Genomic DNA, 57,671 nt, shown 5'->3' on the forward strand with positions numbered 1-57,671 from the left:
AACAGCCCGCCGATTGCCAGCCCTTTGTCTACGATAACTGCCTGTGGCTGCACCACCCGTCGTGGAACGACGTGCGCGGCTGGCGCCTGGAACCCCAATCATGACCAACGTGACCAGTTGGCCCAACATGCCATTGCGCGCAAGGCAAGCGGCGGTGGCGGCACTGATATTGGCGGCATCCACTGCCACCCAGGCCGCCTCCCACGTCTTCCTGGTACAAAACTCCGGCTGGATGGAAGCGTTCTACACCGACCCCGCGTCCCAATACAAGCCGCTGGTAACGGAAGTGGTGCTGGCCGCCGTCCAACCGGGTGACGCGCTGGTGCTGGCGTCGTTCAACCAGTCGCTGCCTGGCGCGCCGTCGCCGAAAGCGCTGCTGGCCGCCAAGGTGGACAAGCATTCGCAGCGCACGGCGGTGCAGGGCGCGCTGGCCGGACTGGGCGTGGCGAAAAAGCCCGGCAGCACGGCGCTGGCCGATACCGACCTCGGTGAAGCCGTCAGCAGCGCGATCGGCACGGCGCTTGGCAACAAGGCGGGACTGGTCTGGCTGTTCACCAACAACAAGAACAGCCCGAACAACGACCAGGCCACGTCGCGGCGCAACCGCGAATTCTATGAATTGATCCACCATGGCGCCAACATCAAGAAGGCGCTGGCGTTCCCGCTGCACATGCCGGTCAAGGGCCGCTACAGCGCCAACGGCTTGATGATTTACGTGTTCGCCATCGGCGACGAAGGCGCGCGCGACCTCGATGCGCTGATGCGTTCCGGCCGTTTGCAGCAAGTGGTGACGGAAACCCCGGCGCGGTTGAAACCGCTGGACCAGGACACGGTGCGCCTGACGCCCGTGAAAGTCGAGAACGTGCCCGGCGTGGCGTTTTCCACGCAAGCCAATGGCGTGCTGCGCGCCGATATCGACGCCGGCACGCAGGGGGCGACGGCCAACCGCGCGCAGTCCAGCAGTGCGGCCCGCATCGGCTGGCGGCTGGAAAACACCATGTACCCGTACACCATCACCAGCGCGCGGCTGGAAGCGCGTTCGCTGCTGGCCGGTGCGCAAACGCCGATCCTGCTGGGGGCGGACGCCGTCACGGGCCTGGCGCCCGGCAAACCGCAGCCGCTGTCGTCCGCCATGCAATTGCCGGTCGCGCACTTGCCCGGCAAATGGTCGCTGGCGGCGGTGAAGGCGGCCGGTTCCGCCGCCGTGCTGCCGGGGGCGATTGAAGTCACGCTGTCGGAACAAAAACTGGAATTGTCGCAAGCGTTCCGCCAGCGCATGGCCAGCCTGTTCCCCGGCGATCCGCTGCCGGATATCTTCACGCCGCCGGAACAGGTGCAGGGTTCACGCGCTGTGCTGCCGCTGGAAGTGCGCATCCGCTATGGCGTGGCGCCGCTGATCGGTTTGCTGGGCGGCGCGGCCGCGCTGCTGGCCGCCGCCGTGGCGCTGGCCATGGCCGCCACGCGCACGCGCAAGGTGTGGGTCACGGTGGAAGGGGAGCCACGCACGGTGCACGCGAAACCGGGCACGGTGCAGCCGCTGCACGACCGGGCGGGCAACAAGGTGGCGGATTTGAAAACTTCGATGTTTGGAACCACATTGACGGACGTGCGCCAGGGCGCACAGGTCCGGTTAGGAAAATAACAGGATAAAAATGAAAGAACAAAACGACATCCAGCTGGCGCAAGCCAACACCGACCCGGGCTTCAAGATTCCAGGCAGCGACCAAAAACCGGCCAGCGCACCGGCCGGCTCATCGGCCAGCGCGCCCGTGCTGTCGGATACGCCGCCGGCGCAGCCAGGCACGCCGATGGAAGTGGCGCCGGTGCAGGGCGCCCCGGCCACCGATACGTCCACGCGCGACGTGGCGGTGGGCGGCGCGATTTTCCTGGTGTTGCTGGTCGTGTTCTTCTTTGCCCGCAATGCGTATGCGAACCACCTGGTGCGCCGCCGCGTGGCGCCATCGTCGGCCGATACGGCGGGCTGGCTGATGTTCTTCGGCCTGTCGTTCCTGTCCGGCGCGCTGGTGCTGGCGATTATCAATTCCAGCAAATTCCTCAGCCTGGCCGTGACGGGCACGCTGCTGCTGGCAGGCGTCGGCGCGCTGGCGGGCGCCTTCTTCACCGGCCGCCGTTAATTCAGGAGAACCATGATGGCGGACTTCCCAGGCACCAGTACGGAAAAGAAGGCGGAACTCAAGGTTGACTTGCGGCCCACGCTGTTCATCGGCGCGGGCGGCACCGGCATGGAAGTGATGATGCGCATCCGGCGCCGCATTTTGTCGGCTGTCTGGAACCGCCATCACCCCACGCGCGTGGAAGCGATCGGCCAGTTCCCCGTGGCCCGCTTCCTGCACGTGGACCTGGATAACGGCGCCGTCATCGATGAGGGTAAATCGCAGCGCACCGACCCGTGGTATGAACTCGTTAAACTGTCCGACGAAGAGCGGCTGGTGGAATCGATCGACCTGACGCAATACCACGAATCGGACGACAGCCTGGCGCGCTTCCCGCTGATTGAAAACTGGATGCCGCTGCGCCCGAAAAAACTGCGCTCGCTCGGCATCGATCCATCGAAGGGCGCGGGCCAGATCCGCGCCGTGGCGCGCCTGTACCTGTACGATAAATATCCGAAGCTGCGGGGCCGCATCAAGGGCGCGCTGAATTTCCTCAGCAGTAATGCGGGCAACGAGCGCAAGGAAAATTACCAGCGCCTGGGCTTGCAGGTCGATACGTCGAAATTCCGCATCGTCGTGATCGGCTCCAACGCGGGCGGCACGGGCGCCGGCACGTCGATCGACCTGGGCTGGATCGCCAAGGCCATCGCGCGCCAGGAAGTGTCGGACAGCCAGGTCGACCTGGTGATGTTCATGCCGTCCGGTTACGCCAAGGCCAACAAGGAACGCACGGAAGCCAATGCGTACGCGACGTTGATGGAACTGGAAACGTCGATGCGCGACATGAATGCGCAAGTGCGCTGGGCCGATCCAGACAGCCTGGTGGGACGCGGCGCGCCGTTCGACGACGTGTATTTCGTCGACACCGCCAACCTCGCCAACAAGGCCACCAACGACGTCAAGGACGTGTACCAGATGGTGGCCGATTCGCTGTTCGAGGATTTCGCATCGGCCGACTTTGCCAACAAGAAGCGCTCGGTGGCCGTCAACCAGCAACAGCACAAGCTGGGGCCCTTCAATCCCCGCGTGCCGGAAAACCGCTTTGGCGACATGCGCCTGTCGTATTCGAAAGTGTATTCGGCCTTTGGCCAGGCCGTGCTCGATACGCAGCAGGGCTTGCGCGACGATATCCGCGCCTATGAACTGGCCGGCCTGATGGTGAAAGCGTTCTTCGGCATCCTCGGCAGCGATGGCGCGCCCGCGCGCCGCGCCGGCGACCAGGAACGCGACTTGTTCATGCGCGAACAGATGGCGCTGGCCGAGCGCCCGTTCGCGGAATTCCCCGACTTCCGCAAAGGCACGGTCGACGTCACGCCATTCCAGGAATATGCGCTGACCGACCGCCTGCTGCTGGACAAGGATGAACGCTCGCTACTGGAGCGGGTGGAATCGAAAGTGCAGCTGGAAATCGACCGCATCATGGCCGATTACGACTTGAAGCAGTGGCGCGAAAAGGTGGCGGAACTGTTGCCGCACCTGGAACGCGACGCGATCCGCGAAGCGGGCGCCACGGCGGAAACCAGCGAAGACCGCTTGAAGCGCCACACGTCCGAACTGCTGGTGAAACTCAAGGGCCGCGCGCGCGACCAGCTGTATGCGCTGCTGGACGACCGCAAGCAGGGCGGGCTGGAATTCGTGCTGTCGCTGCTGGAGCAGATCAAGGCCCGCATCGCCCAGCGCGACCTGGGCCATATGGAGCGCAACGGCAAGCGTTACCGCGATATCCGCGACGCGCTGCGCACGCGCCAGGTGGAAGAGTCGCTGAACAACCTGTCGCAGGCCGCCACCAAGTTGTTTGGCAAGGATGCGCAAGCGCGCGAAGTGATGGCGCATTTGAAGCGCGACATCGCCGATTACCTGCGTTTCCACTTGCTGGCCGTGGCGGCGGGACAGGCGGTGGAAGTGCTGAAAGCCCTGTCGTCGTGGCTGGGCGATACGCAGTCGGTCGATGAAAAAGGCCAGCCCGTGTGGAGCGGCATTGCCGGCGAATTCCAGGAAGGGCGCCGTTGCGTGGAAGCCATGCTGGGCGCCGTCGACCAGCGCATCGCGCAATTGCGCGCCGATGCGCAGCACGAACACGCGACGTACATGAAGCTGGCCAGCGACAGCGTGCCGGAAGCCGTCAAGCTGACGGGCGACGTGTCGTCGTGGAGCGAGGAAGTGTTGCTGGAATTCGGCGGCTCGGCGCGCCTGTTCCCGCAACTGGGCGACGACAAGCTGCGCGCATCGCTGCTGCTGAAACTGTTCCGCCGCGCGCAAACGCAATTGAGCAGCGAAGGCCTGGAACAAGCGCAGCCTGCCGATCCGCTGCTGGAGCGCTTGCAGGCGATGTCGCCGCAGGAACGCCAGCACATCTTCAATGAATGGATCAAGAGCGCCATGCCGTGGGTGAACGCCCGCTTCTCCGCGGAATTCACGCCGAGCGCCGACCAGTTCAAATGCTTCATCGGCGTGGGCGACGTGCATGCGTGGAAAAAAGTCGAGCATGAAATCAAGGCGGCCGTACCGACGGGATTCTTCCACGGCGACCTGGTCTCCATCGTCAACACGGGCGTTAGCGGGCGCGCCGTGTGCTATATCGAATTGTCCGGCGTGCCGATGACGGTGCTGCGCGGGCTGCCGACATGGCGCACGTCGTACCAGATCGAAAACCCGAAAATCCCGACCCATTTGCACTTCGATTCGACCCGCTTCCGCCATCCGATCGCGCCATCGATGGATGAGCTGAACCGGCTGGCCGACGATTACGAATGGTTCCTGCAAGCGATCGCGCTGGGCGTGGTCAAGCGCAAGGCCGACCTGGCGGACCGCGAAGCGCTGTTTCAGCCGAAGGGCCAGTACCTGTTCGAAGTGGAACCGGGTTCCGGCGAGTGGCTGCAGATCGGTAACGAATATGCGATCCGCTCGAACGGTTTGCCGCCGTATTACCGCGACCAGGTGATCGCCGCCGTGCGCCTGCGCCTGGGCACGATGGGCGCGCACCAGTTCGCGCTGCTGGCCGCGCTGATGCGCCACTACCAGTTGCGCGTCTACCAGCCCAAGCTGGAAGTCGATGAAACGGGGGCGGAACTGCCATCGCCGTCGTTGCCGAACATCACGGCCAAGCGCCTGCACGACGCGTGGGTCAAGCGCGCGCAGGCGGCTGCCGCCAGCGCGTTGCCGGAAGCGTTTGTCGAACGGGCGCTGGCCGCGCTGGCGCAGTGGAGCGATACCGTTCCCGGTTCCGCCACCGATGCGTACAGCTGGGAAGTGCAGCAGCCGGCGGAAAAGCGCGTGCTGAAAGGGGAATACCTGGCCAGCGACGCGCTGGCGGCGTCCGTGTTTGCGCAAGGCGCCGCGCCGGCCGCTCAGCCGGTTCAACCTGTACAGGTGGCGCCGGTGGCCACGGTGTACGTGGCGCCTGCCATCGCGGCCGCGCCGGTTGCCGCTGCGGCGGGACCGCTGTTCAAGGTCTTCGTCAACAAGACGCAGCAGGGCCCCTACAACTTGCACGAACTGGCGCAGCGCATCGCGGCAGGCGAAGTCACGGGCGCGACCAAGGTGTGGAACATGCAGTGGGTGCCCCGTGTCGACCAGTGGAAACTGGCCAGCGAGATGGCGGACATCGCGCCGTTGTTGGCGGCCGCGATTCCCGACCCGCATGACGATATCCCCGATCCGGAATAAGGACAGCAGTGGAAGCAGCGATGTACCGGTGTGTAGCAGAAGTGTGCGGCAAGGGTTTTCCGCGCAAGGTGAACTTTTGTCCGTTTTGCGGTACGCGGCAGGGAGCGGCCGCGCAAGCGGCGCCGGCCGGCCGCTGGGCGGACAGCGGCGCGGCCGAGGCAAAGGCTGCGGCGCTGGCTGCAGCCCAGGCCGAAGCCGATGCGCTGGCCCGCGCAGCGGAGCGGGCCAGGGCCGAGGAACGCAGCCGGGCCGAGGACCAGGCCAGGGAAGACCAGGCCAAAGCCGACGAGCAGGCCAGGGCCGCGCGCGCGGAAGCGCTGGCGCAGGCACGGAATATCGCAGCGGCCCAGTCCGGTACGGAATCGCGCCAGCCGCCGGAGCAACTGACGCCGGAACAGCAATCCGCGCTGGAGCGGCTGAACAAACTAAAAGGCATCGGCAAGCAAGCCACCGCGCCGTCCGCGCCAGCGGCCAACCCTTATCAGCCGCAAGGTAACGGCGCCCAGCCGTCGCGCCCGCCACTACGCAAGCCCATCAGCAAATCCATGTGGGTGTCGGTGGCCGTCGTGCTGGGCCTGATCTGGTTCCTGGCGCGTCCGTCCGATCCGGCGAAAAAACTGCAGGGCCGCGTGGACAAGGCCGTGGCGCAGGCACAGGATTGCAACATCGATGTGGCGCGCAATGAATACACGTCGCTGAAAGCGGACAAGGCGAGCGCCGCCCAGCTGAAATACCTGCAAGACATCATCGGTGCGAATGCAAAGAAATGCGATACCCGGCGGCACCGCGCCAAGGCGTGGTCGGAATTGCGTCCGCAACTGGACAGCGCGCTGCAAAACGGGTCCATCGACCTGGCGGACCGCCGCCTGGCGGCGTTCGTCAAGGCATGGGGCGCCGATGATGAAACCCGTGACATCGATGGCCGCATCGACGTGCGCAAGGGCGAACGCCTGCTGAACGAAGCGGACGCGTGCATCAAGCGCTCCGACCGGAGCTGTGCGGAAGCGAAATTGCAGGCGGCGGAAAAACTGCAGCGCAACGAACTGAAAACCCGCACCGAGCTGCTGCGCGAAGCGTTGTCGGACTTGCTGAAACGCACGGTGCTGGACCAGCGCGAAGCCGCGCCTGTACCGGTCCCGGCACCGGTGGCTACACCGGCGCAGCGCGCGCCGCAAGCGGCCCCTGCCGCACAGCCAGCGCAGACGCCGCAGCAATCCCAGCAGGCCCGCAAGCTGCTGACCGAAGCGGAACGTGAACTCCGTCAAGGCAATTACAAAGCCGCCATGGACAAGGCCAATATCTGTGCCACCATGATTGATGAAGGCAACCGCGAATGCGTGGCCCTGAAGAACCGGGCCGAGCGCATGAACCGCGATTTGATGAATTGCGTGGCGGCGGGACGCGAGTGGATCGACGACCGCTGCCAGTAAGGAGAACCCCATGAAACGAACGATTTGCGGCGGCGTGGTCGCCGCCATGCTGGCAGGCTGCGCCGCACAGGGCGGTTACCAAAGCCGTGGCGAGCCGGCGCGTGAGCAGGGCAGCGGCGGCAGCCAGGTGGGCAATGCCGCTGCGGGCGCCGCCGTGGGCGCCGTGGCGGGCTGCGTGCTGGCCAAGGCGCTCGGCAAGAAGTGCGCGGAAGGCGCCGCCGTCGGTGCGGCGCTGGGGGCGGCCATCGGCTGGACCACGTATTCGGAAAAAGTCGCGCCGGCACAGGCCGTCAATGCGGAAGCGCAGCGCGAAGGCTTGGTGGTGCCGCGCAATGAAATCCGCCTCAAGGATTACCAGGTGTATTCCACCACCGCCACCGTGCGCGGCGGCGGCGAACCGGTGAAGGTGGTGGGCGAGATCAAGCTGTATGGCCAGGCCCAGCGCGTGCCGGAAGTGGTGCAAAGCATGACCTTGTACAAGGCCAATGGCGAGAAGGCGTCGGATACGCCGCAAATTGCCCGCGTCGAGAAAATCGACGGCGCGGGGCAGTACCGCGCCGTCGGCGTCTACAAAATCCCCCGTGGCATGGAGCAGGGCCAGTACACGGTGCAATCCGTGCTGATGCTGGACGGCCGCGAAGTGGCGCGCCGCTCCGCCATGTTCCAGGTGGCGGATAACGGCGGCGGGCCGGAACTGTTTATCGCGCAGCGCTGAAGGCGGTGAGGCTGACGGGCCGTTCCGGCAGATAGGGCAACAGCCTGTTTGGCGTCCACAACCGGCTGGCCATCCGCATCACCAGTACGGACAAGACGATCATCCCTGCCGCATAACCCAGCCCGGCATGCAAGCCGGTGACGGGCACGCTGTACAGCTTGCCCACGTGGATCAATGCCAGCACCAGATACGCGGCCATCAACGTGCCCCACGTGGTCCGGCGAGGATTAGGCAAGGCGCACAGCAGCACGTTGATGGCGACCAGCAGCGGCGCCTGCATGCCGAAGACCAGCCACTTTTCCATATTGTGCAGCGTGTCCGCCATACGCTGGCCAAACGCCATATCCAGCGCAGCCTGGCCGAACATCAAGACCAGCAACATGCACACGGCAATTTTCAGCGACGTCCGGTAAATCTGCATGGCCAGCGCACCATCCCGGCCGGGCGCCAGCAGCGTGCGCCAGTGCAGATTGCGCATGGCGACCATGCTCATGGCTGCCGGAATCCACGCAATCATCGCCAGCAGGTGGCCTACTGTCAGCACGCTCCCCAGGGGCAGCGGTGGCGTCAGGCTCCAGCACAGCGCGGCGGTACCCATCCGCACACCGCCCAGCATGCTGGACTGCACCTTGTTGTCTTGCAGGAAGCGCGGCTGCAGCAACGAATAGCGCAAGACTTTGCTGCTCCACGCCGGCGCCTCTGCCGCTGTCGCGGGCGGCTGCACGCGGGGCATGATGCGCCAGTAGCGCTGCAGCGCTACCGACATGGCGGGCCAGCCGGCTGCAAGCAAGACCAGTACCGTTGCCGGCAACCGCATCAGTGCAGCCACGGCCACATCGCCATACACGGCCCATACCACGATGATGATCATTCCTGCCGTGTACACGGTGCGGTTGCGCAAGCGGGGCAGCAGCCCGGAACGCAGCGTGGCAAACAAGGTTCCTGCACATGCGGCCAGTGATAACGCCGCCAGGGCCGCCAGCACAGGCGCCTGCATCGTCGTGCTGATGATCCACGGCACCGCGATGGCGATCAGCAACGCGAACCCGTTAGCCCATACGCTGGCCAGCCGCAACTTGACACTGTCATGCCACAGCGCATCCGGGATACGCCGCTGCCCCAGGATTTGCGCAGTTTCGGCCAGCCGGGTGGAGGCGCTGCTGGACAAATACAGCATCAGCGCGGCGGCAGCCTGCAGCAAGTGCGGCGACACGCCGGTCCGCATCGCGGCAGGCAGCCGCAAGTCCAGCAAACCGGCAACGGCAATCGCGGCAGACGGGAAGGCCAGCCAGGGATCATTGCGCAGTGCCTGCATCAGGGAGGAAAACAGTTTCATGTTGGGGCTTTCAAAGCGCTGATCAGCCGTGCGGGTGTCCAAAGGTGGTTGGCTGCTACCAGTGCGGCGCAGGTAAGCGCTGCCAGCATTGCCGCGTAGGCCGGACCGATGTGCCAGCCAAATTCCGGTGTGCCAGGACGTAAGAGTGTGGCCATCCCGAATCCCGCGGCAAGCATAGCCAGCGAAGAAGCCGACAGCAGCACCATGCAGCCAATCGGCGCCAGGAATGCTGCAGTCTGTGCCGGCATCCATTTCCGCATCGCCAGCAGCAGCGTCATCACACCAGCCAGGATGAGGAAGACGGTCATGGCGCGGCTCTTTGTACGCGTCCACGCGGGGTAGATCCGCAGTTCAGGGAAAGTATGCATCATGGTTTTTATCGAATGACCGCCAGCGCTTCCAGCAAACGCTTGGGCGTCCAGCGCCGGTTGGCGATGAACAGTGCAGCGCAGGAAACAGTTGCCAGCAGCAGTGCATACTCCGCGCCGATTTGCCACGCCACTGCCGGCACGGCCAGCTTGAACCACGCCGGCACGTACGCATACAGCAACGGGATCAGCAAGGCCAGGATGGCGCCCACCTGCAAACGGTAGGGCAAAGTGCGCAGCAGCGTCATCAGCGACGTGCAGCACGCCAGTTCCAGCAGCGGGATGGTGATGGACGCCAGGCTATGCCAGCCCAAGTGGATGGGGGAATTCAACAGCATGCTGCCCAGCGCAACCAGTACCACCAGCGGCGCCTGGAATGACATCGTCGACAGCACTATGCGGGTGCCGATTCGCTGCAGCCGTGTTCCGCCCGGCAGCAGCAGCGAACGCCAGTGCAAGTCGCGCACCAGCAACGCATTGGCGCAGGTGCCGCAGACCACCGCCAGTTGCGCCATGCGGATGGCCGTGGCTTGTTCGCCCCACTGCACGGGAATCAGCTTGGTAAAGAAGGCCAGGTTTTGCACGGCGGCGACGACCAGCAGTACGCGGTGGTTGCCCTGATCAGCCGTGCGGTCGCTGGCCATCATGCGCAGCGGCTGATAACGGCCTGCCCAGCGCAGGAAGGCATCGCGCAGACCGCGCAGCACATTGGTTGGCGCACCAGCCACCGTGCGCAGCGCCTCGGCCTGGGAATGCAGGATCCAGCAAGCCTTGGCAGGCCAGGTCAGTGCGCATGCCGCCAGTATCCATGCAGGCAGGGCGGCAAAGCGGTGCAGGTCATGCGCCAATTGGTGGGTGGTGGCAAGAACCACCAGCAGCGCCAGCAGGATGGCTTCCACGGCATACCCTACCCGGCGCGGCAGCAAGCCTGCCCGCGCCAGCACTGCCGTCGAGCAGATCGTCAGCAGCAATGACAGCACGGCAGGCGCCGTCAGCCAGTGCCGGGGCGATCCCGGTGTAAGCATCAGTAAAGCAATGGCGATGCTGAGCACCGCCCAGTAGCGCGTGACCGACAGCAGCCACTGGCGCAGCCATGCTTGCCACAGGGCGGCCGGCGCCCGCCGCTCCTGCAATACGCTGACGCCGCGGCCCAGCGCCTGACCCTGGAACACGACCGCGAGCAGTTGGACGATACACGCCACCAGCACCATCGCATCCAGGACGGATGTGCTGTTTGACTTGCCGATGACCAGCAAGCCAAACAGGATGCTGGCGCACAGGATACCGACCAGCCATGCGCCCGCCTTGCCAAGGCGGATGACATGTAATGGATACAGCGGGAGCGGAGAAGACAGGGCGGCCGTGTTCACGAATTCAGCTCCACGAACAATTCATCCAGCGACAGCGGGCGTCCCGCTTCGGCCAGCACCGGCGCGTGGCGCGTATCGATCAGGCGCTGGCCGCCGCGCGTGTAGTGCACCACGGCTTCCGGCGGCACCGGGCCGTTGGCGATCGCTTGCGGAATCAGCCGGTAGCATTCCAGCATCGCATCCCAACTGTCCACCAGTTGCAGCTTGCCTTCGCGGATAAAGGCCACGTGCGTCACCACCCGTTCCAGGTCGGACAGGATGTGGCTGGAAATGATGACGGTGCGTTCAATGGCGCGCTCGCCGCTGAAGATGGCGCGCATGAATTCGCGGCGCGTCATCGGGTCCAGGCTGGCCACCGGTTCATCGAACAGCAGCACGTCCGGGTCATGCGCCAGCGCCAGCACCACCGACAGTTTTTGCTGGTCGCCGCCGGACAGCGCCGTCACGCGTACATTGAGCGGCAAGTCCATCCGCGCCGCCAGCGCCAGGCAGCGTTCTTCATTCCAGCGCGGATAGGCGCGGCCAATGGTGAACAAGTGTTCCTCCACCGTCATCCATTCAAACAAATCCGGTGTCTGCGCCACATAGCCGATGCGCTCGCGCACGGCATCGGTCAATTGCAGCGACGGGCAATTCAGCAGCGTTGCGCTGCCGCTGTCCGGCGCGGCCAGTCCCGCCAGGCAGCGCAGCAACGTGGATTTGCCGGCGCCATTGCGCCCCACCAGGCCGACCACGGCGCCGGCTGGAATGTCGAGCGATACATTGTCCAGTACCTTGACGCCGTTGTGACGCAGGGTCAGCTGGCTGGCGCGTATCGTGTAATCATTCATGGCTCTTTTTCCTGTCAAGGTATTCTTCGAAAAGTTGCAGGGCTTCCGCCGTGGTGAAGCCCAGCTGGTGCGCCGTCTGCGCCGCCGCTTCCAGCGCGGGACGCAGCAGCGCGGCTTTGTCGGCCGGAGCCGCGTCGCGTTGCACGTCGGCCACCGCCATGCCCACGCCGCGCCGGCGGGTGAGCAGGCCCTCGAGTTCCAGCATGCTGTACGCCTTGCTGACGGTCATCGGGTTGATGGCGTGCTGCTGCGCGACAGCCCGTACCGACGGCAATTCTTCGCCCGGCGTCAACTGGCCGCTGGCCACCAGGCGCCGCACCTGCTCGACGATCTGGCGGTAAATCGGCACCGGCGACGCCGGTGCGATATCGAAATCCATGGATCAGTTGTCCGGCAACTCGTGCCACAGGGGCAGCTTGTGCTTGCGGCGGCCGTAGGCGTAATACGCCGCCATCGAAAGCCCGAACACGACGCCAATAACCAGCGTGATGGCCAGCGCGGCGATGGGCTGCATCTGGTGACGCCAGATGGCGAACCACATCAGCGCCCCCCAGGCCGGCCCGAAAAAGCCGCCGCTGACCAGCGCAACCCGGCCGAAGCTGACGAAGTGGGGCAGGGGCAGGTGGACACCCATGCGCCACAGCAGACGCAGGATGGGCGGGTAGTAATTGCTTTCCAAAATGCCGGTCTTGGCCATGATGGCCAGCGCGGCGTCGCGTTTGGTGGTGGTCATGCGTATCCTCAGGTGTATTGCCACGTGTATTACTGTGTGAATTAGTGTATCACTACAATAATACACTTGCAATATCAGGGTACGCGGTGGTCTTTTGCTTTAACGGGCCGCATGCATGGCGGCTTCCGCCAGGCGGAAACCGCCCTATATAGGAATGAGGCCGCCGGGTTTGGTCGAGGTGGCGGCCCGGTGCATTGGCCAGGGCACGCGCATTGAAATGCGTAGGGCGGTTCGCTTTGCGAGCCGCCATGTTGGCGCAGCCGGTGTCGCGGTTTCAGTCCGCAGGCGCCAGCGTCACGGGAATCCCCGACAACACGGCATTGCCCGACAGCGGATCACGCAGGTTTTCGTCGAGGATGGCGTTCAGGTTCACGCCCGGCCGTTCCGCCGCGACCGCCATTTGCGTGCCCGGCAAATTGTGCCCCCAGCCATGGGGCAGACTGACCACGCCCGGCATCATGCCGTCGTCGATTTCCACCTGTACCGTGATGGCGCGGTCGCCGTTGCGCAATTGCGCGCTGCCGCCGTTGGCGAGGCCGAAGCGCGCGGCGTCCTGCGAATGGACCAGCGCCGTGCAGCGGTAGGCGCCTTTGGCCAGCACGGGCAGGTTGTGCATCCAGCTGTTATTGGAACGCAGCTGGCGGCGCCCGATCACCACCAGTTCCGGCGCGGGTTCATGCATGGCGGCGGCGACGCGCGCCAAATCATCGAGCAGCAGTTGCGGCGCCAGTTCGATCTTGCCGGACGGTGTGCGCAATACTTCCGGGATGCGCTGGGTCATGGCGCCCAGGTCGATGCCGGAAGGGGCGGCGCGCACTTTTTGCAAATTCAGGCCGCCGGGATTGCGGCCGAACTGGTCGCCATACGGACCGCTGCGCAAACCCAGGTCCAGCACGCGCTCCACGCCCCGCTGTGGCGTCAGCATGTCCATCACCGTGCCCGCCAGCGGCCCCACGCTTTTATCGAGATCTTCCCGCAGCAGCGCATCATCCAGTTGCGCGATGTCGGCGTCGGGGCCCAGGCCTTGCACGATGGCCGTCAGGCGCAGCAAGCTTTCCCATTCATCCGGCGCGCCTGACGTGCGGGGCAGCACGGGCGGGCTGTAACGCGCGTGGTTGCGGTGCGAGAATTGCGTGAACGTGACGTCGTAATGCGCATCTTCCAGCGGCGACACGCCAGGCAGGATCACGTCCGCATGGCGCGACGTTTCGTTCAGGTAGATATCCATGCTGACCATGAATTCCAGCTGGTCCAGCGCCGCCGCCAGGCGCGGCCCGTTCGGCGCGGACAGCACGGGATTGCCGGCAATGGTGATCAAGGCCTTGACCTGGCCCGGTCCCGGGGTGTCGATTTCCTCCGCCAGGCACGTGACCGGTAATTCACCCGCCACTTCCGGCGCGCCGGACACGCGGCTGCGGTAGCGGCCATAGGCCACGCCGCGTCCCGTTCCCGGCTTGCCGCGCGTATTGCCGGCAAAGGCGGCGGCTTTCGGGAACATCATGCCGCCTTCCTCGTCGAGGTGGCCCGTGAGGATGTTCAGTACGTCGATGAGCCACGAGGCCAGGGTGCCGTATTGCTGCGTGCAGGTGCCGATGCGGCCATAGATGGCGCCGCGCTGAGCGCCGGCCAGGTCGCGCGCCAGGTTGCGGATGGTGGCCGCATCGATGCCGCAACGCGATGCCACGCTTTCCGGCGCATACGGCTGCACGGCCGCTTGCAGCGATTCCAGGCCGTTCAGGTGTTCTGCCAGGCGGCCAGGCATCACCAGGTTTTCATCGAACAGCGCGTGCACCATGCCCAGCAGCAGGAACACGTCGGCGCCGGGGCGGATGAAATGGTGTTCATCGGCGATTTCCGCCGTCTCGGTACGGCGCGGATCGATGACGGCGATGCGGCCGCCCCGGGCGCGCAGCGCCTTGGCCTTGCCACGGAAATCCGGCACCGTCCACAGGCTGCCGTTCGACACCATCGGATTGGCGCCCACGATCAGCAGGTAGTCGCTGCGGTCGATATCAGGCACCGGCACCGACAGCCAGCCGCCATACATCAAGCCGCACGACAGCATTTTCGGCACCTGGTCGACGCTGGACGCGGAATACATGTTCTTGGTGCCCAGCGCCCTGGCCAGCCGGGGGAAATACAGCATCAGGCTCATTTTGTGGGAAACAGGGTTACCCAGCACGGTGGCCACCGCATCGCGGCCGTCGCGTTCGATGATGGGTGGCAGGCGGCGTGCGATTTCCGCATACGCCTCGTCCCACGTGGCGTCGACAAAGCGTCCGTCGCGCTTGATCAGCGGCGTGCGCAGGCGGTCGCCGTCTTCATGCAAGTCCTTGAGGCTGACGGCTTTCGGGCACAGGAACCCGGCGCTGAACACGTCCGCATCGTCTCCCTTGATCTTCTTGACCTTGCCGTCTTCGTGTTCGATTTCCAGGCCGCAGGCGGCCTCGCAAAATGGGCAGATACGGCGGGCGACGGCAGCCATGGTGAGCTCCTGAAATAAAAGTGAACGGTCGTTCTATTGTCAATTTTTGTTACACCGATGTCAATCGTATTGCGCTTGCTCAGGTGTATGCTTGATACCACAGGAGAACAATCATGAAACCAGCAAATTTCTTTTATGCTGCCCTGGCGATTGCCATGCTGGCAGCGGTGTTATCCGGCTGCCAGCGGCGCGAAGCGGGACCTGCCGAAGAGGCGGGCAAGAAGATTGACCAAGCCACACAGCAAGCCAATGCCGAACTGAAGCAGGCGGGCACGGAGTTGAAGCAGGCCGGCGCCGAGTTGAAAGATGCGGCGCATGAAGCCGGCAAGGAATTGAAGGAAGCCGCCGCCATCACGCGCGACAAGATCAATGACGCGACGGAAGTGGCGGGGCAGAAGCTGGAGAAAGCGGGCGAAAAGATGCAGGAAACCGCCCGCGAAGCCAAGGAAGAAGCGAAGAAGAAGTAAGCATCACGAGCGTGCTTTGAAGTTGGAGTGAATTAAGGCACGAACGGCCCCCAGGCAGGTTCCCTGATCTGGCCCGCCTGTGTGGTCACACGCTGCTTGACGCGTCCATCCACCGACACGATGGCCAGCGATTCGCGGCCGCCGGCTTGTGTGGCGTACAGGATGTACTTGCCGTTGGGGGCAAAACTTGGATACTGGTCGTCAGTGCTGTCGGACAGGCGCTGCTCCTGGCCGCTGGTCAGGTCCATCGCATACAACTGGTAATTGCCATCTCGGCGCGAGATATAGGCCAGCGTCTTACCGTCTGGCGAGAGGCGGGGGCTGATGTTGTGGCTGCCGCCGAATGTGACGCGGCTGGCGTCGCCGCCCCGCGCGCCCATGCGGTAGATCTGCGGCCCGCCGCTGCGGTCGCTGGTGAAGTAGATATGCTTGCCGTCGGCCGACCATTGCGGCTCGGTGTCGATACCGGCGCCGTTGGAGACACGGCGCAAGTCGCTGCCGTCGGCGTTGACCACGTAGACCTGGTAGTGGTCGTCCTTCGACAGCGCGACCGCCAGTTTGCCGCCGTCCGGCGCCCAGGCCGGTGCGGAGTTGCTGCCTTTTTCGTTGGCCACGACCTTGCGCTGGCCCGTCACCAGGTTGTGCACATAGACCACCGGTTTTTGCTGTTCGAACGATACATACGCCACCTTGGCGCCGTCCGGCGACCATGACGGTGAAATAATGGGCTCGTTCGAGCGCAGTGCGAGCTGCTCGCTTTCGCCGTCGGCGTCGGCCACCATCAACTGGTAGCTGCGGCCCTGCTGTTTCACGTAGGCGATACGGGTCGAGAACGCGCCCCGGTTGCCCGTCAGCTTGAAATACACGTCGTCGGCGATCTTGTGTGCGGACAGCCGGGTGAAGCGGGGCGCCAGCGCCTGGTCCAGCTGCGACAGCTTGCCTGGCTTGACGGTGTCGAGCAGTTGGTAACGCACGTCGTAGCGGCCGTCGGCCAGACAGTCCACGGTGCCGATCACCAGCGCGTCGGCGCCCTTTGCTTTATAGGCGCCCAGGTCGATGTTGCCGGCGTCGGCGATAACGCCAGCGTCGATCACGTTGAAGGCGCCGCTGCGGGCCAGATCGGCCTTGATGATGGCCGAGATCTGGGCGGGCGCCACTGTTTCATTGGCGAAGCCGGCAACGGCGATTGGAATCTGGTTGCTGCCGACGCCGGAAATTTCAATGCGCAGTTGCGCCTGCGCGGACGGCGCGGCGCTGGCGGCCATCGCCAGTGCGGCGCAGGCGATGAGGTGGGGGAGGCTTTTCAATGCTGATTAGCTGTGGCAAGGTCATTGACCAGTCGTTCAACTTGCGCTGGGAGCGCGCTTTTCATCGCGTCGGCGGATGAAGCATTCGTCATCAGGATGAATGTCAGGAAATTGTTTTTGGCGGTTGTGGAACACATGGTCATCGCCATGCCGCCAGGTATCATCTTGTCATTCGCCGCTACCAGCAATTGGTCACTGCAGGCAGGTTTGGTTATGTGGGCGCTATGGGGGGATGCGGCGGTCGTCACGGTGAGCGACGGCGACAGTCCGTCTTTAGGCGTGTAGGTGCAGGTATAAGTGATTTGCGTTGGCAAGTCAGACGGGCCTTCCGGTATTTTCTTGTGTTCCGTCGTGGACTGTTCCGCCGTCATCTTGTAATCACCGAGATTGAACGCGTCGAGTGCTTGCTGGTCCATTACATTGCACGGCGCGCCAGCGGATTCGGCAAATGCCATTGGTGACGAAAGGGACGAAGCCAGAGTCAGTGCAAGAAGTTGGACGCGCATGTTTATCCTGAACAAGGTAGTGGGGAATGGCAGACTGCCAGCTGCGCGCCCGGTTTGGAGATGATGCTTTCCAGCGTTCGCGCGCTTGCTAAATCAGCAATTAAATAGTGCCCGCGAATTTGCTTTCTGGAAATTATGAAATTGCCCAATTGTTATTATTAAAATAATCAATTTTCCTGCCCGGAGCGCGCAGGCGGCGCGGCGTTCGGCGCCACAATGGAAGGCGGATGGAGAGAGGGGCGGCGAACGCCGCTCCGGGAAATCAGTTGCCCGCTTTGAAGGCGGGTTTGAGCGGCACCACGTTGCTGCCATGCGCCCCCGCCGGCGGCGTGCCGTCGGGTGTGCCGCCCAGCACCACGGACAGGTCGACGAAGCCGGCGCGCCAGGCGCGTTCCAGGTCTTGCTCGATGGCTTCCATCGACGTTTCCTGCAAATTCTCGAAGCCACGCACGCCATAGGCGCGGTTGCGGCCGTGGGCCTTGGCCAGGTACAGCGCCATGTCGACCAGGTTGACCGCGCGTTCCCACGGCAGCGGCGTGTCGGCAGGAATCAGGGGGAAGGGCGCGAAGCCGACCGAGACGTTTACGCTAAACGTATGGTTCTGGTATTCGATCTGCTGCGACGAGATTGTCGTCAAGATGCGCCGCGCCACTTCATCGACGCCGTTGCGGGGAATCGCGGGCAGGAAGGCGAGGAATTCTTCACCGCCCCAGCGCACGATCATGTCGGTTTCGCGCAGCGCGATGCGCAGGTTTTCCGCGATCATTTTCAGCACCAGGTCGCCGGCCGCGTGGCCATAGGTGTCGTTGATGTTCTTGAAGTGGTCAACGTCCAGCAGGAACAGGGCGCCAACGATATCTTCGCCACCCTGGCCACGGCGCTCGACGTGATTGTGGGCGCGCATGTATTCCTGGAAGTGGCGGCGGTTGTACAGCGACGTCAGCGGGTCGAGCGAACTTTGCGCCTTCAGTTCCAGGTTCTTGACTTCCAGTTGCGCATTGGCCTGGCGCACCTTACGGTACAGCAGGCCCACCACGGTGGCGGTCAGCGCAAACACCAGCGCCAGCAGCCACCACACGCGCTGCTGCAGGCGGCGGTTGTCGATTTCCGCGCTCTTGACCTGGTTTTCACGGCTCAGCAGCTCGATGCGGCGCTGCTTCTTTTCCATCTCGTACTTTTCCTGCAATTCCCAGATGGCTTTCTGGCGCTGCTTTTCAAACAGCGCGCTGGTGATGTCCCGTTCGCGGTGGTAGGCGCTGATGGCGCCCGCGAAATCGCCGGCGCGTTCCAGCGCCTGGCCGTACTCGAGCAGCACGGCTTGCAGTTCCGGCTTGTTGTTGGTCTTTTCGTAGTACGCCATGCCCGCTTCGAAATGCTTTTTGCCTTCGGCCGTCTTGCCCATGCCAAGGTAAGCCTGGCCGATATTGATCAGGGCAATGGCTTCCGTTGTGGAGTCGCCGATTTCCCGCGCCACCGCCAGCGATTCCGTGCCATAGCGTATGACGCGCTGGTAATCGCGGTCCTTCAGGTAACTGTCGGACATGTTGACCAGCGTGTCGGCGAGCAGTGACTTGGCGCCCATCTTGCGCGCCATTTCCAGCCCGGATTGCAGTGCGGCCAGCGCGCGGCGCGGCTGCTCGGAATCCATGGCCAGTACATATTCCGTCTGGCGGGCTTGCGCAATGCGGCCGGGCGAATTCAGCTTTTCAGCCACTTGCACGGACTCTTCCAGCACGGCCCAGCCCTTGTCGTATTCCTTCATGCGGTCATACAGCACGGCCAGCGCATTGAGCGCCGTGGCCAGCGGCAGCAAGTCTTCCAGCGGGCGCGCGGTTTCCACTGCGGTTTGCAGTTTCAGCAGCGCGACGGGGAAGTTGCCCTGTTCCGCATAGGATTGACCTGACGTGATGGTCGCCTGCACGCGCAGCGGCACATCCTGCGTCTGGTTGGCCAGCTTTTCCGCTTCGAACGCCAGTTCGTGCGCGCCCTTGGTGTCGGACATGCCGGACAGCGTATAAGCCTTGGTCAGCAAGCCCTTGGCGAGAATTACCGTATTGCCCTGGGCGCGGCCGAAGGCTATCAATTCCTCGGCCAGTTGCAGCGCGATGTCCTTCTGGCCCAGCTTGACGCGGGCATAGCTCAGTTGGGAGAGGAATTCAGCCTTGGTGCCGGGCGGCGCCGAGCGGGCCGCGCTTTCCATTTTTTGCAGTTGCACCAGCGCTTTTTCAGGCACGTAGCGGACCTGGTCGCGGATTTCCGCGATGCCGGCGTCGAGCACGGACACACCCTGGCCCCACGCCAGCGCCGGCGACAAGACACAGGCAGCCGCCAGCATTCGCATGCTGCGCGTAAACGTCTGATCCCGAAAGCCTGCCAACTGGTTGTCCTTTGCATATCTTTGCCCGGAAACCGCGCAAAGTGTCTAGACAATTATATTCTTGTTGCAAGCGAGAAATCGAAAGAGATTGGGATTTTCTGCAAAACCGCCACAGTGACAATTAAGCAATTTTGCAGGAAGTTATACGACTGTTCACAAGTCATGCTGCAAGTTGTTGCAACAGATACAAGCGCTGGTACAAACCGCCGTCGATTTGCATCAGTGCGTCGTGGGAACCGGACTCGCTGATACGGCCATGGTTCAGCACGATGATGCGGTCCGCTTCGCGGATGGTCGACAAGCGGTGCGCAATGGCGATGATGGTGACCTGGCCGCGCAATTCATGCAGCGCGGTTTGCACGATCTGTTCGGTCTGGCTATCGATGCGCGACGTCGCTTCATCCAGCAGCAGGATGCGGGGTTTGCCGGCCAGCGCACGGGCAATCGCGATCAATTGTTTTTGCCCGCTCGACAGGCGCGAACCGCCTTCGCCCAGCGGCGTGTCGTAGCCGTGTTCCAGCGCGCAAATGAAGCCGTGCGCATGGGCGGCCCGCGCCGCCGCTTCGATTTCCGCCAATGGCAGGCCGCGGCCCATGTCGATGTTTTCGCGGGCCGACGCCGCCAGCAGGAAGGGTTCCTGCGGCACCAGCCCCACGTCGTTGCGGAAGCGCTGGTTCGGGATGCCGGCCAGCGCCTCGCCGTGCAGGCAAATGCTGCCCGTGCTGACGGGGTAATAGCGCAGCAGCAGCGACAGCAGCGTGGATTTGCCACTGCCCGTATGGCCGACGATGCCGATGAACGCCCCCTGCGGGATGGTCAGCGACAGGTCATGCAGCACGGGCTGGTTTTCGGCATAGGCGAACGTCAGGTGCTCGATGGCCACGGCGGGCGCTTGCAGCCGCTCCTGCGTTGGCGCCTGGCCTGCGCCCGCCTGGTGTTCCGGCGACAGCGGTTCGTCCAGCAGGCCCGCGACACGCGATGCCGCCACCACCGATTGCTGTAACTGCGAGAATTGCATGGTGATTTGAATCAGCGGCTCGATCACGCGGGCGATATAGCTGATGAACGCATACAGCACGCCCACTTCCGCCGCGCTCATCGGGCGCTGGCCAAACATGTAGATCACCGCCGCCAGCAGGATCACGTTCAGCAAGTCCAGTGCGGGACGCAGCAGCCACGCATTGGCGCGGATTTCCGCCACGCGCTGCGTGTAGTGGTCGACGTTGGTGAGCTTGAAGCGCTCGGCAAAGCGGGTTTCCGCATTGTTCGCCTGCAGCACCGGCATGCCGCTGATGGACTCGGCCATCTGGCCATTGATTTCACTGCGCAACTGGCGCGCCCGCGTGACGGCCGGCGCGCTCCAGCGCTGGTACAGCCAGACGATGCCCAGCACGGCCGGCAGCAGCGCCAGTACGATCAGCATCATGCGCCAGTCCAGCCACGCCATGGCGATCACCGTGCCGACCAGCACGATGGTGCTGTCGAGCATGACGAACAGCACTTGTACGTACAGGTTCTTCACGGCTTCCGTATCGTTGGTGACGCGCGATACCAGCTGGCCCGTGATGGCGCGGTCGAAGAACGCCATCGGCAGGCGCAGCACGTGGCCATACACTTGTTCGCGCAAGCGCTGCACGGAACGCATGGCCAGCCCGGACAGGCTGACCAGTTGCCAGTAACGCAGGCCGGTGGCGATCCAGCCGGTGCCCAGCACGGCGCCCAGCAACAGCCACATGCGCGGCCAGTCCAGGTGGCGCGGTAACAGGTGTTCATCGATCAGCGCCTTGCCCGCGATCGGGCCCAGCACTTCCAGGAAGGCCGCGGCCATCAGCCACAGCAGCGCCCAGTGCAGGCGGCGCAAGTCGGGCCGGGCTGCCTGGTGCAGCAAGCCGAATGCCTGGCGCATCTGCTTGCCTGAGGATACGTGGTCAGGATGCTTCAATGCTGGCCTCCAGTTGCTGGTAGCGCCACTGGCTGGCATACCAGCCATTCAGTAGCAGCAATTCGGCATGGTTGCCGGTTTCAACGATACGGCCATCACGCAAGACGATGATCAGGTCCGCATTCACCACGGCGCTGAGGCGGTGGCTGGCGATGATGGCGCTACGCTCCATGCCGCTCTGGTGGCCGGCCACGCGCAATGCTTCCAGGTGTTCCAGGATGCGGGTTTCCGTGCCCGTGTCGACGGCGGACAACGCGTCGTCCAGCAACAGCAAGGCATTGTTGGCCAGTAGCGCGCGGGCAATCGCCACGCGCTGGCGCTGGCCGCCGGACAAGGTGATGCCTTTTTCACCCACTTCCGTTTCATACCCGTGAGGGAACTGCAAAATATCGTCGTGGATGGCGGCCAGGGTGGCGGCGTGTTCGATTTCCGCACGGCTGGCGCCGGGGCGGGCCAGCGCGATATTGTCGGCAATCGATGCGGAAAACAGGAACGATTCCTGCGGCACCCAGCTGATGGCGCCGCGCAAGGCGCGCAATGTGTAATCGCTGATGGCGTGCGGCCCCCATTGCACGCGGCCCTGCTGCGGCGTCAACTGGCGCAGCAGGACGCGCAGCAGCGTGGACTTGCCGGCGCCGGTGGGGCCGACCAGCCCCAGGGTCTGGCCCGGACGCAGGCGCAGGCCGATCCCGTGCAGCGCATGCACGCCCGCCGCCTGGCCGGGGTAGGCATAGGTGATTGCGTCCAGCAACAAATCGCCTTTCGGCGTCTGTTCGATGTGGCCCTGGTCGGCAATGGCCAGCGGCGCGTCCAGCATCGGCTGCAGGCGCGCATAGGCGGCACGGCCCCGCTCGATCAGCGACAACACCCAGCCGGCGGCAAACATCGGCCAGATCAACTGGCCCAGGTACATGGAAAAGCTGGTCAGCGCGCCGATGGTCAGTTCGCCCTGCCAGACCAGGTAGCCGCCCAGACCCAGCGTCAGGCCGGTGGCGGCGGTCAACGTCAGGCCGACCGCCGGTTCATACGCGGCTTCCCACACTTGCGCGGACAGGCTGGCTTTTTGCGCGTCCATGGCCAATGCGCCGAACTGGCTGGCGCTGCGCTGTTCCAGCCCCAGTGCGCGCAACGTGCGGACGCCGGACAGGGTTTCCTGCACGTGGCCGTTCAGTGCTGAAAAACGCTTCAGCGAGTCGGCGGACGCCGTATGGATGTGGTTGGAGATATGCCAGAACGCCCACGCCATCAGCGGGAAGGGCAGCAGCGCGATGCAGGCGAGGCGCCAGTCGACGCCCAGCATCATGATGCCCAGCACCGTCACCAGGGTCAGCGCGCCGTCGAAGCCGGCCAGCATGGCTTCGCCGGCCGTCATTTCAATCGCATCGATATCGTTGGTGGCCAGCGCCATCAGGTCGCCGGTGCTCTGGTTCTGGTAAAACGCGGGGCCCTGGCGCGTCAGCCGCGCATAAAAGCGCGTGCGCAATTCCACGCCCAGTTTGTAGGCGACCGCATACAAGGTCATGCGCCAGCGCGCACGCAGCAGGTAATTGCCGACGCCCAGCAACAGCAGCAACCCCAGTTGCCGCATCAATCCCTGCGCGTCGAGTGTGTGCGCGGCCAGGCCGTCAATCATTGCGCCGATCTGGCGGGGTATCCAGATACTGATCAGCGCCACGCCGGTAAGCATGGCAGCCGCGGCGGCATAAGCCGGCCAGTGCTGGCGCACAAAGCTGGCTAGTAGCCTCGATAAACTCATAGCTATCCTCGGACTTGTCGAGCCCGGTAGGATACATCAGCAGGGAATTTGGTGCCGGGAGGCGGCGTGGGAGGCGCTCGTCATCCCGCGACAGCGGGGATGACGAGGCACAGCGGAAAGATTACTTCTTCGGCGAAACAGACTTCAGCACCACCGGTTTGGCTTCCGTGGTTTCAGCCGCCACGACAGCCGCGACCGGCTTGTCTTCTTCGGCGCTGTGGCCGCTCAATTCCGCAACGGCTTCAGCCAGCGGCTTGGCGGCAGGCTTGCCTTTGGCTTCCGCTTTTGCCTCAGTTTTTGCTTCCGCCTTGGCGGCTTTCGGCGCTGCGGCTGGCGCATCGACAATTTCCGATTCGGCCGGCTCATTGTGCACCACGGCGGCAGCTGCAGGCTGGTTGGCGACTTTGGCGGCCAGTGCCAGCGGCTTGGCGGCAACGGACGCTGCGGTTGCAGTGGCTTCCTTGAACTGGTCTTTCACCAGTTGCAGCAATTCAGCCTGGGTTTTGCTGGCAATGCTGTACAGCTCGCGGCTGTAAGCCAGGAAGTTATCCAGATTCGGAGTTTGCACGATCAGGTCGCGCGGGTCACGGGCTTCCAGCAGTTGCTTGGCAACGGCCGACGATTTTTCCACCGAAGCGCGGGTCGTGCTGAAATTCAGCGCGATGACTTGCTGTACGCCTTCGAAGGCGGTGGTGGCATAGTGATTGGCGATGTCCAGCTGGGTTTCCAGCTGGGACTTGGCGGAAGCGGTGGCTGCGGAAAACTGTTCGGTGAATGCGTTCATCTACTTCTCCTGGAAACGGTTCATATTGCGCTGCAATATAAATCATTCTAGCGGTGATTTTCAGCCGTGAAAAGTTATTTTTTCCGCCACCGCTGCGGCTTGCACGATACAAGGGTAAGTCACGGTGCGGCGTTGCAACAAGCATCTGTGGATGGGCGCATAATGCGCTGCAACAAAGCAACACTATTTACTTTGTCGATTGCCTGTGCCTTTACAATCGAATCAACGACAACAGGAGGGTGCATGAATGCCGTGAACGTGGATGTGGTCATACGCAACGCCAGCCTGCCGGACGGCCGGCGCGGCATCGATATCGCCGTGCAGGGCGAGCGCATTGTCGACGTGGGGCCGGCGCTGGCGCTGCGGGGCGCGCGGGAAATCGACGCGGGCGGCGATCTGGTGGCGCCGCCGTTTGTCGATGCCCACTTCCACATGGACGCCACGCTCAGTTATGGCCTGCCGCGCGTGAACCAGTCCGGCACCCTGTTGGAGGGCATTGCCTTGTGGGGCGAACTGAAACCCCATTTGACGCAGGAAGCGCTGGTCGAGCGCGCTTTGCGTTATTGCGACTGGGCCGTGGCGCGGGGCTTGCTGGCGATCCGCACCCACGTCGACGTGTGCGACGACCGCCTGCTGGCGGTGGAAGCGCTGCTGGAAGTCAAACGCAAGGTGGCGCCGTACCTCGACATGCAACTGGTGGCGTTTCCCCAGGATGGCTTGCTGCGCAGTCCCACCGCGCTGGCCAACCTGAAGCGCGCGATTGCCATGGGTGTCGACGTGGTTGGCGGCATTCCCCATTTCGAGCGCACGATGGCCGATGGCGCGGAATCCGTGCGCATCCTGTGCGCCTTCGCGGCCGATCAGGGGCTGCGCGTCGACATGCATTGCGACGAGTCCGACGATCCGCTGTCGCGCCACATCGAAACCCTGGCCAGCGAAACGCACCGGCTGGGCCTGCATGGCCGGGTGGCGGGCTCGCACCTGACGTCCATGCATTCGATGGATAATTACTATGTCAGCAAATTGCTTCCGCTGATGCGCGAAGCGGGCGTGGCGGCCATTGCCAATCCGCTGATTAACATCACGTTGCAGGGCCGCCACGACACATATCCGAAGCGGCGTGGCATGACGCGGGTGCCGGAGTTGCTGGCGGCCGGCATCGACGTGGCGTTCGGCCACGATTGCGTGATGGACCCGTGGTACAGCCTGGGTTCCGGCGACATGCTGGAAGTGGCGCACATGGGCTTGCACGTGGCGCAAATGACGGGACAGGACGCGATGCGCGCGTGCTTTACCGCCGTCACGGACACGCCGGCCCGCATCCTGGGACTGGACGGTTACGGTCTGGCGCCGGGGTGCTATGCCGACCTGGTGTGGCTGGATGCGGCCAGTCCCGTGGAAGCGATCCGCCTGCGCGCCGCACGCCGCATGGTGATGCGGCGTGGGCAGGTGGTCAGCGAAATGCCGCGCACGGGGGCGACCTTGCATTTGCCGGGGCGGCCCGCTGGCGTGGATTTCCGTTTGTAATGGCGTCTCGCGGTAACATGGCTATTTCCCATCATCATTGCAAACACCATGCTGATCCTGTCTACCGAACGCCTGAACTTGCGCACCGTGAATGCCGACGATGCGCCGTTTTACCTGGAACTGGTCAATGACCCATCGTGGATCGCCAACATCGGCGACCGCGGCATCCGGACGGTGGAGGCGGCGCGCACCGCGTTGCTGGAAGGTCCGGTGGCGGCGCACCTGCGGCTGGGCTATTCGCTGTACCTGGTGGAGCGCCGCAGCGATGGCGTGCCGATGGGACTGTGCGGCCTGTTGAAACGCGATTTCCTGCCCGGCACCGACATCGGCTATGCGCTGGCGCGCCGCTACTGGGGCCATGGCTATGCACGCGAGGCGGCGGCTGCCGTATTGGCGCATGCGCGCGATACGCTGAAACTGCCATGCCTGATGGCCATCACGCATCCGGACAACCAGCCATCGATCGACTTGCTGGCAAAGCTGGGCTGGCAATATGTAGAACGAAAGCAACTGCCGGGCTATGACGGCGACAGCAATATCTATCGCCTGGAGTTTTAGGTTGTTAAGAACTGTTGCATGGCCACAAAACTCCTGACACAATCGCGCCCCTCTATTGGCTTTTGCCAGGGCGGGGCGCATGATGTGGAGTGACAGGACGAAAGGTCTCTGTATGCAAGTTGCTCCCCAGAATCCGTGGCACAAGACCATGTCCGGTAACACATTCTTTTCCAGGGGTAACAAATGAAACTCGCGAACCTGAAAATAGGCGTGCGTCTCGGCTTGCTCAGCGGCTTCTTCCTGATTGCCTTGCTGGCAGTCGGCATGGCTGGCTGGCGCGCGCTGGTCGTGATCAAGGACCGCAATGCGGAAGGCATGCAGCGCTCCGCGATGTTGACGCAGGCCGTCGATATCGCGCGCAGCTCACAGGTGGAATTCAAGATCCAGGTGCAGGAGTGGAAGAACATCCTGTTGCGCGGCCATGACCCGGCCAATCTGGATAAATACACGCAAGCGTTCGTCAAGACGGGCAAACAGGTGAATGACGAACTGGGCAAGCTGAAAGCCTTGCTGGCCAAGTTGAATTTGCCGTCGCCGCTGGTCGATGAAGCGCAGCGCATGCACGAAGAGCTGGGCGTGAATTACCTGAAAGCGCTGAAGCAGTACGATGCCGCCAATCCGGACAGCTATAAAGTGGTCGATGGCCTCGTCAAAGGCATGGACCGGGCCCCGACGGCCAAGATCGATGAAATCGTCGCCTATATCGGCAAACAGTCCGCCATGGAAGTGAAGGATATGGCGGCCGACAACGAAGCGGCCTACAGCCGCGCCATGGTGTGGCAGATATTCATGCTGGTGCTGGCCATGATGGCCGGCAGCATGCTGATGGTGTGGCTGATCCGGGGGATTACGCGTCCGCTGGCGCAAGCCATCGGCATTGCGCAAACCGTGGCGGAAGGGGATTTGCGCTGCGATATGGAAGCGTCGCGCCGCGATGAAATCGGCGACTTGCTGCGCGCGCTGCGGCGCATGAGCGATAACCTGGCGCGCATCGTCGGCGAAGTGCGCCATGGCACGGAAACCATTGCCACCGCCAGCACACAGATCGCCTCGGGCAATGTGGACTTGTCGTCCCGTACCGATGCGCAAGCCAGTTCGCTGGAAGAGACGTCCGCCTCGATGATCGAGCTGACGTCGACCGTGCGCCAGAACCATGAAAACGCGGGGCAGGCGCAGCGGCTGGCTGAAGAAGCTTCGCATGTGGCGCAAAAAGGCGGCGACACGGTATCGGAAGTGGTGCAAACGATGGGCGCCATCAACGAGTCGTCGCGCAAGATCGTCGACATCATCAGCGTCATCGACGGCATTGCGTTCCAGACCAATATCCTCGCATTGAATGCGGCGGTGGAAGCGGCCCGCGCCGGTGAACAGGGCCGTGGCTTTGCCGTGGTGGCGTCCGAAGTGCGCTCGCTGGCGCACCGTTCGGCGGCAGCCGCCAAGGAAATCAAGGAATTGATCAGCAGCTCGGTGGAGCGCGTCGACCAGGGCACCCGCCTTGTGTCGCAGGCGGGGGAAACCATGACGGAAGTCGTGGCCAGCGTGGAACGGGTCACGGCCGTGATCCGCGAAATCGCCCTGGCCAGCACCGAGCAGCAGGAAGGCATCGAGCAGATCGGCCAGGCCATCAGCCAGATGGACAGTTCGACGCAGCAAAATGCCGCGCTGGTCCAGCAAGCGTCGGCTGCCGCCGATTCATTGCAGCAGCAGGCGCATACGCTGGCTGAAGCTGTCAGCATCTTCAAGCTGCACGAGCAGGAGCGGTTGCAGGCGCAAGTTTCGCGCCCGCTGCTGAACTAAGTTTTACGGGGCGACAGCGGGGAAGAACCATTGCAGCGGCAAATGTACCCGCTCCGCCCACGATTTTTCGTTGTGGGCGCCGCCCTGCGCTTCGTGGTAATACAGGTTACGGCCCAGCATGAAGCCTTTGGACAGCATCACGTCGCGCATGGCGCGCGTGCCTTCCACGCCATCGTTGTTGGTCCCTGCATCGATATAGAACTGGACGTTGCCCGGAGCGGGCGCCTGGCCGACCACGGCGCCCTGGGCCCACCAGAACGAGCTGGAGACGCCGCCCGCCTTGCTGAAGACATCCGGCCGGTGCGCGGCAATGTGGATGGAGGCGATACCGCCCAGCGATGAGCCCATGATGGCCGTATCTTGCGGCCCCGTGCGCGTGCGCAGCGTGCGGTCGATGTAGGGCTTCACGGTATCCACGATGAATTGTTCGTATTGCTCGATCTTGCCGCCGCCATGCTGGGGATCGCAGCATGGCGTGTATTCAGCCATCCGTTCCGGCGAGTTGTCGATGCCGACCACGATGGTTTCCGCCATCTTCCCTTCGGCAATCAAGCGGTCCACGGTTTCATCGATGCCCCATTCCACGCCATAGGCGGCCGTCTTGGCATCGAACAGGTTTTGCCCGTCGTGCATGTACAGCACGGGGTAGCGCATGTCGGGGCGCGTGGCATAGCTGGGGGGCAGGTACACGCGCAGCTTGCGGCGGTTACCCAGTTGCGGCGATTCGACATCGTCGATGATGCGTACGGTCCCGGCGGCGATGCGCGGCGGGTCCAGTTCCAGCACCAGTGCGGAGCGGGCCGGCAGTGCCACCTCCTCTTTCAAACCGTAGCGCTGGCCGCTGATCACGTCGCGGCCTTCCGCCACCCCCACCAGCATTTCACGGAAGCGCGCGGTTTTCAGCGGCATCGCCTTGTTATTCAAATTGATGGCGACCATGATCTTGTGGGTTCCGTCATAGCGGAAGTACACATACGTATCGTTTTCCGGCCCGAAGTGCATCAGCTTGCCGTTGTGGATGACGCTTTGTCCCTTGCGCCAGTTCAGCAGTTTTTTCAGGTAAGCCTGCGCGGCCAGCTGCTGCTTCGTCAAGCCCTGTCCCGTGAACGCATTGACCTTGTCCCCCGCCCAGCCGCCGGGGAAGTCCTGGCGGTACGACGGATCGTCGCGGCCCCTGGTGGTGCTGGTCATCTGGATTTCCGTGCCATAGTACAGTTGCGGGATGCGGGGCATGGTCAAGACATACGCCATGGCGATGCGGAACAGCGCGTCGTCATGTTTGACCACGCTGAACGTGCGCGCCATGTCGTGGTTGCCCTCGAACAGCGTCATGTTGGCCGCGTCGGGATACAGGTAATCCTGCGACACGGTTTCATGCAGCGACTTCAGGCTGTAGCCTTCGTCACCGGCCAGTACGCGGCGCAGCGTATCGTTGAGGGGGAAGTCCATCATGCTGGGCATGTTCGAGACATAGCCATTGAAGTTCTGCTTGTTCTTCAGCCAGTGCGCCACCACGGGAATCTGGGTGCTCCATTCTTCGCCCACCAGGTTCAGGTTCGGATACTCGGCCATGATGCGGCGCGACCAGTCCGAAAGGAATGCCGTGTTCGAATAGCCGTAGGTATCCACGCGCAAACCCGCCAGCCCCGCGTACTCGATCCACCAGATGGCGTTTTGAATCAGGTACGTCGCCAGCTCGGGATTGGCCTGGTTCATGTCCGGCATGTTCGGCGAAAACCAGCCCTCGGTGAAATCCTTGCGGTCGGCCTGCGACGCGTACGGGTCTTGCACGGCCACGCGGTGGTGCTGCGTCGGCGCGTATTTGCCGCTGTGCGTGATCCAGTCCGGCGTCGGCAAATCGCGCATCCACCAGTGCTGCATGCCGATATGGTTCAGCACCACGTCCTGGATCACGCCGATGCCTTTTTCACGGGCTTTGGCGGCAAACGCGCGGAAGTCTTCATTGGTGCCATAGCGCGCATCGATCTTGTACAGGTCGGTGGCGGAATAGCCGTGGTACGAATACGCCGGCATATTGTTTTCCACCAGCGGCGTCGGCCACACCATGGTGTAGCCCATGTCCGCGATATAGCCCAGCGCATTGGTCATGCCCTGCAAATCGCCGCCATGGCGGCCGGAACCGTTCTTGCGGTCCAGCTTGTCCGGCATGCCGGCCACCGTGTCGTTGCCCGGGTTGCCGTTGGCGAAGCGGTCCGGCATCACCTGGTAAATCGCATCGGCGCTGGAAAAGCCTTTGCGCTGCGCGGAACCGGGAGTACGCGCTTGCAACTCATAGTGGTAAATCACGGACCCTTTGCCGGCGGCGGCAAACGCGATATCGAACTTGCCGGGCAGGGCGGCGCCGTCGATGGCGAGGTCGATGAACAGGTAATTGCGGTTGGCGACGCGCTTGACGCCCTGGATTGTCACGTCGGGATAATTCAGGCTCGGTTCCAGGTCCGCGATGTCTTTGCCGTGCACCAGCAATTGCAGCGTCTTGTGTTGCATGCCGGTCCACCAGAATGCCGGTTCCAGGTGCTCGATGCGGTAATCCCGGGCCTGCGCGCCCAGGCAGGCGGCGGCCGCCACCATTGCCAGCACGGTTCGTTTCATGCGATCTCCGATAGTAGTTGCGCTACATTAGCTTTTATAACTCCATAGTATGAAAGGAAGGTGATCAGTATGCAACGGATTTAACAATCTAGTTCAGGTACATTACCTGGATGTTGCATACGCCGCGCTATGCTGTGGTTTTCGCATTTACAAGGATGTTCATGGCGGTTTGGGGCAGGCGGGTGGTATTGAAGGCGGCGATCGCATGCGGCACGCTGGCTGCCGCGCCGGTGCTGGCGCAGGGTGGCGACGGGACATTCGTCACGCTCGATGCCTTTCCGTCCCGGCATGTCGCCTCGCGCAAAGTCGTGGTGTGGCTGCCGCCCGGCTATGACGGTTCCAGCCAGCGCTACCCGGTGCTGTATATGCACGACGGCCAAAACCTGTTCGATCCGAAAACCGCGATGGGCGGCCAGGCGTGGGAAGTGCACAAGGTGCTGGCGTCGCTGATCGCCTCCGGCGCGGCCCGTCCCGCCATCGTGGTGGGCATCTGGAGCAACCGCGACCGCGCCCGCGAATACGGCCCGGCCGCTGCCGTGGAAACGCTGGCGCCGGACTTGCGGGCCGCCTTGCTGGGTGATCCGCCCATTCCCGGCGGCATGCCGACCCTGTCTGACCAATACCTGCGCTTCCTGGTGGAAGAATTGAAGCCGGCCATCGACAGCCGCTTCCGCACGCAGAAGGAGCGGGTCGGCACCTTCATCCTGGGTTCCTCGATGGGCGGGCTGATTTCCCTGTATGCGGTGGCGCGCCACCCGGAAGTGTTTGCGGGCGCGGCCTGCCTGTCCACGCACTGGCCCGTGACGACGAATTTCAACATGCTATTCGATAAGGACGACATGCGTCCCGTGCGCATCGCGTCCGCCTGGTTTGACTGGCTGGGCAAGGCCTTGCCGCGCGCCGGCGCCTTGAAACTGTATTTCGACCATGGTGATGCGACGCTCGACGCGTTGTATGCGCCATACCAGCAGCAAATGGACGCCATCCTGCGCGTCAAGGGCTACCGCCAGGGCATCGACGTGATCAGCAAGGTCTATCCCGGCGCCGACCATAGCGAGGCGGCTTGGCGCAGCCGGGTGGATATTCCGCTGCGCTTCCTGTTGATGCCTTAATTTGAGCAACCAACATCTCGTCACTTGTAGTCTCACTACAATCCCTTGTTGCATTCTTTGTAGCCCAAATACAACGGCTGCGGCCTTTCCATTGATAAATCAAGGCTGTAAAACAGTGTTGTTCCGTAGTCTTGTTTAACTTTGGTTGACACTGCATCTAGTTTTAATACAAAATTCTGTACAGGACGTCTAATAGAACGTTTGCTTTCCCGGATCCCGTGTAGTCGAGATAAAGAGTCGACAGGTTGCAGTTGCGGGAATTTTTACTTGTGATGAAGAGGGGACACCTGATGAAGAATTTCGCAACTGAGCGCAGCCAGCGCGCAGCCCTGCAACTGAGCCCGGTCGCCGCAGCGTGCGCCGTGTTCGTTTCCGCCCTGGCCGGTAATGTCCAGGCACAGACCAGCGCCACGCCAGCCGCCGACGCCACGGTCCAGCAAGTGACCGTGTCCGGCATCCGCCGCGGCATTGAAGACGCGATCTCCGTAAAGAAAGATTCGACCTCCATCGTTGAAGCGATTTCCGCGGAAGACATCGGCAAGCTGCCGGACGTGTCGATCGCTGAATCCATCGCCCGCCTGCCAGGCCTGGCCGCCCAGCGCGTGGCCGGCCGCGCCCAGGTGATTTCCGTGCGCGGTTTGTCGCCGGACTTCGCCACCACCCTGTTGAACGGCCGCGAACAAGTGTCGACCGGTGACAACCGCAGCGTGGAATTCGACCAGTACCCGTCGGAACTGCTGTCCGGCGTGACCATTTATAAAACCCCGGACGCCGGCATCGTCGGCCAGGGCCTGTCCGGCACCATCGACATGCAGACCGTGCGTCCGCTGTCGTTCGGTTCCCGTACCGTGGCGATGAACGCCCGTATGGAAAAGAATTCGCTGGGCAAGATCGCCAACGCGAAAGACACCGGCAACCGCTTCAGCGCGTCGTACATCGACCAGTTCGCCAACCGCACCATCGGTATCGCGCTGGGCTTCGCGCACCTGGAATCGCCAGTGCTGGACAACGAGACCGGCCTGTACGAGCCGTGGAAGAAAGATTCCCGTCCAGGCGTGGCGGCAGGCACCTATATCACCGACGGCATCAAGGCGGTGGCGCGCAGCGGCGTGAACAAGCGTGACGGCCTGATGGGCGTGATCCAGTACCGTCCGTCCAAGCAGTTCACGTCCATGGTGGACATGTACGTTTCCGAATTCAAGCGCACGGAAACCGCGAACCAGCTGGAAATCAACCTCGGCGGCTGGAACGGCAACAACACGCCTGGCCTGAACTACAGTGGCGTCAAGCTGGACGGCAACGCCATGAACACGGCCACCGCCAGCGGCATTTACCCACTGGTGCGCGGCATGTACAACGACCGCAAGGACACCATCCACGCGCTGGGCTGGAACAACCAGTACAAGGACGGCGGCTGGACCATCGTGGGCGACATCAGCTTCTCGAAAGCCAAGCGTAACGAGCTGAGCCTGGAAAACAATGCGCAGATCGGCAATGGCCGCGGCACCAATGACGGCGCCGGCAATGCGTACCTGGATAACGTCAAGTTGGCCTTCGGCAACGGCGGCTTCTCGCAAATGGCCATGGGCCGCGATTACAGCAACGTCAACACGCTGTTCATCGGCCCGACGATTTACGGTTCCGGCTACGGCAAGACGCCACGCGTCGAAGACGAACTGAAGAGCTACAAGCTGGCGTTCAACGCGCCGGTGCCGGACGCTGCCGAGAAATTTATCTCGAGCATCGACTTCGGCATCAACTACAGCGACCGTTCGAAGAAAAAGCGCCAGCCTGAAGGCAACATCAACCTGGCGGGCACCGATCCGGTGAATATCGCCAAGGGCAACCTGTACGGCCTGACCGACCTGGGCTTTGCCGGCGCCGGCATGATCCCGACCTGGGATGTGCGTGACATGGTGTCGCGTTTCATGACCTTCAATCCGGTCGACAACCTGAGCTACCTGATTGCCAAGGGCTGGGACGTGAACGAAAAAATCACGACCACCTACGTGAAAGGCAACATCGATACGGAACTGGGCTGGGCAACCCTGCGTGGTAACTTCGGTATCCAGGCGCAGCATACCGACCAGTCGTCGGACGCCAACTACTGGGACGGCACCGCGCCAGTGGGCCAGCAAGTCAAGCCTGTGCATGATGGCAAGACTTACACCGACTACCTGCCGAGCGTGAACCTGGCGTTCGGCCTGGAAGGTGGCCAGACCATTCGCATGGGCGCCGCCAAGCAGATCGCCCGTCCACGTGTCGACCAGCTGCGTTCGTCCCTGGACTTCGGCGTGTCCGACTCCACCTTCAAGCCGGGCGGCAGCGGCGGTAACGCCAAGCTGGACCCATGGCGCGCCAACGCGTTCGACCTGTCGTATGAGAAATACTTCGACAAGAAGGCGTACTTCGCAGTGGCTGGTTTCTACAAGAAGCTGAACACCTACATCTTCACCCAGACCAAGGACTACGACTTCTCGAAGTTCATCCCTGGCACCAAGGCGAAGACCGCGATCGGCGACTACAGCGCACCGTACAACGGTACTGGCGGCTCGCTGAAAGGCCTGGAACTGTCGGCATCGCTGCCGCTGGGCATGGTGAGCAAGGCCATGGAAGGCTTCGGCGTACAGGCATCGCACACCTACAGCGACAGCACCATCTCGATCGAAGACCCATCGAGCAACATCGGCACCAAGATCCCGCTGCCAGGCCTGTCGAAGCACGTGACCAACCTGACCTTCTACTACGAGAATGCTGGCTTCGAAGCCCGTGTGAACCAGCGCAAGCGCTCGGACTTCGTGGGTGAGATCGGCAACTTCGCCAACGACCGTACGCTGCGTTATGTCGTGGGCGAAAACGTGATCGACTTCCAGATCGGCTACAACTTCACGCAAGGCGCGCTGAAGGGCCTGGGCCTGGTGGCACAGGTGAACAACCTGCGCAACGCCGCCTACGAAACCTACGCCGGTTCCCGCAACCAGCAGCTGGAATACCAGAAATACGGCCGCACCATTCTGGTAGGCGCGAACTACAAGTTCTAAGTCTCTCTCTTCCGTTGCTCCCGACGGAGACCCGCCACGCAAGTGGCGGGTTTTTTATTTTGTGCGTCCGGTTTTCTGGAAGCGCTGCACCGACAAGCCGCATGGCAAATCCACTTCGGCCCAGCCGGTCCAACCCGGTTCCGCGCGCTGCGGGCCCGTCAGCAGGGGCGCGGGCGCAGTGAGTGCGGGATCGCTGGCATACAGCAGCGCGGGCCCGGCCCAGATCAAGGTGCGCGCCCGCTCGTTCGCGGTCAATGCCGCGCCGATGCTGCGTACCTGCTCCGGTGCGCGCGATACGGGGCATACTTTGCGCAGCACTTCCTGCGCACGCAGGCGGTTGTATTGCGCCGCATCCACTTGTTGATTGGCCTGTGAATGCCACAGGCCGAAGGCCGCGGCAGCGAGTGCCGCAACTGCGGTGAGGATGAATAAACGTCGTGTAGTCATGCGCGCGAGTGTAGCAGCGCGGCCATGCCGTATCCAAACGGCTCAGGTGCGGCGGCGCGATCTCCATCCCAGCAAGCCCAGGCCGGCCGCCAGCATGGCCCAGGTCGATGGTTCCGGCACATTCGACACCGGCTCGAACTGGAAATCGTCGGCCACCCAGTGACCGCTCAGCGTGCCCAGTTCACGCCGGTCGATGCGGTAGCCGGTGATGCCGGACAGCGCTGCAAAGCTGCTGGTGTCGACGAAGGACAGCGGCTCGGCCAGCCCCGGATGGCTGTCCGGCAAATTGAACACGACGGACGCCAGTTCCGTGCCGCCGGCCAGCGCCACGATGGTGACCTGGTCCGCACCGCCTTCGCCAAAGCCGTAATACTGGTTGCGTCCGAACCAGGCGCCCGTCAGGACCTGGTTGGTGGTGATGGTGAGGCCGGAACCGCCATCCTGGTTGGTGACGAAATAATGGCCGGAATGCGCGATGCCGAACGTGGGACCGGACGGGCCGCCCACGCGGTACTGGTCGCCAAACACGGAAAAGCGCGCATCCCACGTGACGCCGACGTAATCGAGGCTGTTGGTCGCGTTGGTGTACTGGATGCCAGTGCCGAGGTCGATGGCCGGTTGCAGCGGCAAGTCGTCAAATGTGGCGACGGTGCCCGCCGACGCTTGCGCGGCCGCACACAGCAGGGCAGCCGCCAGTGGAGTTTTCAGCAGGGTAGCAATGTGCATGGCGCGATCTCCGTCAAATATTGTCGAAATTGTATCGCAAGCAAATTGACAAGATAGCTGGTAAGTTAATGGAGTGTGTCTTTTTCGTCGCCAAATGAAAAACGGGCCGGTTTGCACCGGCCCGCCTGCTTCAATACGTTTTTACTTCTTGTCGGCAGCCGCCAGCTGGCGGTTTTGCTCATCCAGCCAGGTTTTCAGCGGCGCGAAGTAATCGACCAGCGCCTGGCCGTCGATGCGGTCTTCGCCGGAGATGGCTTTCAGCGCTTCCGGCCATGGCTTGCTGGCGCCCATTTCCAGCATCTTCTGGAACTTGGCGCCGGCTTTCTCGTTGCCATAGATGGAGCAGCGGTGCAGCGGGCCGGTGTAGCCGGCTTCCTTGCACAGCGCGCGGTGGAACTGGAATTGCAGCATGTGGGCCAGGAAGTAGCGCGCATACGGCACGTCCGCCGCCACGTGGTACTTGGCGCCCGCGTCAAAGCCGTTGGCGGTGATCGGGCCCGGGCGCGACATGCCCATGTACTGTTCGCGCAGCTGCCACCAGGTCTTGTCGTAGTCGGCAGGCTGCACCTTGCCGGCATAGACGTCCCAGCGCCATTTGTCGACCATGTAGGCGAACGGCAGGAACGCGACCTTCGCCAGCGCGCGCTGCATCAGTTCGGACACGTCGTCACCCGCCTGCTGGCTCGGTTCCATCAGGCCGATCTTCTTCAGGTAGTCCGGCGTGATCGACAGCGCCACGGTGTCGCCGATGGCTTCGTGGAAGCCGTCGTTGGCGCCGCCCTGGAACAGGAACGATTGCTTGTTGTAGGCCAGGTCGTAATAGATGTGGCCCAGCTCGTGGTGGATGACCTTGAATTCTTCATCGGTCGGGCGGATGCACATCTTGATGCGCACGTCTTCCTTGCCGTCCATGGTCCAGGCGGACGCGTGGCACACCACTTCGCGGTCGCGCGGCTTGGTCAGCAGCGAACGCTCCCAGAACGTTTCCGGCAGCTTGCGCATGCCCAGCGACGTGTAGAAGCGCTCGGCGTATTGCGTCATCTGCTTGGCATCGGTCTTGCGTTCTTCCAGGACCTTGGTCAAGTCATAGTTGCCGGCATTGGCGGCGGGCTTCAGCAGCGGATAGATGTTTTCCCAGCTCTGGCTCCACATGTTGCCGAACAGGTGAGCCGGAATCGGGCCGGTGGCCGGCACCACGTCCGGGCCGTAAGCCTGGCGCAGCTTGTAGCGGGTATAGGTGTGCAGCGAATCGTACAGGGGTTTCACCTGCTGCCAGATGCGTTCCATCTCGGCGGCAAAGGCGTCCGGCGCCATGTCGTATTGCGAGCGCCACAGGGCGCCCGTGTCGGCGAAGCCCATTTCACGCGCACCCTTGTTGGACAGGGCCACGTAATCGACGTACATCTGCTTGTAGGCAGGCGATTGCGCGTGCCAGCCGGTCCAGATTTCCTTCAGCTTGGCGGGATCGCGGCTGGTGGCCAGGGTTTTTTCCAGCTCGCCCAGCGGCATGCATTCTTTACCCGGCGGGCAGTATTTGCCTTTGCCGTAGGCGGCGTTCAACGCGGCTTGCTTGGCGGCGTAGGCTTCGCGCTCTTTCGGGTCCGGCAGCATCAGGGTCAGTTGCAGGAACTTCAGCTTGCGCGCGTAATCGTCCTTGAGTTTCAGGCCGTTGAAGCGGCGCGCGGCCAGCGCGGCATCGCCGGACAGCGACAGTTGTTTTTCGCCGAAGTAGGTGGCCAGCGCTTCGGTGTCTTCCGTGATGAAGTTCTGCGCCACCCATTGCGCGCGGGCGCCGTCGAGGTTCAGTTTCTCCATCTTGGCTTCCGTCTCGTTCAGGAAGCGTTCCGCCTCCGCCACGGTCGGCTTGCTTTTGGCTGCCGGCTTCGTGGCGCTCGCCGTTTCAGCGGCATGGGCGACGTGGAATGCGCCCATGGCCACCATCACGGCGACGGGGAGAGCTTTCAGGTACAGGGGTTTGGTCACTGCGGTCTCCTTGTTGTTTTATAAACCGCGTAATATACACCGGCGTGCGCTGAATTCCCTCTTGAAAAAGGCCTGGTGTTACAAATGCCGTGTCTCTTCCGGCGCATTCCACCAATTGTTATGCCGTCCATCCATGTACTTGACGGGGCCGCTGGTCAATTCTTCCGGTGTGGCGTCGTCCAGGCAGGCGACCTGGATCGACACATACGCCCCGCCGATTTCCTCGATATAGCCCCGCCCGAACGAATGGACGCCGCACGTGCGGCAAAACACGTGGTGGCCGCTCTTCGTATTGAACTGGTAGTCGGACAGCGTGTTTTCGTCACTCAGCAGCCGGAACGCTTCCGGCTTGACGATGGTGCTCCAGTTGCGCAGCTTGGTGCAGATCGAGCAGTTGCATTTGCCGGTGCCGGCGGCCAGGTCGATATCCGCTTCAAAGCGCACCGCGCCACAGTGGCAGCTGCCATGGTAGGTCTTCAGCATGACGTCTCCTTTTTCAGTGGGAATTCAGAGCGCCAGTGTAGCCAAATCAGTTGCTGTTGGCGCACGGATGCCGGGCAGGCCGGTCACAAGCTGCCCAGCAGCGCAAACAGCAAGCCCGCCGCTCCTGCCACCCCTGTACCCGGGCGCAGCGTGCGCGGCGCATACGCCAGTTGCAGCATGACGGCCGGCGCCGCAACCGTCAGCGCACCGGCCCACAGCAGCAGCCCCTGTGCCATGCCGGCGTGGCGCATCGCGGCCGCCAGCGCCAGCATCAGGCAGGCGGTGGCGCCTGCCCGCAGCGCAATGCGCAATTGCGGCGAGCGGGGCACCTTGTACGCCACCAACGCCGCATGGTGGCGCGCCATCGACTGGCTCATGGCGCTCAGTCCCGTATACGCCAAAGCAAACGTCGCCAGCGCATTCATTTCGATACCTCCCGCATGGCGGACAGCGGCGCCAGCGTTTCCGGCCTGTTCCTGCGTCTGCGCCCCAGCCGCCATGCCGCCGCCGCCAACAGCAGGCCCAGCACCAGCATCGTCATATCGAATGCCGCCACGGCCAGCGGGGCTTTATGCAGGAACAGTACGGCCAGCGCGTGAGTGCTGGTCGTGGCGGCGTTCAGGACCGGCAAACCGCCCAGCAGCAGCGCACCGCATGCCAGTTGCCAGCGCCACATGGCGCGGCCCGGGCGCCACTGCGCCAGCAGCAGGGCCGCGCCCCACGCGGCAAAGAACACGGTCACTTCCCTGTCGGCCCGTTGCGCCAGTTCCAGCGGCAGAAGGCGGTTGGCCCAGAAATACGCGCCGTAGGCGGCGGGCAAGCCGGCGATGCAGCCGATGTTCAACCCGTGGACGAAGCGCGCGCCGAAGCCGCTTTGCCGCTGGCGCTTGGCGGCCCACAGCAGCGCGCCGGTCGCGACCATGGCCGTTCCCGCCAGCCCGGAAATGAAGAACAGCCAGCGCAGCAGCGGTTCCGCGAAGCGGGCGATGTGCAGGCCGTACAGCACGCCGTGCGTGGCCAGCGCGCCGCTCGCATTGTCGCCGCTGCTGGCCAGCAGGGCGCCGCTTGCGCCGTCGAATTGCATGGCCGGCTGTTTGTTCGACAGGTCGCTGCCCGCCGCGCGCGTGACCGAGATGCGCGCATTCGCGTCGTTCGGGTTGGCGATGCTGATGGCGCCGGCCGGGCGGCCTTGCCAGTGGCGTTGCGCCTGTTCCAGCACGGGGCCGATCGGCGCCAGTGGCGCGGCGATGCCTGCCGCCCTGGCGGGCTTGCCGACGCTGGGATAGATATCGGACAGCAGCGCGCCCTTGTCGTCCTTGTAGACGGCGTGGCCGGCGGACGGCATGTACATGAACATCAACGTCACCAGTCCCGTGTACGTGATCATCAGGTGGAACGGCAATGCAAACACGCCCACGGCATTGTGGGCATCCTGCCACGAGCGTGCGCCTTTGGCGGGGCGGAAGGTGAAGAAGTCGCGGAAGATGCGGCGGTGCGTGACGATGCCGGAAATCAGCGACACCAGCAGCACCATCGCGCACAGGCCCGCAATCCAGCGGCCCGTTTGCGGCGGCACGTAATACAAATCGAAATGCAGGCGGCTGACGAAGGCGCCGGCATGGGTGTCGCGCGCGGCCGGCAATTCCTCACCGGTGGCGGGATCGATCAGCGCGGTATTGAGTTTGCCATCCGGGCCGCTCCACGTGGCGCGGAGATAGGGCGTGCGCTGCGTGGGCAGCGTGATGAACCAGTGTCTGGCTCGCGGCGCGCGCTGCTGCATCACGCGCACAGCCGCTTTGCCCGCCTGTGTGGCCGGCGCCGGCTGCATGGCTGCGCCATGCAATTCCGGCTTCATCCACAGGTTGATCTCGTCGCGGAAATAACTGGCCGTGCCGGACGTGAACATTAGCAGCAACAGCCAGCACACCAGCAAGCCCGCCCACGTGTGCAGTGACGCCATGTTCTGGCGGAACGAACCCGTCATGCCAGCCCCCGCGCGGCCAGCCCCATCAAGAGCGCAGGCAGCAGCAATTCAGCCCATGCGCGCCACGCGCTGGGCGTGGCGAAGGCGCGCAGCGCGGCGGCGGCGTACAGGGCGAACGACAGCAAGGTCGCGGTCACGACGGCATCGGCGCGGGGTAACGGCAGCAGCATGGCCAGCAAGGCGGCAGCGGCGGATGCGAAGGCATAGCCGCCAACAATGGCTGCGACGGCGCGCGATGTGGCGAGAACAAGAGGGGAGCGCGGCATAGTATTGATCGGCAAGTAATGCCGCGGATTCTAGCGAGGGGGCGCAGGAACAGCAACGGGCAGCGCTGGCTGCCCGTGGTATGTTGCAAAAGAACCGCGCTTATTCGTGAAACTTAATGGTCGAGGCGGCGCTGTTTGCCTGTGCTGAAGGAAGATTCATCGTCATCGCGCGGTACGCGGTGGTGGCGGTCGGTTTCGCCGATGGCGCCGCCGTTGGCTTTTTCATCGGCTTTTTCCGATATGCGGTGGCGGCGATTTTCCTGCACATTGCTGCCGGCAGGCTGAGGTTTCTTCGAGTCAATCATGACGTTTCCCTCGTGAGATCAAGGTACGGAAATCTTAGCGCGAGCCGGTAGTATGCCATGTCGGAATGCGGCTTGGGGTGGTGTAGGAAGCCTGCCTGGCCAGGCCCGGCAAGGGCATGATATTCGTGTTATTGTTGATAAATTGAAAATAATTTACCAACGTCAACAGGAGCTTCCATTGATTTTTGAAATCGCCACCATCCAGGTCAAACCCGGTGTCCATGCGGAATTCGAGGCGGCGATTGCCGCCGCCGTGCCATTGTTCCAGCGTTCGAAGGGATGCAAGTCGCTGCGGCTGGAACGCACGATCGAAGAGGGCGACAAATACCGCCTGGTGATTGGCTGGGAAACACTGGAAGACCATACCGTGCATTTCCGCGCCAGCGAAGAATTGCAGGAATTCCGCCGGCTGGCCGGCGGGTTCGTGGCGGCGCCGTCCGTGGTGGAACACGTGGAAGTGGCGCTGACGGGGTTCTGACCTTACTTCAGCAAAAACTCCAGCGGCGTGGCCAACCGCGCCGCCCACGATTTCTCGCTGTGGTCCGTGCCCGGGTAAGCCTTGCTGAGGAAGTGCCTGTCGTCGTAGCCATGCTCGCGCACCAGGATATCGGCGAAGGCCTGGTGTACGCCGTACAGCGCGTCGATGGTCTGGTCGCCGTGGTCCATGTAGATGCGGTGGGTCTTCGGGTCCGGCAGCCTGGCCTGCATGTAATTGAAGAACCCCAGCGGCATCACCGCGTTTTGCGGGCCGGCGCCCACCCAGTGCGTCGAGACGCAGCCCGCCGCGCCAAACACGTCCGGGTATTCGCTGATCGCGTACAGCGAAATCAGGCCACCCATGCTGGAACCCATGATGGCCGTATCGTCACGGCCCGTGCGCGTCGCGTATTTCTTGTCGATGGCCGGTTTCAGTTCCTGCACCAGGAAGCGCAGGTAATCGTCGGCGCGCGGCTTGCCGCCCAGAGCGCGTTCCGTGATGTTCTTGCGCGCGTCGGCCGGCATGAAGTCCAGCGCCTTTTGCGGGAAGTATTCGGGATGGCGGTATTTCTCGCTGTTCCAGACGCCGACCACGAGGGTGTCCGGCACTTTGCCTTCGCGTATCAGCTTGCCCAGCACTTCGTCGACTTGCCATTCCTGCTTGTTCCACGTGGTGGCCGCGTCATACAGCATCTGGCCATCGTGCATGTACAGCACCTTGTAGCGTTTCGCCTTGTCCTTCGCGTCATAGCCGGCTGGCAGCCAGACATCGACATTGCGCGCATCGATGAAGCGGGACGGGAATTGCTCCAGCCGCTCGACATGGCCGGAATCGACTTTCAGCGCTTCCGCGGCATGGGAAGGGCTTGCCGCCAGCAGGGCGAGCGATAACAGTAAAGGTTTCAGCATCGGCAAGTCTCCAGTTATAGCGTGATGGCGACGGCGGCGCTGGCGCGTTTGCCCATGCCGATATCGATGGTGAGGATGCGCGTTTTCGCGTCCCACGACGATGACGCAGGCTGGCCATCGACCAGCACGCGCGCGGGTTTCGACGCCACGTTATGCACGGCCAGCGCCACGGACCGGTCGATGCGCTGGTAGTGCGCACCGGTTTCCGACACCACGCCGATCGCCAGTTCCTTGCCCTTGAACGCACTGGTGAAACGCACCAGCTCATATTGCCCTTTACCATAGGCATCCGGCGTGGCGCCATCGTCGTCATACAGCTTGCCGCTGCCGGCGGTGACGGCCGCGTCGTGCCAGTAGTGCAGTTCCAGTTTGCGGGTCGAGTAATCGCGCGTGCTCTGCACCGGCTGCACCATCGGGATGAAGGCGCCGCCCCGCACGAAGACGGGTATGTGGTCCAGCGTGACCGGTACCACGGCCGTGATGCCGCCGTCATAGCGCCGGCCCGTATTGAAATCGAACCACGCCGCGCTGGTGGCCGGCAGATACACTTCCTTGCGGCGCGCGCCAGGTTCGGTGATCGGCGCGACCAGGAAGTCGCGGCCCCACAGGTACGACGAAGCGTTGGTACGGGCGTTTTCATTGCCCGGTTCTTCGAACAGCATGGAGCGCATCAGCGGCGCGCCGGTCTGGCTGTTGTCGAACGCGGCCGTGTAGTTATATGGCAGCAGGCTGTAACGCAGGCGGATCGCCGCGCGCGCCAGGTTCTTCGTCGCTTCCTCGCGCAACACGGGTTCGGACGCCACCTCTTGCTGCGCATGGGGACGGAACATCGGCTGGAACACGCCATATTGCAGCCAGCGCGTGTACAGCTCGTCGTCCAGGTAGGGGTTGGCAAAGCCGCCCAGGTCCGAGTGCATGTAGCCGATCCCCTGCATGCCCATTTGCAGCGCGATTTCCGGCTGCGCTTTCAATCCGCCCCAGCTGCGGTTGACGTCGCCAGACCAGGGGATCAGGCCGAAGCGCTGCGATCCGGAATAACCGGCGCGCATCAGGATGAAGGGGCGCTCGTTGGGAAAGTCCTTGCGGTAGCCGTCATGGATCAGGCGCGCCCAGTCGTGGCCATAAATGTTGTGCACCTGGTCGGCGCCCAGCGCGCCATTGGCGCCATGGCGCACCCACGATGGATGCACTTCCGGTTCGCCCAGGTCGCCCCACCAGCCGGCGACGCCATATTCGTTGCGCAGGTTTTTATAAATGTTCCAGAACCAGTCGCGGCCTTCCTTTTTGTACAGGTCGACGATCCCCGTGTTACCGAAGTAAAAGTCATATTTTGCGGGGGCGCCCTTGCCATCGGTGGCCAGCGCCTGCTTGTCCACGGCTTCCTGCCATTTGCCTGACGTGGTCAGCACGAACGGCTCGGTAATCAGCACGGTTTTCACGCCCTGCGCGGCAAAGTCGGCCACCATTTTTTTCGGCGTGGGGAAGTTGTCCTTGTCCCACGCCAGGTTGCCCATGGTGCCCTTGATGTCCTTGCCGAACCAGTACAGGTCGAACACGATGGCGTCGACCGGGATCTTGTCCGCCCTGAATTGCTTGACGACGTCGCGCGCTTCCTGTTCGCTGTGGTAACCGAAGCGGCTGGCGAAATTGCCGAAGGCCCAGCGCGGGGGCAACGGCTGGCGGCCCGTCAGGCTGGTGTAGCTGGCCACGATCTGGTCCCAGTTGTCGCCCGCGATGACCTGGTACGTCTTGCGGCCGCTGATGGTTTCATAGGCCAGCGTATTGTCTTTCCGGCTGTCGAAATCCAGGTAACCGATGGCGGCGTTATCGAAATGCAGCGCATACAGTTTTGATGACAGCGCGATCGGCAACGTGAAGTTCATCAGTTCCGAGTGGTCGTCATAGCCATAGTGCGCGCGGTTATACAAGGTGAAGCGGTTGCCGCGGCGGTTCATGCCCGTGGCGCGGGCGCCCGCGCCATACAGTGCTTCATCCTTGTCCAGCTCGAAGTCGATGGTTTCCGCGCCATCTTTTTTCACGTAGCCATGCTTTTCCGCCACCAGCGGCTTGCCCTTGTAGGCATAGGCGATACGAAACGGCGCCTTGGTGACGGTGACGGTGATGCCGCCCGTCTCGTACGTCAGCTGCTTGCCGTCATCCCTCAGGGCGGATGCGTCCTTGCCCGGCGCCAGCACCACCGCGTGCGACGCGGGGTCGAAGGCTTCGCCTTTCGGCACGAACGACGTTTCCAGTATTTGCGGCGAATATGCGCGGATCAGATATGCGCCGTCGCTGGTGGCGATTTCCAGGCGGCCGTTGTTGACGGTGGCCGATTCGAAGGTGCGCCCTTGCTGGGCCATGGCCAGCGGCGTGGATAACAGGAGCAGGGGAAGGGTGAGGCGGGCGGCGGATCGGGCAGTGGATGTCATATGGTTTCAGCGGCTGGGTGAATATAACGGCACCATTGTAATTCCTTGTGGATGGAAAAACACTCATTTATGTTGTTCGACTACATTTTTGTGTATTTATACATAGTTTCACGGGAATATTACGATTGACACCCCCTAATCACCATGTTACTTTACTACAAATCGCATTCTTATAATCGGGGACAGGCAGCATGCAAACGACTTCCACCAAGCCCAGGCTGACGTTCTGGCAACTCTGGAACATGAGCTTCGGGTTCTTCGGCATCCAGTTCGGCTTTGCGCTGCAAAACACGAACACCAGCCGTATTTTCTCCACGCTGGGCGCCGGCCTGGAAGACTTGCCGCTGTTCTGGCTGGCCGCTCCCGTGACCGGCCTGGTGGTGCAGCCGATTATCGGTTACCTGAGCGACAACACGTGGCACCCGCGTTGGGGCCGCCGCCGTCCTTTCTTCTTTATCGGCGCCGTGCTGGCCGCGATTGCCCTGTTCCTGCTGCCTAACTGTACCGCGCTGTGGGCCGCGTTTGCCGTGCTGTGGATGATGGATGCGTCGATCAACGTGTCGATGGAACCATTCCGCGCCTTCGTCGGCGACAAGCTCGATGAATCGCAGCAGACCACCGGCTTTGCCATGCAAACCTTCTTCATCGGTTGCGGCGCCGTGATTGCCTCGCTGCTGCCCGCCATCTTTGCCGACCTGCTTGGCGTGTCCAATGTGCCGGTCAACGGTTCGATTCCCGATACTGTGCGCTATTCGTTCTATGTGGGCGGCGCGGCGTATGCGATTGCCGTGCTGTGGACCACCTTCACCACGACGGAAATCCCGCCGGATGACGTGGAAAAATTCCGCGCCGAGCGTCAGTTGGGCGTGGGCCACGCGCTGACGGAAATCTTCGGCGGCTTGTTCCGTATGCCGAAGACCATGGTACAACTGGCCTTCGTGCAATTCTTCACGTGGATCGCGCTGTTCGCGATGTGGATCTACACCACGGGCGCCGTGGCGGACAACGTGTTTGGCACCACCGATGCACAATCGGCCGCGTACCAGGAAGCGGGCAACTGGATCGGCAAGATGTTTGCCGTCTACAGCGGCGTGTCGGCGCTGGCCGCCTTCATCCTGCCGGTCTTCGCCCGCTACACCAGCCGCCGTTTCGTGCACATGGTGTGCCTGGTGATCGGCGGCGTCTCGCTGATGAGCATCATGTACATCCACAGCATCAACATGCTGATGGTGCCGATGATCGGCGTGGGCATTGCGTGGGCGTCGATCCTGACCATGCCGTATGCGATCCTGGCCGCCGCGCTGCCGGCGCATCGCATGGGCTTCTACATGGGCGTGTTCAACTTCTTCATCGTGATCCCGCAAATCGCGTCGGGCCTGCTGCTGGGCTTCGTCACCAAGAACCTGTTCAGCGGCCATGCGGCCAGCACGCTGGCGCTGGGCGGCGCATCGATGATCATCGGCGGCCTGCTGTCGATGCTGGTGCGCGAACCGGCGGCGCGCCGCGCGTCCATGCCGGAAGCGTTGCAAAAAGCGTCGTAATTCTTCCCTCGCTGGAATGGCGGCATCCTGTGGGACGCCGCCTGGCCTGCAATCATGCTAAAAAGGCAGCACGCCGCCGGGCTTTGAGTCCCGGCGGCAACCTACATTTACGCGGAGCAGAGCATGGCGATCCAGACGATTGCAACCCAACCCATTGCGGGACAAAAACCAGGCACTTCCGGTTTGAGGAAGAAAACAGCGGTATTCAGCCAGCCGCATTACCTCGAAAATTTCGTGCAAAGCGTGTTTGACGTGGTCGGTAACGAGGGCGACCCGACTGCTCAGACACTGGTGCTGGGCGGCGATGGCCGCTACCACAACCGCGCCGCGATCCAGACCATCCTGAAAATGGCCGCGGCGCATGGCTATGCGTCCGTGCTGGTGGGGCGGGGCGGCATCCTGTCGACACCGGCCGCCAGTTGCGTGATCCGCAAGCGGGGCGCCGCGGGCGGCCTGATCCTGTCGGCCAGCCATAACCCCGGCGGCGCGGACGGCGACTTCGGCATCAAGTACAACATCGCGGCCGGCGGCCCCGCACCGGAAAGCGTGACGGATGCGGTTTACCACCGCACCGAAAGCATCACGCAATACCGCATCAGCGATGCGCCCGATATCGATGTAGACACCATCGGCGTCACGCAAATCGAAGGCATGCGGGTGGAAGTCATCGACCCGGTGGCCGACTATGCGGAACTGATGGCGCGCCTGTTCGACTTCGACGCGATTCGCAAGCTGTTCGCTGGCGGCTTCACGATGCGCTTCGACGGCATGCACGCGGTCTCCGGTCCGTATGCGCACGCCATTTTGGAAGGCATGCTGGGCGCGCCGCGGGGCACGGTCATCAATGGTGTACCGCTGGAAGATTTCGGCGGCGGGCACCCGGATCCGAATCCCGTCAATGCGGCGGAATTGATCGGCCTGATGGCGCAGCCGGATGCGCCGGACTTTGGCGCCGCGTCCGATGGCGATGGCGACCGCAACATGATCGTGGGCCGCAAGTTCGACGTCACGCCGTCCGACAGCCTGGCCGTGCTGGCGGCAAACGCCACGGTGGCGCCGGGCTACCGCGCCGGCCTGAAAGGCATTGCCCGCTCGATGCCGACATCGCGCGCGGCGGACAAGGTGGCCGAGGCGCTGGGCATTGCGTGCCATGAAACGCCGACCGGCTGGAAGTACTTCGGCACCTTGCTGGACGCCGGCATGGCAACGCTGTGCGGCGAAGAGAGTTACGGCACGGGGTCCGACCACGTGCGCGAAAAAGATGGCGTGTGGGCCGTGCTGTTCTGGCTCAATTTGCTGGCAGCCAGCGGCAAAAGCGTGGAAGAGATCGTCACGGCGCACTGGGTCCGCTTTGGTCGCCACTATTATTCGCGCCACGATTACGAAGGCATCGATGCGGCGGCGGCGAATTTGCTGATGGATGATTTGCGTATCAAGCTGCCGGCGCTGCCAGGGGCCAGCCTGAATGGCCACACGGTGGAGTTTGCCGACGACTTTTCGTACACCGATCCGGTCGATGGTTCCACCGCGCACAAGCAGGGCGTGCGCATCATCATGACGGACGGTTCGCGCATCGTGTTCCGCCTGTCCGGCACCGGTACGGAAGGCGCGACCCTGCGCGTGTATTTTGAGTTGTATGAACCCGACGCGGCGCAGCAGCGCCGCCCGGTACAGCAGGCGCTGGCGTCGCTGATTGCGGCGGCCGACAGCGTTGCTTCCATCACCACGCAGACGGGGCGTGCCAGCCCGTCCGTTATCACGTAAACCCGAGAGAAAGGAAGTAAATGAAGCGTACTCCCATCGCCCTGTCCCTGGCTTTGCTGCTGGGCGCCGCCATCGCCGGCCCCGCAACCGCTGCTGCTGCGGCAGCCCCGAAGATTGCCGCAGCCAAGCCATTCCTGTGGGAGAACGCCACCGTGTACTTCCTGGTGACGGACCGTTTCCAGAACGGCGACAAGCGCAACGACCTGGCCTATGGCCGCAAGGCCGATGCGGCGCCGCTGCGCGGCTACATGGGTGGCGATTTGAAGGGCGTGACGGAGAGAATCAAGTCCGGCTATTTCGACAGCCTGGGGATCGACGTGCTGTGGCTGACGCCGCCGGTGGAGCAGTCGCATGGCGCAACCGATGAAGGCACGGGCAAGTCGTACGGTTTCCATGGCTACTGGACGCACGACTGGACGGCGGTAGACGCCAACCTGGGCACGGAACAGGATTTCCGCGACATGGTGGAAGCGGCCCATGCGCGCGGCATGCGCGTGCTGCTGGACGTGGTGATGAACCATACGGAACCGTCGGCCGCTGCCTTGCCGGATGTCTGGCCGGCGGACTGGGTGCGCATGGACCCGCCTTGCACGTACAAGAACACGGAAACCAATGTCAATTGCACGCTGGTCAAAGGCTTGCCGGATGTTCTGACCAACAGCAATGCCAACGTGGCCTTGCCGGACTTCCTGGCGGCGAAATGGAAGGCGGAAGGGCGCTATGACAGGGAAGTCAAAGAACTCGATGAATTCTTTGCCCGCACTGGTTATCCGCGCGCGCCCCGCTATTACCTGATGAAGTGGCACGCGGACTGGATCCGCAAGTTTGGCGTCGACGGCTTCCGCGCCGATACCGTCAAGCACGTGGAACCGGGTGTGTGGAAAGAATTGCACACGGTGGCCGAAGCCGCGCATAACGACTGGAAGCGCGCCAATCCATCCAAGGTGCTGGGTGAAGGCAAGTTCTTCATGCTGGCCGAAGTGTACGGCTACAACATCGCCCATGGCCGCCAGTTCGACATGGGTGGCAACGAGCTGGTCGACTTTTACAACAATGGCTTTGACGGCATGATCAACTTCGGCCTCGTGTGGGATGCGAAGCAGGATTATGAAACGCTGTTCAGCAAATATGACGCCGCGCTGCGCGGTCCGCTGGCGGGCCACTCGGTGCTGAACTACACGGCGTCGCACGACGACGACCACCCGTTCGATCCGGCCCGCGCCAAGCCCTTTGAAACCGCGAACAAGCTGTTGCTGGCGCCGGGCGCCGCGCAAATCTATTATGGCGACGAGACGGCGCGCCTGTTGAACCGGAGCGATGCGCAGGGCGACGCCAAGCTGCGTTCATTCATGAACTGGGACGAACTGGCGCTCAATGTGAAACGCGACGGCTACCGGATTGCCGATGTGCGTGCGCATTACAGCAAGCTGGGACTGTTCCGCAGCGCGCATCCGGCGGTGGGAGCGGGTGTGCATGAAAAGATCGCGGACGGGCCGTATACGTTCAAGCGCACCTATGCGAAAAACGGCATCAGCGACCAGGTGGTGGTGGCGCTCGACGTGCCGGCCGGCGCCAGGGCCACGATCCAGGTGGGCGACGCGTTTGCCGACGGGACGCGGGTGAAGGATTACTATTCGGGCGGCAGCGCGGTCGTGAAAAACGGCGCGGTGACGTTGAACGTCAAGGGCGGCGTGGCGCTGATCGCGAAGTAAGCGCCATGTGATTCATGGGGCCTGTGCATCAACTGTTTTTGCCGCTTCCAAAAAGTAGCCTTTCCAGTTGAATACCATCCGCCCGTTGGCCTTCATGAAAATGTCGGTACAGCGGGCATCAATCACGGTAACGCGATGCGGCAAACCAAGGTTGCCGGATCGCGCATGCCATGATTCCCGCAGATACTGTGCTGTAGGCTGTTCGGTCCTGGCAAAGCTTGGGGTTTTGCAGGTCATGTTTTGGAATCGGAAACCGGATATGTCGATGTGGAGCGTTTTGCCAACGTATGACCGGGCATGTCGTTCCGATACACCGGTGATTTCCGCCGCATCGAGGACTGATACGACGCGCCACTGGCCAAACAGGCCGGGCTCACCTGGCTGCGCTGCATGACTGATCCATGGGGCTGCGGCGACAGCGGCAATTACCAATCTTAGGCGGCGCATCATTATTTGCGGAAAGGTGCGCTTTCTTCTGCGCGCCGGTTGATCTTTGCGCTGAAGTTGATAGATGTCTTGATGGGCGCGGCGGTATTGGCGGGCATGGCGCTTCCTTAGTTGTTTGTGGGAAAGAACCCCAACTTTAGTGCTGCCCGCCGGTAGTACCTTAACCGACGTCAAATACCTGCATTACTCCACAAACACGACCGCGGTCCGCGCCGGCACCGTGAATTTGCCGCTGGCCGCGTCATAGCGTGCTTCTTTCGCGCGCGCGTCTGCCGCGCCGTGCGCCGCCTGCACCGGATGCAGCTTGTAGCGCTTGCCTTTCTCCGATTCCGCGACGACCGACTGCTCGACCTTATCCACGTTGATCAGGTAAGTGACAGTCTTGAAGCCCGCCCCCGGGTACCCGGCGCCATCGATACGCGCGGCTATGACGGTCGGCACCTGGGATGAACCCGTATTGAAGAAGTGCAGGCGCTGCCTGATGTCGCTTGCCGTGCGCATGCGGAACAGCGACGAGCCGGAGCGGATCTTCAGCAAGTCGCGGAACGCGTCGCGGGAAAATGCGATGTCGGCCGGCGTGGGCTTGATGGCGGCATTGGCCAGCACGGGTTTCAGCAGCGCATAGTCCTTGCCATTGTCTTCCTGCGGCGGCAAGCCAGTGCCGAAGTAATTGTCCTGGTAGGACCAGTCCAGCCGGTTGAACCAGTCGCCCGATTCGAAGCTGTTGCGGTCGAGCGACTTCGAACGCAGGATATCCTGGCCGGCATGGAAGTACGCCACGCCCTGGCTGAAGGCATTGATGGCGGCGCCCAGCACCTGCACGCGGGCGCGCTCAAGGCTGGTGGTGGCCAAGGGCAGCTTGAGGGCGTTGGCGTCGTACAGGGTCTGGTTGTCGTGGTTTTCCACGTAGTTGACCACTTCGGACGGTTCGCTGGCATAGCCGGCAGGCTGGCCCGCGTAATCGATGGCTTGCAATTCCGTGGCCTGGTCCTTGTAGGTCGTCAGCGGATAGCTGCGCAGGGTGCCGGCCAGGCCCACGCGCACCAGGTCGGCGGCGCGCAACAGATCTTCTTTCGGACGCTGCGGCGCTTGCGCATTCGGGTCATACACCAGGCCATTGATATAGCCCTGGCGCGCAAACATGTCCTTGCCGGAATCGCCCGCGCCGCCGCCCCGCACCGCGTCGCGGCCACGGTCGCTGAAGGTGCCGATGGCGCTGCCGTTCAGCGACAGTTGCGACGCCTGCACGAAGCGCTTGCCGTTTTCCACTTCGCCAAAGTTCCAGCCTTCGCCGATCAAATGCACGTGGCGGCCCGCCGCCTTGTCGACGCGCGCCTGCAGCGCTTCCATCGCGGCGCGCGGCTGGTGGCCCATCAGGTCGAAGCGGAACGAATCGATCTTGTAATGGCGCGTCCATAGCGCCGTCGAATCGATCATCAGCTTGGCCATCATGCGGTTTTCCGTCGCCGTGTTGAAGCAGCACGTCGACGATTCGATGGCGCCCTTGTCGCTCAAGCGGTGGTAATAGCCGGGCACGATGCGATCCAGCACCGATTGCGCATCCTGGCCGGCGCGGTACGTGTGGTTGTACACGACGTCCATGCCGACGCGCAGGCCGGTCTTGTGCAGCGCCATCACCATCTGGCGGAATTCCACAATACGGCGCGCGCCGTCGGCGGCGTCGGTCGCATAGCTGCCTTCCGGGGCGCTGTAATGGAACGGGTCGTAGCCCCAGTTGTAGCAATCCGTATGGCGGGTCTTGCCGACCAGCGCCTGCTGGCTGTCGCTGTCAGCCGCATTGCCCTTCAATGCGGACGGTTGCGGCATGGCGCAGCCTTTTTCCGGCACGGAACCGATGTCGTACACGGGCAGAAAATGGATGTCCGTCATGCCGGCCTGGCTCAATGCCGCCAGGTGCTTCATGCCGTTCGAGCGGGTTTCCGTGAACGCCGTGTACTTGCCCCGGTTGGCCGCGCTGACGGTGGCGTCGCTGATGGAGAAATCGCGCACGTGCAATTCATAGACCGTCAGGTCGGTGGGCGCGGCGACTTTCTTCGGCGCCGGTGCCTTGTCCCAGCCGGCCGGTTTCAGCCTGGGCGAATCCAGGTCGGCAATGTAGCTGCGCTGCGAATCCGTGGTGAGGCTGACGGAATAAGGGTCGGTGACGAGGTTGCGCACCAGTCCCGCATTCGGCACGTTCACGTCCACCACGTACTTGTAGTATTTGCCGGACAAGTCGGCGTGGCGGCTGGCGCTCCACACGCCGGTGGCCGCATCGAAGCGCATCGGCTCGATGGCGGCCGCCCTGGCGTAACCGTTGTCATAGGTGCAGACCGCCACGTTGTGTGCGGTGGGGGCCCACAGCTTGAAACGGGTCGCACCGCGCGCGGGAGACGCGCCCAGGTCCATGACGCTTTCCGCGGCCGCATACAAGTCGTCCAGCGCGCCCGCCGCCTGCAACGTGGTGGCGTCAATCACCGTGCCGTCCGGACCTTGCTGCACCAGCACCAGTTGCTGCTTCAGCAGGTCGGCGACGGGGGCGCCGGCAGGCAGCGACAGGACCGCGCCATCGGCCACATACTTGAAGCGCTGCGCCACGTCCGCTTTGACGGCGCCGGTATGGCGCTCCAGCGCCACGGAACCGTCCGCGCCGGATACCTTGCCGCCGGCGGGGGCGTTGATGGCGCCCGCCACCGAGTGATACAGCTTGTAGGTGGCGGCAGTGTCCGCGCCCGGCCATTTCAACAGCTTGCGGTCCAGCCAGATGGCGCGCGCGTCATAGTTGGCGGCGGCCGCCTGCAGGACGGTCTGGTGCGGCGCGTCGCAGGCTGATAACGGGATGGCTTGCTGCGCCTGCGCACCAAAGGCGGACAGCACCAGCGCGGCGCCCAGCGAGAGGCGGATAATGGGGACGGTCTCGCGCTGCGGGGTGACGGGCATGGGTGTCTCCTTGGTAGTATTGCTACAGAATATAGGGAAGTCATGGGGAATTATCCCATCATAGTAATGCAATTGGTGTAGCTTTACTACTTATTGAGTAAGTCAGCAAGATATTCCACCGCAGCCATGCGGCGCAGTAAAATATTCGAGCTTGCCCGCGCGCAAGCTGGCGTCTGCCAGCGCGGTCTTGCCGGTTTGCGACCCTTCCAGGGAGGTCCATCATGACTGCATGGCCCAGACTGTCCATGGCCGGCGCACTGATTTTTTGCGCCCCGGCCCACGCGCAAATGGCGGCGGAACAGCCGCCGGCTTCCGGTGACCCGCTGGAAACCGTCATCATTACCGCTGAACGCCGCAGCACCGCGCTCGACGCCACGCCGGCAGCCATTTCAGCGTTCGATGGCGCCAGGCTGGCCGGGCAGGGCGCCAACAGCCTGGCGGACGTGCTCAACCTGGCGCCCAATACCGCGTTTTCCGCGCAAAGCTCGACGCAAATCTTCATTCGCGGCATCGGCGATGTGTTCCTGCTGGCCGGCGGCGATCCCGGTGTGGCGTTGTATGCCGATGGCGCTTATCTGTCCGACCAGACCAGCACCAACCTCGCGCTGTTCGACACGCAGCGGGTTGAAATCCTGCGCGGCCCGCAAGGCGCGCTGTATGGGCGCAATGCCACCGGCGGCGCCGTCAACTTGGTTTCCGCACCGCCGACCCAGGTGTTCGCGGCGCGCGCCGGCATCGAAGGCGGCACCTATGGCCGCAAGCAAGCCGAGGGCTACGTTTCCGGCCCGCTGGGTGGCGGCGCCACCGCAGCGCGCCTGTCGTTCCAGCTCAAGGATTTCGCCGGCTATACCAGGAACCCGCTGGCCGGCACGCCACCGGCGCCCATCGTGGCGGGTGGCCCGGTCTTCACGCCGCCCGGCCGGCTCGACGACCTGCGTTCGGCGGCACTGCGGCTGCAGACGTCATCCCGCTTTGCCGGCGGCCATCAACTGCGCCTGATCGCCGCTTATTACCACGAGCATGACAATGGCATCAGCCTGCCGATCCTGATCGACCCGCTGATGAATTCCTCGTTGCTGTTTGGCGCCTATCCCGAGACGGACCCGCGCCGCCTCGCCAGCCAGGGCTCGGTCAACCAGGTCGACGTGCGCATGCTGCAAGCGATCTACGAGCGGCCGCTGGGCGACAGTACGCTGAGCCTGACCGCGGCGTGGCGCAAGAGCGATGTGCACCACGCGTGGGATGGCGACCAGACCGCGGCGCCCAGCGCCACGCTCAGCTTTACCACGGCCAGCATCGACCGCAGCGTCGACCTGCATGCCACGTCCCGCGACGGCGCCCGCCTGCAATGGCTGGCGGGACTGACGATGCTGCATTTCAGCCAGCGGCAGGATGTTGCACTGCAAGCGCAAATCCCGCTGGGTTTTGTGGCGCCGGGCCAATCGCTGACGACAGCGCTGCCTGGCGGTTTCCGCGTCAAGCTGGGTGGTCCGATCCAGACCCGCTCGGCCGCTGTTTACGCCGATGTGCGCTATGCGCTGACGCCATCGCTGGCCCTGCTGGGCGGTGCGCGGCTGAACCGGGATACCAAGCGCGCCGACGAATACCAGGAGCTGACCGTGCCCGCGTTCGGCCTCAGCGGTGTCCAGACCGGCACGCCGCGCGATGGCTGGACCAGCCTGACCGGGAGTGCCGGCGCCGAATACCAGTTCACATCCAATACCCTCGGCTATGCGCGCCTGTCGCACGGCTTCAAATCCGGTGCGGTCAACCTCGGTGCGCTGCAAGGCAACCTGGTCAAGCCGGAAAAGGTGGTGGCGCTGGAACTGGGATGGAAGACCCGCTTCCTGGACCGGCGCGGCGCCTTCAATATCGCCCTGTTCAGCAGTCTCTACAAGGACATGCAGGTCGCCCAGGCCAGCAGCGCCAATGTCATCCTGGCCAATGCCTCCCGCGCGAAAATCCATGGCGCCGAATTCGAGCTCCAGTTGCGCCCGGCGCCGGCCTGGCTGCTGGGCGCCACGCTGGGATTGATGGACCCGACCTACGCCGATTTCACCAATACCGATACCCGCAACGCCCCTGGCCGCGCCGTCAATGTGCGCGGCAACCAGCTGGCGCAAGTATCGCGCGCGCAACTGGGCCTGAGTGCGGAAACCACGCGCAGCGTGGGCAGCCACAAGCTGACCTTGCGCGGCGATTATGTGCGGCGCAGCAAGGTCTACTTCACTGAATTCAATACGCCGGACACCATGCAGTCCGGCTATGGTTTGCTCAACCTGGCAGCTTCCCTCCGGCCGGCCGGTGGCCGCTGGACGCTGTATGGCTATGTCCGCAACGCGGGCAATACGGCAGCCTATACCAGCATGCTGATCACCGGGACCAATTTGGGATCGGCCCGGCAAGTGACCTATACGCCGCCACGGTTGATTGGTATCGGCGCAACGCGTGATTTTTGACCGGCAAAGATTGGTGTTACTAGCAAATTGACCGGCAGGCAAGACTGCATTATTGTAAGCCAGGGCCGGGAGAAGCCATGGTCGTTACCCATCAATCAATATTGACGCTGGATGCGCTGCAAAGCGCAGGCAACCCGCTGCCCCTGGCTGACTGCCTGCGCATCGCCGGCGAACTGGTGCAGGCGCTGGCCGGCCTGCACGCGGCACAGCTGGTCCACCGCGATATCCGGCCCGCCAATATTGTCATCAGCCAGTCGCGCGACACCCTGCGCCTTGCCGACCTCGGCCCGGCCGCGGCAAGCGACACGGCCGCACCCGGCGACTGGGCCTATGTATCGCCCGAGCAGACCGGGCGCATGAACCGCCCGGCCGATTACCGCAGCGACTTCTATTCGCTGGGCATGACGCTGTACCGCATGCTGACCGGGCACTTGCCGTTCCAGGGCAGCGATCCGCTGGAATGGACGCACTGCCATATCGCGCGCAGCGCGCCGCCGCCCGGCGCGGTGGCCGACATTCCGGAAGCGGTGTCCGGTATCGTGATGAAATTGCTGGCCAAGCTGCCGGAAGACCGGTACCAGAGTGCGCGCGGACTGAAGGCCGATCTCGACCGCTGCCTGGCGCAATGGCAAGCCGAAGACCGTATCGATCCTTTCATGCCGGGCGCCGACGACTCGCCCGACCGCTTCCAGATCCCGCACAAGCTGTATGGACGCAGCGTGGAACGCGCGGCCCTGCTGGACGCCTTCGGCGAAATGGCCTCCAGCGGCAACGCCATGCTGGTGATGGTGTCGGGCTATTCCGGCATCGGCAAATCGTCGCTGGTGCATGAATTGCACGAACCTATCGTGCGCGAACGCGGCTATTTTATTTCCGGTAAATTCGACCAGTTGATGCGCGACGTGCCGTACGCCACGCTGACGCAGGCGTTCCGCGACCTGATCCAGCAATTGCTGGCGGAGAGCGAAGCGAGGGTTGCCGACTGGCGCCAGCAAATCCAGGCCGCCGTGGGCGAGCATGGCCAATTGATCGTCGATGTGCTGCCCCAGGTCGAATTGATCATCGGCCAGCAGGCGCCAGTGCCAGCGCTGCCGCCGGCGCAGGCGCAAAACCGCTTCCGCCAGGTATTCCAGCGTTTTGTCTCTGTCTTCACCCACCACCAGACGCCGCTGGCGCTGTTTCTCGACGATATGCAATGGGCCGATGCGGCCAGCCTGCAATTCCTCGAACACTTGCTGCCGCACGCGAACGCGGGCCGGCTGTTGCTGATCGCCGCGTACCGCGACAACGAAACCGGCGCCGCCCATCCGTTGATGGCGGCGCGCGAAGCGGTGCGTGCCGGCGGTACGCCGGTGATCGATATTGAACTGGCGCCGCTGTCGGTGTCCGACCTGAACCAGCTGGTGGTGGACACGCTGCATGCGCCGGCGCACGCTTGCCTGCCGCTCACGCGCGCGATCTTCGAACGCACCGAAGGCAACCCTTTCTTCTTCACGCAATTCCTCAGCACGCTGCACAAGGATGGCCTGTTGCGGCGCGACACCGCACGCGGCATCTGGTGCTGGGACGCCGAGCAAATCCGCAGCAGGAATTTCGCCGACAACGTGGCCGACCTGATGTCTGGCAAGCTGCGCCGCTTGCCCGGGCCGGTACAGGGCGTGTTACGGCTGGCCGCCAGCCTGGGGAACAAGTTCAACTTGCACCTGCTCGCGCTGGCAGGCGGCTGGTCCGATGAGGAAACCCGGCAGCACCTGGAGGCGGCGGCTGGCGAAGACTTGATCGTGCTGTCTGGCGACAGCGGCAAATTCCTGCATGACCGCATCCAGCAGGCGGCCTACGCGCTGATCCCGCCGCACCAGCATGCCGGGGTGCATCTGCGCATCGGCCGCATGCTGGCCGCGCAAC

General features: G+C 63.3%; 44 protein-coding genes (2 of these 44 only partly in view). 18 read left to right on the top strand and 26 right to left on the bottom strand.

Annotation, left to right across the window (positions count from 1 at the left end):
• The 6 genes in view from GJ700_RS05680 to GJ700_RS05705 are tightly spaced (at most 20 nt apart) and all read left to right on the top strand, a layout consistent with a single transcriptional unit that may run on beyond the window.
• On the top strand, positions 1 to 104 hold the final stretch of the coding sequence (locus tag GJ700_RS05680; RefSeq protein WP_154371694.1) for a hypothetical protein. 1,489 nt of this gene lie to the left of the window's left edge; the window shows 104 of its 1,593 coding nt (coding positions 1,490-1,593); its start codon lies beyond the left edge, outside the window; its stop codon occupies positions 102 to 104.
• A complete protein-coding gene (locus GJ700_RS05685) occupies positions 101 to 1,642 on the top strand; it encodes a hypothetical protein (RefSeq protein WP_229506825.1) in 1,542 nt (513 codons plus the stop codon). Before GJ700_RS05680 ends, GJ700_RS05685 begins: the two co-directional genes overlap by 4 nt.
• Positions 1,643 to 1,652: 10 nt before the next feature.
• Positions 1,653 to 2,135: a hypothetical protein gene (locus GJ700_RS05690; RefSeq protein ID WP_195763794.1), complete on the top strand. Its 483-nt coding sequence runs from the start codon at positions 1,653 to 1,655 to the stop codon at positions 2,133 to 2,135.
• 12 nt (positions 2,136 to 2,147) lie between these two features.
• Positions 2,148 to 5,840 carry a tubulin-like doman-containing protein gene (locus GJ700_RS05695; RefSeq protein ID WP_229506826.1) on the top strand — a complete coding sequence of 1,231 codons (3,693 nt, stop codon included), beginning with the start codon at positions 2,148 to 2,150 and terminating at the stop codon, positions 5,838 to 5,840.
• A 20-nt stretch (positions 5,841 to 5,860) separates the two neighbouring features.
• Positions 5,861 to 7,270, top strand: coding sequence for a hypothetical protein (locus tag GJ700_RS05700; RefSeq protein WP_154371695.1), 1,410 nt, complete (start codon positions 5,861 to 5,863; stop codon positions 7,268 to 7,270).
• A gap of 10 nt (positions 7,271 to 7,280) precedes the next feature.
• Entirely contained in the window at positions 7,281 to 7,985 is a 705-nt protein-coding gene (locus GJ700_RS05705; RefSeq protein ID WP_154371696.1) for a hypothetical protein, read from the top strand.
• On the opposite strand, the gene GJ700_RS05710 is transcribed toward GJ700_RS05705, so the two are convergent.
• The 7 genes from GJ700_RS05710 to GJ700_RS05740 form a co-directional block, all read right to left on the bottom strand.
• Positions 7,969 to 9,321: a hypothetical protein gene (locus GJ700_RS05710; RefSeq protein ID WP_154371697.1), complete on the bottom strand. Its 1,353-nt coding sequence runs from the start codon at positions 9,319 to 9,321 to the stop codon at positions 7,969 to 7,971. The genes GJ700_RS05705 and GJ700_RS05710 overlap by 17 nt on opposite strands.
• Positions 9,318 to 9,629, bottom strand: coding sequence for a hypothetical protein (locus GJ700_RS05715; protein ID WP_154371698.1), 312 nt, complete (start codon positions 9,627 to 9,629; stop codon positions 9,318 to 9,320). Before GJ700_RS05715 ends, GJ700_RS05710 begins: the two co-directional genes overlap by 4 nt.
• A gap of 68 nt (positions 9,630 to 9,697) precedes the next feature.
• Complete coding sequence (locus GJ700_RS05720) at positions 9,698 to 11,059, bottom strand: hypothetical protein (protein WP_154371699.1); 1,362 nt, start codon at positions 11,057 to 11,059, stop codon at positions 9,698 to 9,700.
• Positions 11,056 to 11,889 (bottom strand): ABC transporter ATP-binding protein, encoded by an 834-nt coding sequence (locus GJ700_RS05725; RefSeq protein WP_154371700.1) that lies wholly within the window; start codon positions 11,887 to 11,889, stop codon positions 11,056 to 11,058. The genes GJ700_RS05720 and GJ700_RS05725 overlap by 4 nt, the downstream gene beginning before the upstream one ends.
• On the bottom strand, positions 11,882 to 12,268 hold the full coding sequence (locus tag GJ700_RS05730; protein ID WP_154371701.1) for a GntR family transcriptional regulator: 387 nt from the start codon (positions 12,266 to 12,268) through the stop codon (positions 11,882 to 11,884). The genes GJ700_RS05725 and GJ700_RS05730 overlap by 8 nt, the downstream gene beginning before the upstream one ends.
• A 3-nt stretch (positions 12,269 to 12,271) precedes the next feature.
• A complete protein-coding gene (locus GJ700_RS05735; protein WP_154371702.1) occupies positions 12,272 to 12,622 on the bottom strand; it encodes a DUF6404 family protein in 351 nt (116 codons plus the stop codon).
• A 274-nt stretch (positions 12,623 to 12,896) separates the two neighbouring features.
• Positions 12,897 to 15,107, bottom strand: coding sequence for a molybdopterin-dependent oxidoreductase (locus tag GJ700_RS05740; RefSeq protein ID WP_154371703.1), 2,211 nt, complete (start codon positions 15,105 to 15,107; stop codon positions 12,897 to 12,899).
• Between the two features lie 113 nt (positions 15,108 to 15,220).
• Here GJ700_RS05740 and GJ700_RS05745 point away from each other — a divergent pair, with 113 nt between their 5' ends.
• Complete coding sequence (locus tag GJ700_RS05745) at positions 15,221 to 15,574, top strand: apolipophorin (RefSeq protein WP_154371704.1); 354 nt, start codon at positions 15,221 to 15,223, stop codon at positions 15,572 to 15,574.
• A gap of 32 nt (positions 15,575 to 15,606) precedes the next feature.
• Here GJ700_RS05745 and tolB read toward each other — a convergent pair whose 3' ends face one another.
• The 6 genes from tolB to phaP form a co-directional block, all read right to left on the bottom strand.
• Positions 15,607 to 16,839, bottom strand: a complete 1,233-nt coding sequence (tolB, locus tag GJ700_RS05750; protein WP_154371987.1) for a Tol-Pal system beta propeller repeat protein TolB — start codon at positions 16,837 to 16,839, stop codon at positions 15,607 to 15,609.
• Between the two features lie 38 nt (positions 16,840 to 16,877).
• Positions 16,878 to 17,387, bottom strand: coding sequence for a hypothetical protein (locus GJ700_RS05755; RefSeq protein ID WP_154371705.1), 510 nt, complete (start codon positions 17,385 to 17,387; stop codon positions 16,878 to 16,880).
• A gap of 262 nt (positions 17,388 to 17,649) precedes the next feature.
• Complete coding sequence (locus GJ700_RS05760) at positions 17,650 to 19,722, bottom strand: tetratricopeptide repeat-containing diguanylate cyclase (RefSeq protein WP_229506827.1); 2,073 nt, start codon at positions 19,720 to 19,722, stop codon at positions 17,650 to 17,652.
• Positions 19,723 to 19,924: 202 nt separating this feature from the next.
• Positions 19,925 to 21,670, bottom strand: a complete 1,746-nt coding sequence (locus tag GJ700_RS05765; protein ID WP_229506828.1) for an ABC transporter ATP-binding protein — start codon at positions 21,668 to 21,670, stop codon at positions 19,925 to 19,927.
• Between the two features lie 22 nt (positions 21,671 to 21,692).
• The gene (locus GJ700_RS05770) at positions 21,693 to 23,462 is read right to left on the bottom strand and encodes an ABC transporter ATP-binding protein (RefSeq protein ID WP_154371707.1); all 1,770 of its coding nucleotides are present in this window, start codon (positions 23,460 to 23,462) and stop codon (positions 21,693 to 21,695) included.
• A 121-nt stretch (positions 23,463 to 23,583) separates the two neighbouring features.
• Positions 23,584 to 24,246 (bottom strand): TIGR01841 family phasin, encoded by a 663-nt coding sequence (gene phaP / locus GJ700_RS05775; RefSeq protein ID WP_154371708.1) that lies wholly within the window; start codon positions 24,244 to 24,246, stop codon positions 23,584 to 23,586.
• A gap of 258 nt (positions 24,247 to 24,504) precedes the next feature.
• On the opposite strand from phaP, the gene GJ700_RS05780 reads away from it, so the two are divergent.
• The 3 genes from GJ700_RS05780 to GJ700_RS05790 all read left to right on the top strand — a co-directional run bounded on the left by GJ700_RS05780 (position 24,505) and on the right by GJ700_RS05790 (position 28,128).
• A complete protein-coding gene (locus GJ700_RS05780) occupies positions 24,505 to 25,773 on the top strand; it encodes an amidohydrolase family protein (RefSeq protein ID WP_371867860.1) in 1,269 nt (422 codons plus the stop codon).
• A 48-nt stretch (positions 25,774 to 25,821) separates the two neighbouring features.
• Positions 25,822 to 26,331, top strand: coding sequence for a GNAT family N-acetyltransferase (locus GJ700_RS05785; RefSeq protein ID WP_154371710.1), 510 nt, complete (start codon positions 25,822 to 25,824; stop codon positions 26,329 to 26,331).
• A 183-nt stretch (positions 26,332 to 26,514) separates the two neighbouring features.
• Positions 26,515 to 28,128, top strand: a complete 1,614-nt coding sequence (locus tag GJ700_RS05790; protein ID WP_154371711.1) for a methyl-accepting chemotaxis protein — start codon at positions 26,515 to 26,517, stop codon at positions 28,126 to 28,128.
• Positions 28,129 to 28,131: 3 nt separating this feature from the next.
• Here the strand turns inward: GJ700_RS05790 and GJ700_RS05795 are convergent, their stop codons facing one another.
• Positions 28,132 to 30,741, bottom strand: coding sequence for an alpha-amylase family glycosyl hydrolase (locus tag GJ700_RS05795; RefSeq protein WP_154371712.1), 2,610 nt, complete (start codon positions 30,739 to 30,741; stop codon positions 28,132 to 28,134).
• A 161-nt stretch (positions 30,742 to 30,902) separates the two neighbouring features.
• On the opposite strand from GJ700_RS05795, the gene GJ700_RS05800 reads away from it, so the two are divergent.
• Together GJ700_RS05800 and GJ700_RS05805 are read left to right on the top strand one after the other, a co-directional pair.
• Positions 30,903 to 31,853 (top strand): alpha/beta hydrolase, encoded by a 951-nt coding sequence (locus tag GJ700_RS05800; protein ID WP_195763795.1) that lies wholly within the window; start codon positions 30,903 to 30,905, stop codon positions 31,851 to 31,853.
• Positions 31,854 to 32,143: 290 nt separating this feature from the next.
• On the top strand, positions 32,144 to 34,894 hold the full coding sequence (locus GJ700_RS05805) for a TonB-dependent receptor (protein ID WP_154371714.1): 2,751 nt from the start codon (positions 32,144 to 32,146) through the stop codon (positions 34,892 to 34,894).
• A 54-nt stretch (positions 34,895 to 34,948) separates the two neighbouring features.
• Here GJ700_RS05805 and GJ700_RS05810 read toward each other — a convergent pair whose 3' ends face one another.
• The 8 genes from GJ700_RS05810 to GJ700_RS05845 form a co-directional block, all read right to left on the bottom strand.
• Positions 34,949 to 35,341 carry a hypothetical protein gene (locus tag GJ700_RS05810; RefSeq protein ID WP_154371715.1) on the bottom strand — a complete coding sequence of 131 codons (393 nt, stop codon included), beginning with the start codon at positions 35,339 to 35,341 and terminating at the stop codon, positions 34,949 to 34,951.
• 42 nt (positions 35,342 to 35,383) lie between these two features.
• Positions 35,384 to 36,067: a PEP-CTERM sorting domain-containing protein gene (locus GJ700_RS05815; RefSeq protein WP_154371716.1), complete on the bottom strand. Its 684-nt coding sequence runs from the start codon at positions 36,065 to 36,067 to the stop codon at positions 35,384 to 35,386.
• A gap of 141 nt (positions 36,068 to 36,208) precedes the next feature.
• Positions 36,209 to 38,050 carry a M2 family metallopeptidase gene (locus GJ700_RS05820; protein ID WP_371867844.1) on the bottom strand — a complete coding sequence of 614 codons (1,842 nt, stop codon included), beginning with the start codon at positions 38,048 to 38,050 and terminating at the stop codon, positions 36,209 to 36,211.
• Positions 38,051 to 38,128: 78 nt separating this feature from the next.
• Positions 38,129 to 38,533, bottom strand: a complete 405-nt coding sequence (locus GJ700_RS05825) for a GFA family protein (RefSeq protein ID WP_154371717.1) — start codon at positions 38,531 to 38,533, stop codon at positions 38,129 to 38,131.
• A gap of 83 nt (positions 38,534 to 38,616) precedes the next feature.
• Positions 38,617 to 38,958 (bottom strand): DUF3325 domain-containing protein, encoded by a 342-nt coding sequence (locus GJ700_RS05830; protein WP_195763796.1) that lies wholly within the window; start codon positions 38,956 to 38,958, stop codon positions 38,617 to 38,619.
• Positions 38,955 to 40,517, bottom strand: a complete 1,563-nt coding sequence (locus GJ700_RS05835; protein WP_154371719.1) for a PepSY-associated TM helix domain-containing protein — start codon at positions 40,515 to 40,517, stop codon at positions 38,955 to 38,957. Before GJ700_RS05835 ends, GJ700_RS05830 begins: the two co-directional genes overlap by 4 nt.
• Positions 40,514 to 40,783: a DUF3649 domain-containing protein gene (locus GJ700_RS05840; RefSeq protein ID WP_154371720.1), complete on the bottom strand. Its 270-nt coding sequence runs from the start codon at positions 40,781 to 40,783 to the stop codon at positions 40,514 to 40,516. The genes GJ700_RS05835 and GJ700_RS05840 overlap by 4 nt, the downstream gene beginning before the upstream one ends.
• Positions 40,784 to 40,896: 113 nt before the next feature.
• Entirely contained in the window at positions 40,897 to 41,088 is a 192-nt protein-coding gene (locus tag GJ700_RS05845; RefSeq protein WP_154371721.1) for a hypothetical protein, read from the bottom strand.
• Positions 41,089 to 41,266: 178 nt separating this feature from the next.
• Between GJ700_RS05845 and GJ700_RS05850 the strand changes: the two genes are divergently transcribed.
• On the top strand, positions 41,267 to 41,566 hold the full coding sequence (locus GJ700_RS05850; protein ID WP_154371722.1) for an antibiotic biosynthesis monooxygenase family protein: 300 nt from the start codon (positions 41,267 to 41,269) through the stop codon (positions 41,564 to 41,566).
• Positions 41,567 to 41,568: 2 nt separating this feature from the next.
• On the opposite strand, the gene GJ700_RS05855 is transcribed toward GJ700_RS05850, so the two are convergent.
• A complete protein-coding gene (locus tag GJ700_RS05855; protein WP_154371723.1) occupies positions 41,569 to 42,474 on the bottom strand; it encodes an alpha/beta hydrolase in 906 nt (301 codons plus the stop codon).
• Between the two features lie 14 nt (positions 42,475 to 42,488).
• Positions 42,489 to 44,903: a glycoside hydrolase family 31 protein gene (locus GJ700_RS05860; RefSeq protein ID WP_154371724.1), complete on the bottom strand. Its 2,415-nt coding sequence runs from the start codon at positions 44,901 to 44,903 to the stop codon at positions 42,489 to 42,491.
• A 191-nt stretch (positions 44,904 to 45,094) separates the two neighbouring features.
• On the opposite strand from GJ700_RS05860, the gene GJ700_RS05865 reads away from it, so the two are divergent.
• The 3 genes from GJ700_RS05865 (at position 45,095) to GJ700_RS05875 (ending at position 49,920) form a co-directional block, all read left to right on the top strand.
• On the top strand, positions 45,095 to 46,444 hold the full coding sequence (locus tag GJ700_RS05865; protein ID WP_154371725.1) for an MFS transporter: 1,350 nt from the start codon (positions 45,095 to 45,097) through the stop codon (positions 46,442 to 46,444).
• Positions 46,445 to 46,567: 123 nt separating this feature from the next.
• A complete protein-coding gene (locus GJ700_RS05870) occupies positions 46,568 to 48,208 on the top strand; it encodes an alpha-D-glucose phosphate-specific phosphoglucomutase (RefSeq protein ID WP_154371726.1) in 1,641 nt (546 codons plus the stop codon).
• A gap of 20 nt (positions 48,209 to 48,228) precedes the next feature.
• A complete protein-coding gene (locus GJ700_RS05875; protein WP_154371727.1) occupies positions 48,229 to 49,920 on the top strand; it encodes an alpha-amylase family glycosyl hydrolase in 1,692 nt (563 codons plus the stop codon).
• A gap of 12 nt (positions 49,921 to 49,932) precedes the next feature.
• Here the strand turns inward: GJ700_RS05875 and GJ700_RS05880 are convergent, their stop codons facing one another.
• Both GJ700_RS05880 and pulA read right to left on the bottom strand, forming a co-directional pair.
• Positions 49,933 to 50,541 carry a hypothetical protein gene (locus GJ700_RS05880; protein ID WP_154371728.1) on the bottom strand — a complete coding sequence of 203 codons (609 nt, stop codon included), beginning with the start codon at positions 50,539 to 50,541 and terminating at the stop codon, positions 49,933 to 49,935.
• Positions 50,542 to 50,550: 9 nt separating this feature from the next.
• Complete coding sequence (pulA, locus tag GJ700_RS05885) at positions 50,551 to 53,307, bottom strand: pullulanase-type alpha-1,6-glucosidase (RefSeq protein ID WP_154371729.1); 2,757 nt, start codon at positions 53,305 to 53,307, stop codon at positions 50,551 to 50,553.
• Between the two features lie 221 nt (positions 53,308 to 53,528).
• On the opposite strand from pulA, the gene GJ700_RS05890 reads away from it, so the two are divergent.
• Both GJ700_RS05890 and GJ700_RS05895 read left to right on the top strand, forming a co-directional pair.
• Positions 53,529 to 55,766, top strand: a complete 2,238-nt coding sequence (locus tag GJ700_RS05890) for a TonB-dependent receptor (RefSeq protein ID WP_154371730.1) — start codon at positions 53,529 to 53,531, stop codon at positions 55,764 to 55,766.
• A 77-nt stretch (positions 55,767 to 55,843) separates the two neighbouring features.
• On the top strand, positions 55,844 to 57,671 hold the beginning of the coding sequence (locus GJ700_RS05895; protein ID WP_154371731.1) for an AAA family ATPase. Its footprint extends 4,112 nt past the window's final position; 1,828 of the gene's 5,940 nt are visible here — the first part of the coding sequence; it begins with the start codon at positions 55,844 to 55,846; its stop codon lies off the right edge, out of view.

The sequence above is a fragment of the Pseudoduganella rivuli genome, assembly GCF_009674485.1.
GTDB classification, from domain to species: Bacteria; Pseudomonadota; Gammaproteobacteria; order Burkholderiales; family Burkholderiaceae_D; genus Rugamonas; species Rugamonas rivuli_B.

Bases quoted from the DNA above. Each gene is read 5' to 3' on its own strand.
- GJ700_RS05700 (WP_154371695.1), top strand. From the start codon at position 5,861: ATGTACCGGTGTGTAGCAGAAGTGTGCGGCAAGGGTTTTCCGCGCAAG.
- phaP (WP_154371708.1), bottom strand. From the start codon at position 24,246: ATGAACGCATTCACCGAACAGTTTTCCGCAGCCACCGCTTCCGCCAAG.
- pulA (WP_154371729.1), bottom strand. From the start codon at position 53,307: ATGCCCGTCACCCCGCAGCGCGAGACCGTCCCCATTATCCGCCTCTCG.
- GJ700_RS05745 (WP_154371704.1), top strand. From the start codon at position 15,221: ATGAAACCAGCAAATTTCTTTTATGCTGCCCTGGCGATTGCCATGCTG.
- GJ700_RS05710 (WP_154371697.1), bottom strand. From the start codon at position 9,321: ATGAAACTGTTTTCCTCCCTGATGCAGGCACTGCGCAATGATCCCTGG.
- GJ700_RS05830 (WP_195763796.1), bottom strand. From the start codon at position 38,958: ATGAATGCGCTGGCGACGTTTGCTTTGGCGTATACGGGACTGAGCGCC.
- GJ700_RS05795 (WP_154371712.1), bottom strand. From the start codon at position 30,741: ATGAAACGAACCGTGCTGGCAATGGTGGCGGCCGCCGCCTGCCTGGGC.
- GJ700_RS05690 (WP_195763794.1), top strand. From the start codon at position 1,653: ATGAAAGAACAAAACGACATCCAGCTGGCGCAAGCCAACACCGACCCG.
- GJ700_RS05865 (WP_154371725.1), top strand. From the start codon at position 45,095: ATGCAAACGACTTCCACCAAGCCCAGGCTGACGTTCTGGCAACTCTGG.
- GJ700_RS05870 (WP_154371726.1), top strand. From the start codon at position 46,568: ATGGCGATCCAGACGATTGCAACCCAACCCATTGCGGGACAAAAACCA.
- GJ700_RS05765 (WP_229506828.1), bottom strand. From the start codon at position 21,670: ATGCGCCAGGCATTCGGCTTGCTGCACCAGGCAGCCCGGCCCGACTTG.
- GJ700_RS05825 (WP_154371717.1), bottom strand. From the start codon at position 38,533: ATGCTGAAGACCTACCATGGCAGCTGCCACTGTGGCGCGGTGCGCTTT.
- GJ700_RS05755 (WP_154371705.1), bottom strand. From the start codon at position 17,387: ATGCGCGTCCAACTTCTTGCACTGACTCTGGCTTCGTCCCTTTCGTCA.
- GJ700_RS05705 (WP_154371696.1), top strand. From the start codon at position 7,281: ATGAAACGAACGATTTGCGGCGGCGTGGTCGCCGCCATGCTGGCAGGC.
- GJ700_RS05760 (WP_229506827.1), bottom strand. From the start codon at position 19,722: ATGCTGGCGGCTGCCTGTGTCTTGTCGCCGGCGCTGGCGTGGGGCCAG.
- GJ700_RS05770 (WP_154371707.1), bottom strand. From the start codon at position 23,462: ATGAGTTTATCGAGGCTACTAGCCAGCTTTGTGCGCCAGCACTGGCCG.
- GJ700_RS05785 (WP_154371710.1), top strand. From the start codon at position 25,822: ATGCTGATCCTGTCTACCGAACGCCTGAACTTGCGCACCGTGAATGCC.
- GJ700_RS05890 (WP_154371730.1), top strand. From the start codon at position 53,529: ATGACTGCATGGCCCAGACTGTCCATGGCCGGCGCACTGATTTTTTGC.
- GJ700_RS05685 (WP_229506825.1), top strand. From the start codon at position 101: ATGACCAACGTGACCAGTTGGCCCAACATGCCATTGCGCGCAAGGCAA.
- GJ700_RS05815 (WP_154371716.1), bottom strand. From the start codon at position 36,067: ATGCACATTGCTACCCTGCTGAAAACTCCACTGGCGGCTGCCCTGCTG.
- GJ700_RS05725 (WP_154371700.1), bottom strand. From the start codon at position 11,889: ATGAATGATTACACGATACGCGCCAGCCAGCTGACCCTGCGTCACAAC.
- GJ700_RS05835 (WP_154371719.1), bottom strand. From the start codon at position 40,517: ATGACGGGTTCGTTCCGCCAGAACATGGCGTCACTGCACACGTGGGCG.
- GJ700_RS05695 (WP_229506826.1), top strand. From the start codon at position 2,148: ATGATGGCGGACTTCCCAGGCACCAGTACGGAAAAGAAGGCGGAACTC.
- GJ700_RS05805 (WP_154371714.1), top strand. From the start codon at position 32,144: ATGAAGAATTTCGCAACTGAGCGCAGCCAGCGCGCAGCCCTGCAACTG.
- tolB (WP_154371987.1), bottom strand. From the start codon at position 16,839: ATGGCCGCCAGCGCCGCGCCGTCCGCGCAGGCGCAACTGCGCATTGAA.
- GJ700_RS05735 (WP_154371702.1), bottom strand. From the start codon at position 12,622: ATGACCACCACCAAACGCGACGCCGCGCTGGCCATCATGGCCAAGACC.
- GJ700_RS05875 (WP_154371727.1), top strand. From the start codon at position 48,229: ATGAAGCGTACTCCCATCGCCCTGTCCCTGGCTTTGCTGCTGGGCGCC.
- GJ700_RS05845 (WP_154371721.1), bottom strand. From the start codon at position 41,088: ATGATTGACTCGAAGAAACCTCAGCCTGCCGGCAGCAATGTGCAGGAA.
- GJ700_RS05715 (WP_154371698.1), bottom strand. From the start codon at position 9,629: ATGACCGTCTTCCTCATCCTGGCTGGTGTGATGACGCTGCTGCTGGCG.
- GJ700_RS05740 (WP_154371703.1), bottom strand. From the start codon at position 15,107: ATGGCTGCCGTCGCCCGCCGTATCTGCCCATTTTGCGAGGCCGCCTGC.
- GJ700_RS05800 (WP_195763795.1), top strand. From the start codon at position 30,903: ATGGCGGTTTGGGGCAGGCGGGTGGTATTGAAGGCGGCGATCGCATGC.
- GJ700_RS05730 (WP_154371701.1), bottom strand. From the start codon at position 12,268: ATGGATTTCGATATCGCACCGGCGTCGCCGGTGCCGATTTACCGCCAG.
- GJ700_RS05810 (WP_154371715.1), bottom strand. From the start codon at position 35,341: ATGACTACACGACGTTTATTCATCCTCACCGCAGTTGCGGCACTCGCT.
- GJ700_RS05840 (WP_154371720.1), bottom strand. From the start codon at position 40,783: ATGCCGCGCTCCCCTCTTGTTCTCGCCACATCGCGCGCCGTCGCAGCC.
- GJ700_RS05790 (WP_154371711.1), top strand. From the start codon at position 26,515: ATGAAACTCGCGAACCTGAAAATAGGCGTGCGTCTCGGCTTGCTCAGC.
- GJ700_RS05860 (WP_154371724.1), bottom strand. From the start codon at position 44,903: ATGACATCCACTGCCCGATCCGCCGCCCGCCTCACCCTTCCCCTGCTC.
- GJ700_RS05855 (WP_154371723.1), bottom strand. From the start codon at position 42,474: ATGCTGAAACCTTTACTGTTATCGCTCGCCCTGCTGGCGGCAAGCCCT.